Genomic DNA, 56,851 nt, shown 5'->3' with positions numbered 1-56,851 from the left:
GCAGGCCGGCCTGCAGGGGATCGTCGCGGCGGGGCAGGGCTTGCGCGGCGACCGCCGGCAGGCCGTGCAGGGTCACCGCGGTGCCGCGTCCGACCCGCGAGCGCAGCGTCACCTCGATCCCGGTCAACTGCCCCAGGCGGCGGACGATGGACAGCCCCAGGCCGATTCCCTCGACGTCGCGGTCGCGCGTCTCGCGTACCCGGTAGAACTCCTCGAACACCCGCGGCAGGTGTTCCTCCGCGATCCCCCGGCCCTGGTCGTAGATGGCTACGGCCAGGCCGTCGCCTCGCCGCCGCACGCCGATCAGCAGCGGGCGCTCGGCGGCGTACTTGAGGCTGTTGGAGAGCAGGTTCTGCAGCATGGTCGACAGCAGCCCCGGATCGGTTCGCGTCCACAGGCGGCAAGGGCGCAGGCGCAGTTCCACCCCGGCCCAGCGCGCCGCTTCAGCGTTGCGCCGGACCAGGTCGCGCAGCAACTCGCCCAGGTGGACGTTCTCCTGCTTGGGCTGGAGCCGGCCGTTGTCGAGGGTGTAGAGATCGAGGATGGAGCGGAACAGTTGCGAGACGTTGAGCAGCGAGCGGTCGATGTTGTCCACCAGGCGCCGTTCCTCGTCGCCCAGGCGGGCGTCGCGCAGGCAGGCGGTGAACAGGCCGATGGAGTGGATCGGCTGGCGCAGGTCGTGGCTGGCCTGGGCCAGCAGGCGCGATTTCTCCTGGTTCGCCTGCAACGCTTCCTCGGTGGCCTTGCGCGTGCGCTCCAGCAGGAGGTGCGCGTAGAAGGGAATGACGGTACTGGTGGTCATCAGCATCAGCACCATGAACGGCTGGGCCTGCCAGGCCGGGGTCAGTCGATAGATGACCAGTAGCGCGAGCAGCGCCAGGGCGGTGGCGATGGCCAGGTAGCGCGAGCCGTAGCGCATGCCGTTGCCCAGGTTGATCCAGACCATCACCGCGTACAGCGGCAGCGCTGCCTCGCCGCCCACGATCAGGCCGAACGAGGTGCCGGCGTAGTCGTGCAGCATGCAGAAGATCCGCCGCGCCGGGTAGTGCCCCGGCCAGCGCACGATGGCCTGGCGCAGCAGTATGGAGGCGATCAGGAACAGGCCGTAGTAGGCAACGATCGGCAGGTAGGTCTCGACCTTCAGGCCGGGCAGCAGGCCGATCAGCACCACGTAGAGGATCGCGCAGGTGGCCACGATCAGTCGCAGGTTGGCCTGGTCCAGCTCGGTATTCTTCTCGAACTTCATGTGCACCTCCGTGTGCATGGGAGCGCCGCGCGCCTTTTCCTCTGTTTCGCCCCCTTCGTCACGAAGACGGACGAAGGGTGGGCGCGGCGGTAGCGGGCTAAGGTAGCATGCGCGGCGGAAACTGCGACTCCTGGAGACTACAAGAATGACTGGCCGCATCATCGTCGCCGATGATCATCCGCTGTTTCGCGAGGGCATGCTGAGTATCCTCCAGCGCCTGCTGCCCGAGGCCAGGATCGAGGAGGCCGGCGATCTCGCCGGGGTCCTGCGCCTGGCTGGCGAAGGCGAGCAGCCCGATTCGCTGATCCTCGACCTGCGTTTCCCCGGCCTGACCCGCATCGAGATGCTCGCCGACCTGCGCCGCCAGTTCCCGCGCACCACCCTGATCGTCGTCTCGATGGTCGACGACCCGCAGCTCATCGGCGAAGTGATGAACGCAGGGGCCGACGGCTTCCTCGGCAAGAGCATCGCGCCCGAGGAACTCGGCCAGGCGATTCTGGCCATCCGCGCCGGGGAAGTGCTGGTGCGCTACGAACCCTCCGGCCTCCTGCCGCTGCAGCCCAGCCCGCGCCTGGAGGGGCTCACCGAGCGCCAACTGGATGTCCTGCGCCTGCTGGCCCAGGGCAAGAGCAACAAGGAGATCGGCCGCGCCCTGGACATCTCCCACTACACGGTGCGCATCCATGTGTCGTCGCTGCTGCGGGCGCTGGACGTGCCGTCGCGGACCGCGGCGGCGGTGAAGTATCGGGCGCTGCTGGGGCAGGGGGATGCGGAGTAGCACCATGGGCACGCCGCGGGTGCGTCGAGGCGCCGGGGCTGTTTTAATGGCGCACTCTCCATGGCCAAGGAAACGGACACATGCGTAGCCCGCTTGCCACGATCGCCTGCGCCTGCCTGCTGCTCGGCGGCTGCTCCAAGTCCGCCGAGGACAGCGCCAACCCGTTGCTGGGCAAGGATGCCGAGTGCCTCGAACTGTTCGCCCGCAGCAATGCGCTGTACTGCGACATCCGCGAGGACGAACGCGAATCCCAGGCGAAGGGTACGCCGCGCCGGCACACCGACTACGAGGTAGCCGATGCCGCCTACCTGCTCAAGGCCACCGGGGAGCGCTGCGCGATCGATACGACCTATGTCACGGAGTGTTCGGCGAAGGCCGGGCAGTGGCTGCAGAAGGCCCGCGCCAAGGCGGCGAAGCCCTAGTCGCAGCGCCCGCGCTCAGCGCAGGCGCGTCGCCAGCTCCGCCAGTTCGCCGCGCAGCCAGAGGCTGCCGGCTTCGTCGTCGGCCTGGCGCGACCAGTAGAGATTCAGAGTCACCGCTGGCAGGGCCAGCGGCATCGGCAGCAGGCGGTTGCCCAGGCCGCGGTTGATCAGTTCGGCGTAGCCTCGGGTCAGGGTCAGCAGGTAGCCGCCCTGGGCCACCAGCAACGCCGCCGACAGGTAGTGCTGGCAGCGCTGGCGCACCTGGCGGGTCAGGCCGAGGTGGCCGAGGGCCAGGTCTTCGATGCAGATGCCGCGTCGCCGCGAGGTCACCGCGACATGGTCCGCCGCCAGGTACTCCTCCGCACTCAGTTCGCCGGCGAAGCCCGGCCCGGCCATCACGCACAGGCTATCGTCGAGCAGGTGCTGGCGGCGCAGGGCGGCGTCGGTGGGCCGGGCGATCTCGATGGCGAGGTCGATGCGTCCGGCGCCCAGTTCCGCCTTCAGGTCCGCCCAGTGCAGGCTGTTGCAGCGTATCTCGATGCGCGGCGCGGCCTGGCGCAGGTGGTCGAGGATCGCCGGGAGCACCAGCGGCTCCAGTTGCTCCGGCATGTTCAGTTGGAAGGTCCGCGCGTCGCGCCGAGGGTCGAACGTCTGGCAGCGATTCATGCTGCGGTGCAGGCCGGCGAGGGCGTCATGGATGCCCGGCGCCAGTCGCTCGGCCAGCGGCGTCGGCGCAACCCCGCGCCCCTGGCGGACGAACAGCGGGTCGCCGAGCTGGTCGCGCAGGCGCGCCAGGGCGTGGCTGACGGCCGACTGGCTGAGATGCAGGAGGCCCGCCGCGCGGGTCAGGTTGCGTTCTCGATAGACCACTTCGAAGACCCGGAACAGGTTCAGATCGAAACGGCTGAGGGGCGACCATTCATGTGGCTGATTCATGTTTGCGCGCGCCTGTCTGGGGAAGGCGCCAGCCTAGCAGGCATGCTCGCCGATAGAACCATGCATAGGCTTCATGGATGTCGATGAATAAGCCTCAGTTCTGCCGCTTCCTTCGGCTGCCTAAGATGCCTGCGACGATGACCAACGCGCCGCCGGGCCAGCTCCTTTCGCCGGCCGCCTGACCCGCTCCCCGGAGAACCTGCCGTGACCGCTCCCTTCAACTCCTTGCTGATCGCCAACCGCGGCGAGATCGCCATTCGCATCGCTCGCGCCTGCGCCGACCTGGGTATCCGCTCGGTGGCGGTGTTCGCCGAGGACGATGCCGCTTCCCTGCACGTGCGCAAGGCCGATGTCGCGCTGCCGCTGGCCGGCCGTGGCGTGGCGGCCTATCTCGACATGGATCGGCTGGTCGCGCTGGCCCTGGAGCAGGGCTGCGAGGCGATCCATCCGGGCTACGGTTTCCTCGCCGAGAACGGCGAATTCGCCCGGCGCTGCCAGCGCGCGGGCATCCACTTCGTCGGGCCGCAAGCGGAAGTGCTCGACCTGTTCGGCGACAAGGCTGCCGCGCGTGCCCTGGCCGAGCGCCTGGAGGTGCCGCTGGTGGCCGGGATCAACCGCGCGGTCAGCGTCGAAGAGGCCGAGGCGTTCCTGGAAGGGCTGGGCGATGGCGCCGCGGTGATGCTCAAGGCTCTTGCCGGCGGCGGCGGACGTGGCATGCGCGCGGTGGAGGAGGTCGCGCAACTGGCCGATGCCTACCGCCGCTGCCGTGCCGAGGCGCAGGCGGCGTTCGGCCGGGCCGAGTTATACGTCGAGCAACGGGTGGCGCGGGCCCGGCACATCGAGGTGCAGGTGCTCGGCGACGGCAGCGGTGCGGTCAGCCACCTCTGGGAGCGCGATTGCAGCCTGCAACGGCGCCAGCAGAAGCTGCTGGAGATCGCGCCCAGCCCGGACCTGCCGGAGGCCACCCGCGAGGCGCTGATCGATTGCGCCCTGCGCATGGCCGGCGCGGTGCGCTATCGGGGGATCGGTACCTTCGAGTTCCTGGTCGACGAGGAGCGCCCCGGGCACTTCTATTTCATGGAAGCCAATCCGCGTATCCAGGTGGAGCACACCGTCACCGAGGAAGTCACCGGGGTCGACCTGCTGCACGCCCAGTTGCGTCTCGCCGCCGGCATGGAGCTTGCCGCCCTCGGCCTGGAGCGACCGCCGGCGATCGGCGGCTGCGCGGTGCAACTGCGGATCAACCTGGAGACCCTGGCGGCCGACGGCAGCGCCCGTCCGGCGGTGGGCACTATCGGCGCCTACGAACCGCCCAGCGGTCCCGGCCTGCGGGTGGACGGCTACGGCTATGCCGGCTATCGGGTCAGCCCCAGCTACGATTCGCTGCTGGCCAAGCTGGTCGTGCGTGGTGCGGATTATCCCGCCGCGTTGCGCCGGGCCTACCGGGCGCTCTGCGAATTCCGCCTGGAGGGCGTGGCGAGCAACCTGGATCTGCTGCGCAACCTTCTGCTGCATCCGGCGGTACAGGCCAACCGGGTCGACACCCGCTTCGTCGAAAGCCACCTGGAGACACTGCTGGCGCCTATCCCGGCGAGCCATCCGCGGCTCCGCGCCGAGTGCCCGCTCGCCGAGGACGCCGCGCCTGCGCGGGTCGAGGCGCCACTCGGCAGCCTGCCTCTGCCTGCGCCGAGCAGCGGGGTGCTGGTGGCCCTGGAAGTGGCCGAGGGCGAACGGGTGCGTGCCGGCCAGCGGGTCGCGATCCTGGAAGCGATGAAGATGGAATTCGAGGTCAAGGCACCCGGCGGCGGTATCGTCCGGCGGCTCGCGGCGAGCCTCGGGGAGCCTCTGGAGGAGGGCGCGACGCTGCTGTTCCTCGAACCGACGGAGGATGACGACGAGCAGGCACCGACCGAACAGGCGCTGGACCTGGCGCATATCCGCGCCGATCTCGCCGAGGTACTCGAGCGCCAGGCAGCGCTGGGCGACGAGCGTCGTCCGCAGGCGCTGGCCAGGCGGCGCAAGACCGGACAGCGTACCGCGCGGGAGAACGTGCTCGACCTGCTGGACGAGGGCAGCTTCAGCGAATATGGCGGTTTCGCCCTGGCCGCCCAGCGTCGCCGGCGCTCCGCCGAGGAGTTGCTGGAGCTGAGCCCCGCCGATGGCCTGGTCGCCGGCACCGGTACGGTGGGGGCCGCCAGCTTCGGCGTGCAGGCCGCGCGTTGCCTGGTACTGGCCTACGACTACACGGTGTTCGCCGGCACCCAGGGGGTGATGAACCACAAGAAGACCGACCGCCTGCTCGGCCTGGCCGAACAGTGGCGCTTGCCGCTGGTGCTGTTCGCCGAGGGCGGCGGCGGGCGCCCGGGCGATACCGATTTCGTCGGCGTCGCCGGCCTCGATTGCCATACCTTCGTCGGCATGGCCCGGCTCTCCGGGCTGGTGCCGCTGGTGGGAGTGGTCTCCGGTCGCTGCTTCGCCGGCAATGCCGCGTTGCTGGGCTGCTGCGATGTGATCATCGCCACCCGCGACGCCACCATCGGCATGGCCGGCCCGGCGATGATCGAGGGCGGCGGCCTGGGCCGTTTCGCCGCCGAGGAGGTCGGTCCGACGGGCGTGCAGGGGCCCAACGGAGTGATCGACGTACTGGTGGCGGACGAGGCCGAAGCGGTCGCGGTGGCCAGGCGCTATCTCGGCTATTTCCAGGGCCCGCTGCCCGACTGGAGTTGCGCCGACCAGCGCGAGTTGCGCCACCTGGTGCCGGAGAACCGCCTGCGTGCCTACGACATCCGCCAGGTGATCGAGGTCCTGGCCGACCGGGGCAGCGTGCTGGAACTGCGGCGCCAGTTCGCTCCCGGCCTGGTCACCGCGCTGCTGCGCATCGAGGGCCGGGCGTTCGGCCTGATCGCCAACAACCCTGGCCATCTCGGCGGCGCCATCGATGCCGCGGCTGGCGACAAGGCCGCGCGCTTCATGCAGTTGTGCGACGCCTTCGACATCCCGATCGTCTCGCTCTGCGACACCCCTGGCTTCATGGTCGGCCCGGAGGCGGAAAAACAGGCCACGGTGCGCCACGTCTCGCGGATGTTCGTCAGCGCCGCCAGCCTGACGGTGCCGTTCTTCACCGTGGTCCTGCGCAAGGGCTACGGACTGGGAGCCCAGGCCATGGCGGCGGGCAGCTTCCATTCGCCGCTGTTCACCGTCGCCTGGCCCAGCGGCGAGTTCGGCGCCATGGGCCTGGAAGGCGCGGTGCGGCTGGGCTTCGCCAAGGAGCTGGCGGCCGAGGAAGATCCCCAGCGGCGCGAGGCGCTGTTCCGCGGCATGGTGGACAAGGCCTACCGCAACGGCAAGGCGCTGAACATGGCCAGCTACCTGGAGATCGACGCGGTGATCGACCCGGCGGAGACCCGCGCCTGGCTCCTGCGCGGCCTGGCCGTCGCCGGAGAACCGGTGCCGAGGGCGGGGCGCAAGCGGCCGTTCGTGGATACCTGGTAGATGGTCGGCCCGCAGTGCCCTGGCGCCTCAGGACGACGGCGGCGTCGCCTGAACCTGCGCGGCGACCGCCGCCTTGTCGATCACCGACCAGACGCCGGCGATGCGCTCGTCTTCGAATTCGTAGAAGACGTTCTCGGCGAAGCGTACCCGCTGGCCGTTGACCGGGATGCCGAACAGCCGGCCGCCGGGTGTGCAGTCGAAGTGCAGGCGGCAGGCGACGCCCGGCGGATCGACGAGCAGGCGTTCGATCTCGAAGCGCAGGTCGGGGATTGCCAGGAAGTCGCCTTCGAGCATCCGCAGGTAGCCGTCGAGTCCGATCTGCACGTCGTTGTAGCGCACCCGGTCATGGACGAAGTCGCCCAGGCGCGCCCAGTCCTGGCGGTTCAGGCAGTCGATGTAGGCGCGGTAGCGCTCGGCGAGTCGGTCACGGGTCATGCGGGTCTCCTTCGAGCTGTCCGGGCGGCATGAGCCAGACCCTAGCAAACCCGCGAGACGCCGTCAGTCGCTAGGCTTCAGCCCAGGCGCATGGACAGCTCGACATCCTCGGCGAAGGGCGTCGACAGGTAGCCGTTGGCCGGCGAGCGGACATGGGCCAGGTACTCGGGACTATGCTCGGCGTTGTCGGCGATCACCAGCGCGCCGGGGCGCAGGCGGCTTTCCAGCAGGGCGAGGACCTCCGGATAGAGCGCCTTGGCGCCGTCCAGCAGGACCAGGTCGATGCTGTCCGGCAGGTCCTTGGCGAGGGTTTGCAGGGCATCACCCTCGCGCAGTTCCACCAGGTCGAGCAGCCCCCCGGCGGCCAGGTTGCGCCGTGCCCGCTCGGCCTTGGAGGGTTCGAACTCGCTGCCGATCAGGCGGCCACCGCCGTTGTCCCGCAGCGCTGCGGCGAGGTGCAGGGTGGACAGGCCGAAGGACGTGCCGAACTCGACGATGCTGCGCGCCGAGCTGCTGCGCGCCAGCATGTAGAGCAGGCAGCCGGTTTCGCGGGAGACGGGCAGCGCCAGGTCCTTCAGGCGACCGTAGAACTCGCGGTATTCGGTCTTGCTGCCCATGAGGCGCTTCAGTTCGGCCTCCGAGAGGTCGGCGAGGGCGGGACTGTCGCCCGGTGCGCTGGCTTCGGCTTCGGCGAACAGGCGTTGCAGGAGATCGGCGAGCGGGGCGTTGGTGAGGGTATTCATGGATGGCTCCGGGAATGTTTGAGCGCGTAAGTGCGTGGACCTAGAATGCGACGGATTCATCGCATTCCGCCATTCGCATTCCGGAGCCTTCCATGAGCGACAAGCGAAACCCGCGTATTTCCTCGCGCAAGCAGCCGCAGCAGGCCCGTTCCAGCGAGTTGGTGGCGAGCATCCTGGAGGCGGCTGTTCAGGTTCTGGCCAGCGAAGGCGCGCAACGTTTCACCACCGCGCGGGTGGCGGAGCGCGCCGGGGTGAGCATCGGTTCGCTGTACCAGTATTTCCCGAACAAGGCGGCGATCCTCTTCCGCCTGCAAAGCGACGAGTGGCGGCGCACCACGCGTCTGCTCGGCGAGATCCTCGAGGACACCGCCCGGCCGCCGCTGGAGCGCTTGCGCCGGCTGGTGCTGGCATTCGTGCGCTCGGAGTGCGAAGAGGCGGCGATACGCGTGGCGCTGAGCGACGCGGCGCCGCTGTATCGCGACGCCGACGAGGCGCGGGAGGTGAAGGCGGAGGGCGCGCGGGTGTTCCAGGTGTTTCTCCGGGAGGCCTTGCCGGAGGTCGCCGAGGCCGAGCGCAGCCTGGCCGGCGACTTGCTCACCACCACCCTCGGCGCGGTCGGCAAGCAGTTCTCCGAACAGCCGCGCAGCGAGGCGGAGATCGAGCGTTACGCTGAGGCCCTGGCCGATATGCTCTGCGCCTATCTCGCCGCCCTTGACGAGCGCTGAGGTGCCGGGTGGCCGGAGCAAAACCGTCGCTTGGCCCAGCGGCCCAGGTACGCGGCTGGCGCGTTCGTAGGCTTGGCGGAGCAGGCGTTTATCGGCGGAAGCGACCGGCGTCTGCCGGTCGCGGGAGGGATCAGGCTTCGGCGATGCCAGTGACGACGATGCCGAAGCGGCGCAGCAGCAGTTCCGCCGGCTCGTCGCTTTCCAGCTTGCCGGTGCTGTAGTGGCCCGGCTTGAGGTTGGCCTCGGCCCATTCCAGCAGGTGCTCGGCGACCTCTTCGGGGCTCGGCTTGTGGGGGAACGGCAGGACTTGGCGCTCGGTGGCTTCGTCCTTGCTGTAGGTGATTGCCCAATCGCTCATGGGTAGGCTCCTTGTTTTCGCTGAGTTGGCAGGCCGGCAGGGCCCGAAGGGTAGACCGGCGCGGTCGCGCAAGGGTTGCCCTGGCGCGATGGGCGGTCCGCGTCCGACTGTCGGCCGAGGGCGGAAAACACTTATGATTCAGCCACATGCTTTGTCTGGACCGGTCCCCGATGCTGTCTGCCGTACGGCGCTACAAGTCGATGCTCTCCAGCGCCCTGGCGCGTTGTTTCCCGCGTACCACCGCCTACCTGCAGGCCGAGCGCGAGGCTCGCGAAGCCTTGTTGCAGCCGGCCAAGGCCCGCTCCAGGAAGAACGCCGCGAAGGCTCCGGCCAAGGCCGCCGGCAAGCCTGCGAAGGGCGCCGTTCGGGGGACCCCACGCAAGCCCGCTGCCGCCTCGCAGGGCGCGCCGCAGGGAATCTATCCGGCTGCCGCACTGAAGGTCGACGAATCCCAGGAGCGCACCATGCGCGAGCAGGTGGCGCAGGCCGTGACGCTCGGTGTGGTCAGCCCGCCGTCCGAGGAACAGTGGGCGATGATCCTCTGCCGCCAGCCGCTGGCGCGGATCTTTGCCGGTGCCGGCTCGGGCAAGTCGACCACCCTGGTCCTGCGGGTGGTGTTCATGCTCTGCCACCTGGGCGTCGAGCCGCAGCGGCTGACAGTGATTTCCTTCACCAACGCCTCCTGTACGCAGTTGCGCGAACAATTGCTGCGGCTGCTCGCGCACTGGCAGTACCCGTTCGACGCGGCCCAGGCGCGGCAGTGCGTGCGCACTTTCCATTCGGCGCTCGGCAGCCTGGCCCGCGAGGTGCTCGGCAATCCGCGCTGGTTCGAACAACTGGACGACCGCGACCCCGCCGCCGAGCCGGACAACCCCCTTGCCGCCGGACGCCTGCGTCCGGCCCAGCAGCGCCTGCTGAAGCAGGCCTACCAGCAGTGCTACGCGGAAAGCCCGGCGTTCCGCGCCAAGATCCACAAGCTGCTGGAACTGCCGCCGCCGGCGGAGCCGGAAGAGGGCGCGCGGCGGCAGCCGAAGGCGCCGCTGGAGCCGTTCAAGCTGGCCGGCGAGTTCCAGGCGCTGCCGCTGTACGAAGCCTTCCATGCCCAGGCCGGGTTCGCCGAGAGCCTGGGCCTGCGCGTCGAACGCCTGGACAGCGGCAAGCTGGAATGCGGGTTGCGCGAGAAGATCTTCGTCGAAGCCATGGCACTGTTCTGGGCGAGGTTCCAGGCGCTGTTGCGCGAGGAGGGCCTGATGACCTTCGACGCCGCGTTCCAGCAGCTCGGCGAGCGGATGGCCGGCGGGGCCCTGGCGGAAACGGCGCTGGCGCCGTTCACCCATCTGCTGATCGACGAGTTCCAGGATGTCTCGCCGCAGATCGTCCTCTGGCTACAGGCGTTGCACCGCCGCCTGGCGACCCAGGGCACCGCGCCGAGCCTGATGGCCATCGGCGACGACTGGCAGTCGATCTACGGCTGGCGCGGCAGTTCGCCGGAGCTGTTCATCGACTTCGACCGGCACTTCCCCTCGCGTGGGCGGGGACGCAAGAGCGCGCTGCTGGTGCTGGAAACCAACTACCGCTCCGTCGAACCGATCATTCGCGACGGCGAGAAGGTGCTGGCCGGGGTGCGTTTCAAGCAGGACAAGACCTGCCGCGCGTTCCGCCCGATCCAGCCGGGCGACCATGGCGTGAAGCTGGTGCAGCGTTTCGACCTGCGTGCGCAACTGCCGAAGCTACTGGCGGAAATCCGCGCCCAGTGCGAGCACGCCGCCGCTCGCGAGAGCAGCGAGCGCACCGCGGTGCTGTTGCTGAGCCGGCGCAACGAGCCGTTGCAGGCGATCCAGGCGGAGTTGGATCGCGCGCTGCCGGTGAAGGGCATGACCATCCATCGCGCCAAGGGCCTCCAGGCCGAAGTGGCGATCGTCGTCGACGACTGCCTGCCGGGCGAGAAGCATCCGTTGCGCAACGCGCTGTACGCGGCATCGGGCTTCTTCCGCAACAGTTACGACCAGGCCATGGAGGACGAAAGCCTGCGCCTGGCCTACGTGGCGATCACCCGTGGCGTCAGCCGGGTGTTCTGGTACACGCGCAAGGCCCAGGGCGCCATGGCCCTGTTGGCCCGACGCTGAGGACGACCGTCTCGGCGGGCTACGCCTGGCGCTGCATCCAGGCGCTGAATGCGCGCAGGCGCTCGATGAACACCGCCGGGTCGGTGACTTGGTCGTCCAGCACGGCCTTGAAATATTCCAGGGCCGGCGCCTGTCCGGGGTGCCGCGCGCGAAACAGCGCCAGGTAATGTTCCAGGGTCTCCGGCCAGACGCTCTCCGTCTCCCCGCGAAGGATGTCGCTGGAGCGGATCAGCTTCTTCGCCGCTTCTCGTTGCAGGCGGCGGCGCTCCTCCTCCGAGGACGCGCTCTCCAGGCGTCGCGCATAGTCTTCCAGCACCTGCGCATAGTCGCCGTTGAGGGCCAGGGCGATGGCTTTCGCCGGACGCAAGGGCGGCAGGGCGCTGGCCAGGTCTTCGCCCCACAGGCAGCGGCAGCGGTGCTTGAGCCAATAGCCCCAGCTATCGCGGTTGGCCGGATCGCGGGCCTGGTCCAGGTGGCCGATATCGAAATCGATCTTGCTGACTTCCGGGTGGCGCGCCTGCAATGCCAGGCGCGCGGTTTCCAGTTGCGCGGCCAGTTCGGGGCTGGGCGGGTCGCGCAGGACCAGGGTCAGGTCGAGGTCGGAGCGCCCCGTGATGGCCTCGCCGCGGGCGACGCTGCCGTACAGGTAGACGCTGTGCACGGCCCGCTCGAACGGAGGCCGGGCCAGGGTTCGGCGCAGGTCGTCGAGCAGGGGGCGAAAGGCCGCCTGCGGTTCGACGCGTGGCGGCAGGGGAATGAAGCCATCGGGCATGTCCATGCCGACAGCCTAGCGACACGCCGCCCGCGCGTCGATCAGCCTGCGTTGCGGAACAGCAGCGCCTTGAGGCCCGCCGCGGGGTCGACATCGGGGAACTCCGGCGGATTCTCCAGGCGTTCGACGAAGTGCAGCGACGGCGCCTCGCGGGCGGTTTCCTCGAGGAGGAAGTCGGGGCCGATGGCCGGGTCGTTGATACAGGCCAGCAGGGTGCCGCCGGGCACCAGCAGTTCCGGCAGGCGGCGGAGGATCCTGCGGTAGTCCTGGGTCAGGACGAAGCTGCCCTTCTGGAAGCTCGGCGGATCGACGATCACCAGGTCGTACGGGCCGAGCTTGCGCAGCTTGCCCCAGGACTTGAACAGTTCGTGGCCGAGGAAGCTCACCCGGCCGAGGTCGTGGCCGTTCAGGCGGTGATTGTCGCGGCCGCGGTTGAGCGGGCCGCGGGCCATGTCCAGGTTGACCACCTGGCTGGCGCCGCCGGCAATGGCCGCCACTGAGAAGCCGCAGGTGTAGGCGAACAGGTTGAGCACGCGGCGGCCGGCGGCCTGCTCCTGCACCCAGCGGCGGCCCAGGCGCATGTCGAGGAATAGCCCGGTGTTCTGGTTGCGTCCCAGGTCGAGGCGGAAGCGCAGTCCGTTTTCCACGATGTCCCAGGTTTCCAGCGGCTCGCCCGACAGCCATTCGCAGGCGCTGTCTGGGCGGTAGCGGTGCTGCAGGACCAGGTGTCGGCCCTGGCTCGCAGCCCAGGCCGGCGCCGTGGTCAGTTGCCCCAGGGTCCGGCGCAAGGCCTGCAGTTCCTCCGGCTGCGGCTCCTTGAACAGAGTCACCAGCAGGACGCCCTGCAGCCAGTCCGCGGTCAATTGTTCCAGGCCCGGCCAGCAGCGGCCGCGACCATGGAACAGACGGCGGGTCTCCGCCGGCGCCGGGGACAGCGCGGCGAGCAGGTGCTGGAGGAGGGTATCGAGGGCTTCGCGATTCATGGCGGTTCGGCGTTGAAAAAGGGGCGGATTCTACCCGTTGCGTGACGGCCAGTCCGCCCCTTCGCTTCAATCGGGCGTCGCGGGCGCAGGCGCGGCGCTGGCCGGGCCGCCATCCTGGATCATCAGCAGGCTCTGCGGCGAGGACAGCGCGATGCCTTCGCTGCGCAAGCGGTCGAGGATGGTGAAGAGCAGGTCGCTGCGCGCGCCGGCCACCGAACGCGGGCTGTTGACGAAGCCGCTGGCGTTGAGCACCAGGCCGTTGCTGGCGAGATCCTTGAACGTCACCGAGGGCGCCGGTGCGTCGAGGATCGCCGGGTGTTCGGCGAAGGCCTGCAGGAGCAGTTCGCGGACCTTCATCGCGTCGGTGTCCAGCGGCAGGGTCAGGTTCACCCCGACCACCCCGAGGGCATTGCCCATGGTCACGTTGCGCACGGTCTGGGAGATGAACTGCGAGTTCGGCACGATCACCGTGGAGCGGTCGCCCATCTGGATCTCGGTGGCGCGCACGTTGATCCGCCGGATATCGCCCTCCACCCCGCCCAGGCTGACCCAGTCGCCGACCTTCACCGGCCGCTCGGTCAGCAGGATCAGGCCGGAAATGAAGTTCTGCACGATGGCCTGCAGGCCGAAGCCGATGCCTACCGAGAGGGCGCTGACCACCCAGGTCAGGCTGGTCAGGTTGATGCGCAGGGTGGACATCACCAGCATCGCCAGGAGCACGAAGCCGAGGTAGCCGACCAGGGTCACCAGCGAGGCGCGCATGCCGGCGTCCATGTTGGTTTCCGGCAGCAACCGCTCGCTCAGCCAGCGCTTGACGATGCGCAGGGCGAACAGGCCGCCGACGAACAGCAGCAGGGCGACCAGGATGTCCTGCGGGACGATGTTCAGGTTGCCCAGGGTCTTGCTGCTTTCGCCCAGTTGGGCGAAGCCCTGCAGCAGTTCGCTGGGGCTCGAGCCGACCGGAAGGAAGGCCAGCAGCAGCGCGGTGAGCAGCAGCAGGGTGCGGCCGACCCCGGCCAGCACCGTGCTGGCCTGGGCCTGGTGGCGCGGCGACAGGCCGAGCGCATTGGCCAGCGCCAGGCCGCTGGGATGCTTGGGCGAGAGCAGGGTTTCGCAGATGTCGCCGAAGAAAGCGATCAGCAGGTAGGTGGTGGCCGCGATCACGCTGATCCACAGCAGCTTGCCGGTGAGGAAGTAGGCCAGCGAGAGGTAGCCGGTGAACAGGGCGAGGAGGATCGCCGCGATCCATACCGAGGCGACGAAGGGGATCAGCCCGGCGATCCCGCCTGGCCGCTCCAGGTCGTGCTTGCGCCGCACATGGTGGTAGCGCAGCAGGGCGGTGGCGAAGATCAGCGCGGTGACCAGCGCGGTCAGGCCGTTGAGGGCGACGGTCAGGGCCAGGCTGGTGCCGGTGACGCTGTTGATCCGTTCCTCGGTGGCCACCAGCATCAGCGCCACCGCGAGGATCGCCGGGAACGGGCCGAGGGCGCTGGCGATCCTGTCCGGGATCGCCGGCAGCCGCCAGGATGGTCGCGGCAGCATCAGCAGGGCGCGGCCGAGGCCGGCGATGAAGGCGCAGAAGGTCGCCAGGCTCACCAGTTGATCGGTCAGGCTGGCCATGTCGGGGCTCAGGCTGGCGTTGCTTTCCAGGCCCCAGCGCATCAGCGACACCGCGCCGACGATGGTCAGGATGGTCGCCAGCCCGACCGCCAGGGCCAGGGCGCTGCGCCGCAGGCGGCCTTCCGGCAGCCAGCGGATCATCGCCCAGGTAAGCATGCGCTCCAGCAGGCGGCGGCCGAAGCTCCAGACCAGCACGGTGGCCAGCAGGGTTCCGGCGAAGGCCCAGCGGTGTCCGGGCGCGATGGCGCTGTCGAAGGCGACCAGGGCCTCCGCCTTCAGCTTGTCCAGCCGGCGCAGGTCGTCGTCGGTGGGACGGATCAGGGTCGACCAGAAGCTCGGGCTGAACGGTGTCGCCGCGCGGCTGCTGATCTGCGAGTTGAACAGGCTGCGGCGCAGGTTGACGATCTGTGCTGCCAGGTCGCGGGACGACTGGCCGAGCTGGGTGGCCTGGCGTTCGTCGTCGAGCAGGGCGTTCTTCTGCCGGGTCAGGGCCTGGCGCTGGGCGGCGAGGCTTTCCGCCTCGTCGGGCTGCGGCGGGCCGATCACTTTCAACTGATCGTCGAGCCGCTCGATGTCGGCCACCCGCAGCGCGAGCAGGGCGTCGGCCTGGCGCTGGACTTGCAGCGCGCTCTGGCGCAACTCGGCGAGGAGGTCGTCGCTGGCGTCGGCGGTGACGCGCTGGCGGATCAGGTCGAGTTGCGCGTTGAGCTGGTCGAGGCTGGCGTCCTCGGCCAGGGCGGCCGGCGCTTCCAGGTCGACGGCCGCCTGCGGAGCCGGCCTGGCGGCCCAGGCCTCGCTGCCCAGGCTCAGGAGCAGGCCCAGGGCCATGGCGAACTGGCAGAGCAACATATGCAGGCTGGCGCGCCTCATCGAATCCCCCTTTCGATCCTGACTGGCTCAAGCAGTATGGACCGGTGCGGGCGCCGAGTAATTCCCCGCGTCGATAATCGCCAGGCGGCGCTAAAGGGACATGGATTCTGGCCATATCGATCCCTTTTTGGCCGCCGCCGCCGTTTTGCCGCGACCGCGCGCTGGGCAGAATCCCTCCACCAAGAACAAGAAACCTGCGAGGTCTCTCCATGCTGAGCGTCTACAGCGACGATCATCGTCTGCACTTCGGCCAGTCGGAACTGGTCGACGGCAAGCTGCAACCCTGTTTCGAAATGCCCAGCCGGGCCGACACCGTGCTGGCCCGGGTGAAGTCGCAGAACCTTGGCGAGGTGATCGCGCCGAAGGATTTCGGCCGCGAGCCGCTGCTGCGCATCCACGACGCCGCCTACCTGGACTTCCTCCAGGGCGCCTGGGCCCGCTGGACCGCCGAAGGCCACAGCGGCGACCTGGTGTCCACCACCTTCCCCGGCCGCCGCCTGCGCCGCGACGGGCCGATCCCCACGGCGCTGATGGGCGAGCTGGGCTACTACAGCTTCGACACCGAGGCGCCGATCACCGCCGGCACCTGGCAGGCCATCTACAGCTCCGCCCAGGTCGCGCTGACCGCCCAGGAGCATATGCGCCAGGGCGCCCGCAGCGCCTTCGCTCTCTGCCGTCCGCCGGGCCATCACGCCGGTGGCGACTTCATGGGCGGCTACTGCTTCCTCAACAATGCCGCCATCGCCACCCAGGCGTTCCTCGACCAGGGCGCCCGGCGCGTGGCGATCCTCGATGTCGACTACCACCATGGCAACGGCACCCAGGATATCTTCTACCGCCGCGACGACGTGCTGTTCGCCTCGATCCATGGCGATCCGCGGGTCGAATACCCGTACTTCCTCGGCTACGCCGACGAGCGCGGCGAAGGCGCCGGCGAGGGCTGCAACCACAACTATCCGCTGGCCCACGGCAGCGGCTGGGACCTCTGGTCGGCGGCGCTCGACGACGCCTGCGTGCGGATCGCCGGCTACGCCCCGGATGCCCTGGTGATTTCCCTCGGCGTGGACACCTACAAGGAAGACCCGATCTCCCAGTTCAGGCTGGATTCGCCGGACTACCTGCGGATGGGCGAGCGCATCGCCCGGCTGGGCCTGCCGACCCTGTTCATCATGGAAGGCGGCTATGCGGTGGAAGCCATCGGCATCAACGCGGTCAACGTGCTGCAGGGCTACGAAGGCGCGGCCCGCTGAGGAGCGAAGCATGCAATCGACTCGCAAGCTGCTGGCCGGCCTCGCGCTGGCCGTTTCCGCCGGGCTGGTCCAGGCCGCGCCGGAAGTACGGATCTACAACTGGTTCGACTACATCGCCCCGGACACCCTGAAGAACTTCCAGGCGCAGACCGGCATCGCGCCGAAGTACGACGTCTACGACAGCAACGAGGTGCTCGAGGCCAAGCTGCTGTCTGGGCATTCCGGCTACGACCTGGTGGTGCCCAGCGACAGCTTCCTGCCCAACTACCTGAAGGCCGAAGTGTTCCAGCCGCTGGACAAGAGCAAGCTGCCGAACTGGAAGAACCTCAACCCGGCCCTGCTCAAGGTGCTTGCCGGCAAGGACCCCGGCAACCGCTACGTGATGCCCTACATGTGGGGCACCAACGGCATCGCCTACAACCTCGACAAGGTCCGCGCGGTGCTCGGCGACGATGCGCCGCTGGACTCCTGGGACCTGGTGTTCAAGCCGGAGAACCTGGCGAAGCTGCAACAGTGCGGCGTGGCCTTCCTCGACTCGCCCACCGAGGTGATCCCCGAGGTGCTGCACTATCTCGGCCTGTCGCCCAACAGCCACCAGCCGGAAGACTACCGCCGAGCCGAGGAGCACCTGGCGAAGCTGCGCCCGTACATCACCTACTTCAGTTCCTCGAAGTTCGTCAGCGACCTGGCCAACGGCAACGTCTGCGTGGCCATCGCCTGGTCCGGCGGAGCGATGCAGGCGGCCAACCGGGCCAGGGAAGCGAAGAACGGCATACGCATCGAGTACCGCATCCCGAAGGAGGGCGCCGCGGCCTGGTTCGACGTGCTGGCGATTCCGCGCGACGCGAAGAACGTCGAGCAGGCGCACGCCTTCCTCGACTACCTGCTGCGCCCGGAGGTAGTGGCGCCGATCTCCGACTACGTGGCCTACGCCAACCCGAACAAGGCGGCGGACGGCCTGATCTCGGCGGAGTTGCGCGACAACCCGAACGTCTACCCGCCGGAAGAAGTGCAGGCCAGGCTGTATTCGGTGGAAATGCTGCCGCCGAAGCTGGAGCGGCTGCGCACGCGGACCTGGAGCAAGATCAAGACCGGCAAGTGAGCGGCCGCGGCCAGATGGCGGGTTCGCAGGACGCATAGCGTCCCCCAGGCCAGGCAAGCAGGCCGGAACCGCCGCCCACGGCCCGCTGGAGGTCGCTTCCAGGCTTCGACCGGGCGCGCCGGCTTGTCCATAATGGCGCTGCCCGACGGTCGCCGCTGGCGGCCGCTTCCTTCCATGCCTGCCTGTGAGTCCGCCATGCGTAAGTCCGCCGATGCCTTCGCCTTCCAGACCATGCTGTTGCTCTGCGTGATCTGGGGCATCCAGCAGGTGACCATCAAGTGGGCGGCGGCGGACATCGCGCCGGTGATGCAGGCGGCCATCCGTTCCGGCATCGCCGCCGCCCTGGTCGGCCTGCTGATGTGCTGGCGCGGCGGCTGGGAGGGCTTGCGCCAGGGTACCCTGGGCGCCGGCCTGCTGACCGGCACGCTGTTCGCCCTGGAGTTCCTGTTCATCGCCCTCGGCCTGCAATACACCACGGCTTCGCACATGTCGGTGTTCCTCTATACCGCGCCGATCTTCTCTGCCCTCGGGCTGCACTTCCTGCTTCCCAGCGAACGCCTGCGGCCCTTGCAGTGGCTGGGCGTGGCGGTGTGCTTCGGCGGCATAGCGGTGGCCTTCGGCGGAGGCCTGTCGTGGGCGGAAATGGATGGGCGGATGCTGCTCGGCGACGCTTTCGGCCTGCTCGCCGGGATGTCCTGGGGCGCGACCACGGTGGCAGTGCGCGGCACCCGGCTGTCCGAGGCACCGCCAAGCCTGACGCTGTTCTACCAATTGTTCGTGGCATGCGCCGGGTTATTGCTGATCGCTCTTTTCAGCGGCCAGTTCGGCGAGGTCCGCTGGACCCCGGTGAGCACCGCCAGCGTGCTGTTCCAGGGCGTGGTGGTGTCGTTCGCCAGCTACTTCTGCTGGTTCTGGCTACTGCGTCGCTACCTGGCGAACAACCTGGCGATCTTCTCCTTCATGACCCCCCTGTTCGGCGTCACCTTCGGTGTATTGCTGCTGGGCGAGCCGCTCAGCCTGAACTTCGTCGCCGGCGCGGCGCTGGTCCTCGCCGGCATCACCCTGGTCAGCGGCGAGCAGTGGCTGCGACGCCTGCTGCGACGCTGAGCGAGTGCGGCCGGCGCAACAGCAGGCCGGCGAAGACCAGGCCGAGCCCGGCGAGCGCCAGCGCCGGTTGCAGGCCGCCGGCGAAATGCGTGCTGAGCGCCGCCAGCAGCGGGCCGAGCAACTGGCCGAGGGCGAAACCGGTGGTCAGTTGGCCGGCGTTGCGCTGCGGCGTATGCGGCGCCAGTTCGCGGGCGTATTGCATCACCAGTTGCATGCCGGCGAGGAACGGCAGGCCGGTCAGCACCACCCCCAGGGCCAGTCCGCCGATCCCCGGCAGCAGGCAGGCGAGCACGCCGAGGGCCTGTAGCCAGAGCGCGCCGACCAGCCAGCGGCGGGTGCCGTCCGGGCGCTGCCGGCGCAGGCTGATCAGCACCACCCCGGTGGCCGAGGCCAGGCCGAAGCAGGGCCAGAACAGGTCGGCCTGCCATTGCCCGTGGAAACGCGCCGCGGCCATCTGCGAGAGAAAGGTGGCCGGGATGATGTAGCCGAGGCCGACCAGTCCGTAGGCCCAGGTCAGGCGGCCGAGGCCGGCGTTCTCGCTTGCCGTGGCAGGCGCGTCGTGGCCGGCGCTGCGTGCGGCCGGGCGCGGCAGCAGCGGCAGGAGCATGAGGATCAGGACCAGCGCGAGGTCGGCGAAGAGCTTCCAGATGAACACCGAGTCCTGGCCCAGGGCGTTGCCCAATGCCGCCAGCAGGCCGGTGACCATCACCCCGATGCCGGGGCCGGCGAACACCAGCGCGCCCAGCCGGGCCCGACCGCTTTCCGCGGCGAGGCGCTGGCTGAGGGCGGTGACCATGATCAGTACCCAGGCGCTGGCCACGCCAAGACCGAAGCGCAGCAGCGCGTGCGGCCAGAAGCCCTCGGCCCAGACCGAGGCCAGGGTCAGGCCGAAGCAGGCCCATAGCCCGACCAGCAGGCGCAAGCGCGCCTGCCGCGCTTCGCGGGCGAACAGCGCGTCCAGCGCGCCGACCAGGTAGCCGAGGTAGTTGGCGGCGGCCAGCAGGCCGGCGCCGGTCAGGTCGAGCTGGCCTTCGCGGATCAGGTGCGGCAGTTGCGGGGTCAGGGAGAAGCGTCCGACCCCCATGGCGACCACCAGCGCCAGCAGGCAGGCGAGCAGGCCGACCAGCGGCGAACGAAGAAAATCACGGGACATGTGCGGATTCCTGCCGGGGGATGAATGGCAGCAGGTTAGGTCTTGCGGAAATTCTGTAAAAATGAATAATTGTGAATTACTTGTTCTGTTTTGGAGAATTAACCGTGGAGTTCGGCCAGTTGAGGATCTTCCAGGCGGTCGCCGAGGAAGGCTCCATCGCCCGCGCCGCCGAGCGCCTGCACCGGGTGCCGTCGAACCTGTCGACGCGCCTGCGGCAACTGGAGGAACAGCTTGGCGTCGACCTGTTCCTCCGCGAACGCCAGCGCCTGCAACTGTCGCCGGCCGGCAAGGTCCTGCTGGACTACGCCGCGCGGCTGTTCGCCCTGCAAGAGGAGGCGCGCGCGGCGGTGCAGGGGGGCGAACCGGTGGGCGACTTCGCCCTCGGCTCGATGTACAGCACCGCGGCGATCCACCTGCCGCCGCGCCTGGCGGAATACCACCGGCGCTATCCGGCGGTGAACCTGCAATTGCAGACCGCGCCCAGCGGCGAGCTGGTCGAGTCGCTGCTGGGCGGGCGCCTGGATGCCGTGCTGGTGGACGGCCCGCTGGACTTCGACGGTCTGGAGGGCCTGCCGATGTTCGAGGAGCGCATGGTGCTGGTCACCGAGAATGGCCACCCGCCGGTGCGCGGTCCCGAGGACGTGGCCGGCAGCGCGGTGATCGCCTTCCGCCCGCGCTGCTCCTATCGCCTGCTGCTGGAGTCCTGGTTCGCCAGCGCGCGGGTGAGCATGGGCCGGGTGATGGAGATCGAGTCCTACCACAGCATGCTGGCCTGCGTGGTGGCCGGCGGCGGGGTGGCGCTGATGCCGGTGTCGATGCTGCAAAGCCTGCCGGGGCGGGAGTCGGTGGCGGTGCATGCGCTGGCCGAACCGTTCGCCCGGGCGAATACCTGGCTGGTCTGGCGCAAGGGCATGGTCGGCGCCAACCTGAAGGCCTGGATCGGTCTCCTGCAAGGGCGGGAATCGGCGTTGGCTTGATTCAGGTCAGGGTCCGGGGCCGGTTTCCCGCAGTAAAGTTGTTTCCAAGGACGGAGTGGAACGTGCGGAGAGTGGGACGCCGGTCTACTCTTTCCTAGGGCGACCTGACTTGTCAGGTCGCCCGATTCTCCTTCCCTTGGACAAGGGGCCTGTCATGAAACTCTGGCTGCAAAACCTGGCGTGGCAACTCGGTGTCGCCCTTGGCCTGATCGAGCCCCCGCGCATGCAACCCATCCCGGTGGAAAACGACGAGCAACGCCGGCGCCTCGCCGCGCGGCAACGTCGCTGAGCCGGTTCCCCGACGCTCTGGCCTCCGCCTGCGGCGCTGGCCAGAGTCCCGGTTTTGGTCTATCGATCGTGGTTCCTGAACCAGGCGACGATCATTTCCCTCAAACGCTCCCCGGAAAAGCTCGCGAAATGCCCGCCATGCACGGTGCGCACCGGTAGCTCGCGCAGGCGCGCGAGGCTGGAGGCATAGTCGTCGAGGTTGGAATGATAGGCGTCCTCGACCAGCGGACCGTCGTAGACGATGTCGCCGGAAAACAGCGTCTGTGTCGCCGCTTCCCACAGGCTGATGCCGCCCGGCGAGTGCCCGGGCGTGTGCAGCACCTGCAGCACGCGGTCGCCGAGATCGAGCACGTCGCCTTCGTCGATCAGTCGGGTCGCCGGCGCTGCTCGCACCCGGTATTCGGCGTAGCACAGCGGGCACTCCGGATGCGCCTCGAACATCTCGTCGCCGACATAGGCGCGCGCCAGGGTGTTGTCGCCGTCCGGCGCGGCGAGGATCTCCGCCTCGGCCGGATGCGCCAGGCGCTCGGCGAATTCGTGGTGGCCGGCGATATGGTCGAAGTGGGTGTGGCTGGCCACCGCCAGCAGCGGTCGTTCGGTGAGCCAGGGCAGTTGCTCGCGCAGGCTGACCAGACCGGAGCCGCTGTCCACCAGCACGTCGCGCTCGCGGCCCTGGACATGCCACATGTTGCAGCGATAGAAGGGGCGCACGTAGGGCTCGTGGATCAGGCTGATACCGTTGTAGAAGTGCCGGGTTTCGAACCAGCGGTCGCGGCTGACGATTCTCATCGCGGTCTCTGTCGGTGGAAAGGCTATCCCAGGAGGATAGGCGTTCAGGGTATGACCTTGCCCGGGTTGAACAGCCCGCTGGGGTCGAGCAGTTCCTTGATCTGCGCCATCAGCGCGAGCTTCAGCGGATCGGCGTAGCGTCCCAGGGCTTCCTTCTTCTCCAGGCCGATGCCGTGCTCGGCGGAGATCACGCCAGCGCATTCGCCCAACTCGCCGTAGAGGATTTCCTCCACCGCCTGGTGCAGCGGCAGCAGCGGGACGTCGGCGGCGAGCATGACGTGCAGGTTGCCGTCGAGGAAATGGCCGAAGAGGAAGACCCGCATGCCCTTCACCAGGTCGTCCAGGCGCCGCCGGATGCGCTCGACGTAGCCGGCCAGGGCTGGCACCGGCAGCGATACGTCGAAGGACAGGCTGTCGACGCCGGCGTGGATGGCCGCGTCGGAGTCTTCGCGCAGGCGCCAGATGGCCAGGCGCTGGGTTTCGTTGGCGGCGAGCAGGGCGTCTTCCACCAGCCCGTCCTCGAAGCAGCCTTCCAGCAGGGCGGTGAGCGCCTCGCCGGCATCCAGGTGGCGGTCCTCGGCCAGTTCCACCAGCAGGTAGAGAGGGCAGGGCGCCAGGCTCGGCGCGCTGTCGCCCATGGGTGCGGCGGTGCATTGCAGGTAGTCGTGCCAGAGGATCTCGCAGGCGAACAGGCGTTCGGCGTGCTCGCGGCGCAGGCGCGCGGCGATGGTGATCGCCGCGTCGACGTCGGGCAGGCCGAGCAGGGCGGTGGCGCCGGGACGCTGCAACGGCTCCAGGCGCAGTACCGCACGGGTGACGATGCCGAGGGTGCCTTCGGCGCCGACGAACAACTGCTTGAGGTCGTAGCCGGTGGTGTTCTTCAGCAGCCCGCGCAGGTCGCTGTAGACGCTGCCGTCGGCGAGTACCGCTTCCAGGCCGAGCACGCGCTGGCGCATGGTGCCGAAGCGGAAGGCGCGGATGCCGCCGGCGTTGGTCGCGACCAGCCCGCCGACGCTGGCGCTGCCGCGCGCGGCGAGATCGATGCCGGGGTCGAGTCCGGCCTCGGCGGCCAGCGCCTGAGCCTGTTCGAGGGTGACGCCGGCGTCGAGGTCGAGGGTCTGGCTGGCCGCATCCAGCCGATGTATGCGGTTCAGCCTGCGCAGCGAGAGCAGCACGTCGCCGGCTTGCGCGGCGCCGCCGCCGACCAGGCCGGTGAGTCCGCCCTGGGGTACCAGGGCGCGTCCCGCCTGGCGGCACAGACGCACCACGGCGGCGACCTGGTCGGTGCTTTCCGGCAGGACCAGGAAGCTTCCGGCGAGGTTCTGCGGATGGTAGCCGGGGTCCTGCCCGGCGAGCGCGGCACTGTCGCGCACGCCACGGGCGCCGAGGATCTCGCAGAGGGAGCGGTAGAGTTCGGAATCGTCCATGGCGGGCTCCGGGTCAGGGATGGAAGGGCGCGGCTTGCAGCACCTCGACGATCAGCGGACGGTCCGCCGGGGCGCCGCGCAGCAGTTCGCGCAGGTGCTCGAGATCGCGCGCGCGTTCGGCGGCGCAGCCGAAGCCGCGGGCGATGGCGAGGAAGTCCGGGGTGTAGATATCGACCCCGAGCGGAGTGATCTCGCGCCGCTCCATGTAGCGCTTGATCTCGCCATAGCCGTGGTTGTTCCACAGCAGCACGACGATGCCGACCTTGGCTTCCACCGCGCTGGCCAGTTCCGGCAGGGTGAACTGCAGGCCGCCATCGCCCATCAGGCTGACCACCGGGCGTCCCGGCTCACCGAGCTTGGCGCCGATGGCGGCGGGCAGGCCATAGCCGAGGGTGCCGTAGCCGGTGGAGGCGTTGAACCAGCGGCGCGGCTCGTCGAGATCGACCAGGTGGTTGCCGCTGTAGACGGTCTGGGTCGAGTCGCCGACGAAGCGGGCGTCCGGCCACTCGGCTAGGATCGCGGCGAACAGCTGGCGATAGTGCGACCAGCCGGCGAAGTCTTCGGCCAGGCGCTGGCGCACGGCGGCGGCGCGCCGGGCCCCGGGGCTGTCCGGCGAGGCCTCGCCGCCCGGCAGTTCGGCCAGCAGCACGCGCATGGCCAGCCGGGCGTCGCTGTGGATGGCCAGGCTCGGCGTGTAGTTGCGCATCAGTTGCTGCGGGTCGATGTCGATGCGGATCAACTCGCCATCGAGGGCGAAGCCGCCGTCGAACACCACGTCGTAGTCGGTTTCGCCCAGCTCGGTGCCGATGGCCAGCACCACGTCGGCCTCGGCGGCCAGCTCGCGTACCGGCACGCAGGACTGGTTGCTGCCCAGCAGCAGCGGGTGGTCGGCCGGTAGCAGGCCCTTGGCGTTGATCGTCAGGGCGGTCGGCGCGTCCAGCGCGGCGGCCAGGGCACGCGCTTCGGCGGCGGCCTCGACGCAGCCGCCGCCGAGCAGCAGCAGTGGCTTCTTCGCGTTGCGCAGGCGCGCTGCGGCCTCGCGCAAGGGCGCGAGGGCCGGCGCCGGGCGGCTGGCGACGGTGCGTGGGCGCAGGGCCAGGTGTTCGGCGGGAGCGGTGATGACGTCGAGCGGCAGCTCGATGTGCACCGGCCGCGGCCGCTCGCTGTCGAACACGGCGAAGGCGCGGGCGAGCACCGCCGGCAGCTCCTCGGCGCTCATCAGGGTATGGCTGAAGGCGCAGACGTTGCCTACCAGGTTGCGCTGGTTCGGCAGCTCGTGCAGGTAGCCGTTGCCGTGGGCCAGGCGCGCGCGTTCGTTGACGCTGGAGATCACCAGCATCGGAATCGAGTCGGCGTAGGCCTGGGCCATGGCGGTGAGGATGTTGGTCATCCCCGGGCCGGTGATGATGAAGCACACGCCGGGCTTGCCGGTGACCCGTGCGTAGCCGTCCGCCATGAAGCCGGCGCCCTGCTCGTGGCGCGGGGTGACATGGCGGATACGGCTGCCGGGCAGGCCGCGATAGAGCTCTACGGTATGCACGCCGGGGATGCCGAAGACGGTCTCGACGCCCCAGGCTTCGAGTTGCTTGACGAGGAATTCGCCGCAGGTGGTCATGGCCGTTCCTTTTTCATGTTCTCGGGAATGGAAAAGGCGAGGGAAAGTCCCTCGCCTGTCGGGGTTGTGCCTGGTTCAGGCGGCGCTGGCGACACCCGTCGGGCGCCGCGAGAACAGGCTGACCAGGACGAAGCTGAGCAGGCCGACCGCCAGGCTGTAGTAGATCGGCGTATTGGCGTCGAGGCCGTCCTTGATCATGAACACCAGCACGGTAAGGAAGCCCAGGGTCATGCTGGTGATGGCGCCGGCGGTGGTGGCGCGCTTCCAGTAGATCGCGCCGATCAGCGGGATCAGCATGCCGCCTACCAGCAGGTTGTAGGCCACGGTCAGGGCGCTGATCACGTCGCTGACCACCAGGGCGATGCCGAGCACTACCAGGCCCAGCAGCAGGGTCGCGATGCGGTTCTCGTGCACGTCGCCGTTGTCGGACTGGCCGCGGCCGCGGCGCAGGCGCGGCAGCAGGTCCTGGGTGACGGTGGTGGACGCCGCCAGCAGGCCGGCGCTGGCGGTGGACATCAGCGCCGCCAGGGCGGCGGCGATGACCAGGCCGCGGATGCCGTTCGGCAGGCTGTGCTCGACCACGCTGGCGAAGGCGTTGTTGACGTTCTCCAGGTCCGGCAGCAGGACCTTGGCGGCCATCCCGATCAGCGCCCCGGCCATGCCGTAGAGCACGCAGTAGATACCGGCGGCGGAGCCGGCGACCTTGGCCACGGTCTCGCTGCGGGCGGTGAACACCCGCTGCCAGATGTCCTGGCCGATGAAGATGCCGAAGAAGTAGATCAGGAAGTAGGTGACGATGGTGTCCCAGCCGATCGCGGTGAAGTCGAAGTAGCTGGCCGGCAGCTTGGCCACCAGGGCGTCCCAGCCGCCGGCGTCGTTGATCGACAGCGGCATCAGCAGGAACACCAGGCCGACGGTCATGATCAGGAACTGCACGATGTCGGTCAGGGTCAGCGACCACATGCCGCCGATGGTGGAGTAGAGCACCACGACGCCGCCACCGATCAGGATCGAGACCCAGAACGGCAGGCCGAACAGGACCTGCATGACGGTGCCGATGGCGATGGTCGAGGTGGCGCCGATCATCAGTGCGTAGACCAGCATGATCAGGGCGCTGGCGTGGCGCGCGGCGGGGTTGTAGCGACGCTCCAGGACCTGGGTGACGGTGTAGATCTTCAGCTTCAGCAGCGGCTTGGCCAGGAACAGGCTGAGGCCGACGATGCCGAGGCCGATCGCGCCGCACAGCCAGAAGCCGGAGATGCCATGGACGTAGCCCAGGCGCACGGTGCCGATGGTGGAGGCGCCGCCGAGGACGGTGGCGGCCATGGTTCCCAGGTAGAAGCCGGGGCCGAGGTTGCGGCCGGCCACCAGGTAGTCGTCGCGGGTCTTGGCGCGGCGCATGCCGTACCAGCCCAGCGCGATCATGCCCGCGGCGTAGATCAGAACGACGAATATGTCGAGGGCCATATCAGGTCTCCCAAGTTTCTCATTGTCATTGTTGTATCCGGCGAGGCGCCGGAAGCGCGGGACGCTGGCGTCCCGCCGTGTGTGTACCCCACCTCAGGCGGTGGCTATCGCCGGTGCCCTCCGCGTGCCGTGCGCGCGCACCCAGCGCGGTCCTCGCGGGCCATAGACGCAAGGCGGTTCCGGGAACAGGCGCAGCAGTGCCAGGTAGAGCAGGGCGGCCAGGCCGAGGGCGACCGGCAGGCTGAGGTCGATGCCGCCGGCCAGTTCGCCGAGCGGACCGACGAATTGCCCCGGCAGGTTGACGAAGGCCAGGCCGGCTGCCGCGCTGGGAATCCAGGCACCCATTCCGCGCCAGTTCCAGCCGTGCTCGAACCAGTAGGCGCCGCCGCGCTGGCCGCGGGTGAACACCTGCAGGTCGTCCGGGCGGTAGAAGCCGCGACGGGTCAGCAGGCCGATCAGCATGATCACCATCCACGGGGTGGTGCAGGTGACGATCAGCACGGCGAAGGTAGAGACGCTCTGCACCAGGTTGAAGGCGAAGCGGCCGACGAAGATGAAGCCGATCGAGGCGACCCCGATCAGCACCGTGGCCTGCACCCGCGAGAGCAGGCGCGGGAACACGCTGGACATGTCCAGCCCGGTGCCGTACAGCGAAGTGGTGCCGGTGGACATGCCGCCGATCACCGCGATCAGGCATACCGGCAGGAAGAACCAGCCGGGAGCGATGGCCAGCAGGCCGCCGACGTAGTTGTTGGCAGCGATGTAGTCCGGCGCGCGGACGGCGACGATGGTCGCGGTGGCGAGGCCGAACAGGAAGGGAACCAGGGTCGCCAGCTGCGCGCCGATCACCGCTAGCATGATCCGTGCCTGCGAGGTCTGGCGCGGGATGTAGCGGGCCCAGTCGCCCAGGAAGGCGCCGAAGGAGATCGGGTTGCTCATGGCCAGCAGGGTGGCGCCGATGAAGGCGGCCCAGAAGCCCGGCTGGCCGAGCTGCACGCTGCCGGCGTAGGCGGCGTCGAAGGGGCCGGCGAAGGCGAACAGGCCGAGCAGGAACAGCAGGCTGGCGGCCCACACGGCGATCCTGTTGACCAGCAGCATGAAGCGGAAGCCGTAGATGCATACGGTCAGCACCAGCACGGCGAACAGGCCGTAGGCCAGGCCCAGGTTCAGTTCGCTCTCTTCCAGGCCGACCAGGCGCCGGGCGCCGCCGACTAGGGCATCGCCGGAACTCCATACCGAGAGCGAGAAGAAGGCGATGGCGGTCAGCAGCGAGAGGAAGGAGCCGACGATGCGCCCGTGCACGCCGAAGTGCGCGCCGGAGGAGACCGCGTTGTTGGTGCCGTTGAGCGGGCCGAACAGGCCCATCGGGGCGAGGATCAGCGCACCCAGCGTGACGCCCAGCAGGATCGCCCACAGCCCGGCCTGGAAGGACAGCCCGAAGAGCACCGGAAAGCTGCCGAGCACGGCGGTGGCGAAGGTATTGGCGCCGCCGAAGATCATGCGGAACAGATCGACCGGCGTGGCGTTGCGTTCGTGGTCGGGAATCTGTTCGACCCCGAAGGTTTCGATGCGTGTGATTGCGTGTTGGTTATTGTTGTTATCCATGACGTTCTCCCGGGAGAGCTAGCTAGTCGATGGCAGGTACTCCGGCATCGCCGACAAGTGCTCATGGCAGGCCAGCCAACGGCCTTCTTGTTGTTCTAGGCGGAACAGGATGGTTTCCCGTTCCCGGTTCAGGCTTTCCGTTCCCTGGAGGCGCAGCCGGGTGGCGACGTCGTGGCTGAAGATCGCCAGGTCGCCTTGCAGGCTGACGCAGGTATTGCTGGATTCGCACGCCAGCACTTCGAAGCCGTCCTCGCGTCGCCAGCGCTCCCACAACTCGCGGTAGGCCGCGCGCGAGCGCAGCGGCTGAGGCCAGTTGTGGAAGATGAAGCTGGCGTCCTCGCTGAAGGCGGCGAAATAGGCCTCGGCATCGTTGCGGGCGAAGGCCGCCACCAGTCGGCGGGCGGCCTCCAGCACCTGTTCGACGCGGTCGTCGGTCATGGTCGCGCTACGGCTCAGCGACGCACCACGCCCGGGAGGACGCAGAGCATTTCATAGAGCAGGTTGGCGCCCAGCAACGAAGTGTTGCCGGTGGTGTCGTAGGGCGGCGAGACTTCGACCAGGTCGCAGCCGACCAGGTCCAGGCCCTGGCAGCCACGGATGATTTCCATCGCCTGGATGGTGGTCAGGCCGCCGATTTCCGGGGTGCCGGTGCCGGGCGCCCAGGCCGGATCGATGCCGTCGATGTCGAAGCTCAGGTAGACGGGGCCGCCGCCGACCTTCTCGCGGACCTCGGCCATCAGCGGCTCCAGCGACTTGTGCCAGCACTCTTCGGCCTGCACCACGCGGAAGCCCTGCTTGCGGCTCCAGTTGAAGTCCTCGGCGGTGTAGCCCTGGGCGCGCAGGCCGATCTGCACCACGCGGTCGCAATCCAGCAGGTCTTCTTCCACCGCGCGGCGGAAGGTGGTGCCGTGGGCGATCTTCTCGCCGAACATGTGGTCGTTGACGTCGGCGTGGGCGTCGATGTGGACCAGGCCGACCTTGCCGTGCTTCTTCTTGATCGCGCGGAGGATCGGCAGGGTGATGGTGTGGTCGCCGCCGAGGGTCAGCGGGAGGATGCCGTGACCGAGGATGCGGTCGTATTCCTGCTCGATGATGCGCACGGCTTCCAGCAGGTTGAAGGTGTTGATCGCGACGTCGCCGATGTCCGCTACGTTCAGCGAGTCGAAGGGGGCGGCGCCGGTGGCCATGTTGTAGGGACGGATCATCACCGATTCGGCGCGGATCTCGCGGGGGCCGAAGCGGGTACCGGAGCGCAGCGAGGTACCGATGTCGAGGGGCACGCCGACGAAGGCGGCATCGAGGGCGTCGAGTTCGGCGGGGGACTGGACATGGGGCAGGCGCATCATGGTGGCGATGCCGCCGAAGCGGGGCATTTCATTGCCGCCCAGGGGCTGGTGGAGATTCTTGTCCACGGGGTGGCCTCACGGTCGTTGTGGTTGTTTTAGGGGTCGGACGGATTCTCTTCACAGCCGGTAGCGAGTCAAATCGCTGGCTACAAATAATCAGTTCAGAGATTTCTAAACTAATGGCGAAGCGGCTAGACTTCGCCGCCGAGCCCGGACGGCGGCCTTTGCCTCGGCCCGCAGTCCGAAATCCTCGCCCCGCAAACCGGAGTCGCCGTGTCCAACGCCTTGCCCGACCTGCGCCTGTTGCGCATCTTCGCCGCGGTGGTGCGCCACCAGGGCTTCGCCGCCGCCCAGCAGGAGTTGAACCTGTCGACCTCGGCGATCAGCACCTACATGAGCCAACTGGAGAACCAGCTCGGCATCGTGCTCTGCCACCGTGGCCGCGGCGGCTTCAGCCTGACCAGCAAGGGCGAGCTGTTCCACCAGGAGACCCTGCGCATCCTCGGCGAACTGGAAGGCTTCGGACGCTACGCGCTGGCGTTGAAGGGCGAGCTGCGCGGCACCCTGAACCTCGGTGTGCTCGATTCCACGGTGAGCGACCCGGCGCTGCCGCTGGCCGAGGTGATCGGCGCCTTCAGCCGCGAACACCCGGCGGTGCACCTGCACCTGCTGGTGCAGAGCCCCTACGAACTGCAACTGAGCGTGCTGGAGAACCGCCAGGACCTGGCCATCGGCGCCTTTTCCAGTCGCATGAACGGACTGGTCTACCAGCCGCTGTACCGCGAACAGCACTGGCTGTACTGCAGCGACCGGCATCCGCTGTTCGACGGGCGGAGGATTCCCGCCGACCTGATCACCCAGCAACGCATGGTCGGCCGCGGCTACTGGAGCCAGGCCGAGCTGGCCCGGCACGGCTTCAAGCACAGCGCGGGGACGGTGGAGAGCATGGAGGCGCAACTGATCCTGATCCTGTCCGGCGGCTACATCGGCTACCTGCCGGAGCACTACGCCCACCCGTGGGTCGAGCAGGGCCGACTGCGCGCCTTGCTGCCGGCGACCTTCGGCTACCAGGCGCCATTCTCCCTGATCCTCCGCCGCGGCCGCTCGCGCGAGCCGCTGATCCAGGCCTTCCGCGACCAGTTGCGGACGCAGATGAGCCTGGCCTGAGCCCTAGAGATCGGCGTTGAGGGTGCGCGAGAACTGCTGCACCGCCTCTACCACCTTGTGCGTGCTCTCGCGGATGCCGAGGATCGCCGTGCCGGCCTCGTTGGCCAGCTCCACGCCGCGCCGCGCCTGTTCCTGGCTGTGCTGCATGTCGTCGATGACGCTGCGCGTACCGGTCTGGATGCGACCGATCATGTCGGCGATCTCCTTGGTCGACTTGCTGGTGCGCTCCGCCAGTTGCCGCACCTCGTCGGCCACCACGGCGAAGCCGCGACCCTGGTCGCCGGCGCGGGCGGCCTCGATGGCGGCATTGAGGGCGAGCAGGTTGGTCTGCTCGGCGATCTCGCGGATGGTGTTGACGATCGAGGTGATCTGTTGCGAGTGCTGCGACAGTTCGCCGATGTTCAGCGAGGAAGCATCCAGGGTATTCGCGATCTTGAGCATTTCCTCCACCGCGCTCTGGATGATCAGCGCGCCGTGTTCGGCGACGGTGCGGGTCTCGGTGGACAGGGTGTGGGCCTGGTGGGCGTTGTCCGCCTCGGCCTGGTAGCGGCGCATGCGGTCGCTGACGTCGCTGGCGAACTTGACCACCTTGTAGAGCTTGCCGTCGGCGTCGTAGACCGGGTTGTAGCTGGCTTCCAGCCAGACCGGCTGGCCGTTGCGGTGGACCCGGCGGAACTGCCCGGTGACGTACTCGCCGCGATTCAGGCGGCGCCAGAGGTCGGCGTACTGCGGGCCGTCGCGGTAGCCTGGTTCGCAGAACTGGCGGTGGTTGGCGCTGGCCAGCTCGGCTCGGCCATAGCCCATGGTGGCGAGGAAGTTGTCGTTGGCCGCGAGGACATTGCCGTCGAGGTCGAACTCGATCATCGCCATCGAGCGGGACAGGGCATCCAGCTTGCTCTGCATCTCGTGTTCCTGGTGGACGATGGCATCGATGTCGCTGGCGTACTTGACCACCTTGAGCAGTCGACCCTGCTCGTCGCGTACGGGGTTGTAGGTGGCTTCCAGCCAGAGCGGCCGGCCCTCGCGGGTGAGGCGTTTGCAGCGGCCGGAAAAGTGTTCGCCGCGCCGCAGGCGTTCCCAGAAGCGCCGGTAGTCTTCCGATTGCGCGTAGGCGCCGTCGCAAAGCTGGCGATGCGGTTTGCCGAGGATCTCGTCGCGGCGGTAGCCCAGCAGGGTCAGGAAATTCTCATTGGCATCGGTGATGTTGCCGTCGGGGTCGAACTCCACGCGCGCCATGGAGCGGTCCAGCGCTGCCATGTGCAGGCGCTCGGCGGCGAGTTGCTGTTGCAAGTCGGCGTTCATCTGTCGGTACTTGCGAGTGAACATGAGAAACATCCTTGGATAGAGAGGGGCTCATCCCAGTCTTCGGCGCGGACGGACGGGAGTTGAGAGGGCGGGGCGATTGTATTTTTTCATCGAACGACAAAAATTCGTCGTTATTCTTAATGGGTGAAGAAAATTACCGCCATTCGTCGGAAATATGACGTTTTTGCGAGCGAGAGAATGCCTCTCCGCCTGTGGCACACTGGGCCCCTTCCAGGAGTCGTCCCATGTCACGTATCCGCTGCGAGCGTTGCGCTCGCCCCGCCAGCCACTGCCTCTGCGCATTGATTCCCTCCTTGCCGTCGCGTACGCGGGTGCTGGTCCTGCAGCACCCCAGCGAGGTCGGGCACGCGCTGAATACCGCAGGGTTGGCCGTGCTCGGCTTGCGCAATGCGGAATTGCGGGTCGGCGAGCGTTTCGCCGAGGAGACCTGGCGGGTACCGGGCTACCGGGCCTGCCTGCTGTTTCCCGGCGAGCAGGCGCGAGCGCTGGCGGCGATGGCCGCCGAGGCCGCCGGCGAGCCCCTCCTGTTGGTGGTGCCGGACGGCACCTGGCGCAAGGCGCGCAAGCTGCTGCACCTGAACCCGGCCCTGGCGGCCCTGCCGCGGGTGAGCCTGGCCGAAGGCATGGCGTCGCGTTATCGCCTGCGCAAGGCGCCGGGAGAGGGCGCGCTGTCGACCATCGAGGCAATCGCCGCGGCGCTCGACGAACTGGAGGCGCCGCGTACCCACGAAGCCTTGCTGAAACCCTTCGATGCCCTGATCGAGGGGCAGATCGCGGCGATGGGCGAGGACACCTATCGGCGCAACCATCTCAGCCAGGAGCGCCGCCGCCGATAGCGGTCGAGCAGTTCCGGGATTGCCGTTTCGCGCCAGAACTCCGGGCTGACCATGCCGCTGGACATGCCGCCGTGGGCGTGGCGCGCGAGGTAGATCAAGGCATCGTATTCCAGCGGATGGCCGCTGAGGCGCTCGAAGGTCTCGCCGAGCAGGTGTTCCAGGGCCGCTGCGGAAGCCGGCCAGGACGCGTCCGCCAGTTGCCCGGCCATTTCCTGCCAGAGGTAGGGGTCGCCACGGCCGCCCCAGCGCGAGGGTTCCTGTTCGAAGAGTTCGGAGATGCGCGGTCTGGCCATGTCGGTCGGTCGTGTCTGTCGGAAACGAAAAGTATGCCCGATTGGCAGGGCCGCATGGGCGGAGTAGACTGCCGCGGTCTTTCCTTCCGTACGAGGTGTTCGTCCGATGCGCAATTGATGCTGCCGTGTCTGCACGGCCGGTTTTCCGTCCCTGGCCCGAGGGCCCGGGGGAATGCATGGCATCAAGGGGGTATCCATGACGAAGACGTCGACCCTGACGCTCGATGGCGTCTCTTTCCAGCTGCCGGACGGCAGCCTTCTGTTTTCCGATCTCGACGAAACCTTCGACACCCGGCACACCGGGCTGGTGGGACGCAACGGCGTAGGCAAGTCGCTGCTCGCGCGCCTGCTCGCCGGACACTTGCAGCCGTCCAGCGGCAGCGTCCGGCGCCAGGGGCGCGTGCGCTACCTGGCGCAGCAGCTCGAACCGGCCGACTACCCGACCGTCGCCGATCTGGCCGGCGTCCGCCCATGGCTGGAGGCGCTGGCGCGGATCGAGGCGGGTAGCCTCGACGCCGCCGACTACGAATGCCTGGGCGAGCGCTGGGACATCCGCCAACGCCTGGCCGACGCCCTGGCCGCCGAGGGGCTCGGCCATCTCCGCGCGGACACCCCGAGCGAACGCCTGAGCGGCGGCGAATGCATGCGCGTGGCGCTGCTCGGCGCATTCCTCGACGACGCCGACTTTCTCATCCTCGACGAACCGAGCAACCCTCTCGACGGGCCGGCACGCGCTTTGCTGCGGGCGCGCCTGGCGGCATGGGACGGCGGCCTGCTGCTGGTCAGCCATGACCGCGAACTGCTGGAGGGCATGCAGCGGATCGTCGAGCTGTCGACCCTCGGCCTGCGCAGCTATGGCGGCGGCTATTCCTTCTACGCGCAGAGCCGGGAGGAGGCGCGCGAGGCCGCCGAACGTCGCCTGGACCAGCGTCGTCTGGAGCGCAAGCGGCAGACCCTGGCCATGCGCGAACAGCAGCAGCGCCAGGAGCGGCGCCAGGCCAGCGGCCGGCGCGAAGGCAAGACGGCGAACCAGGCGAAGATCCTGCTCGGTGGGTTCAGGGAACGTAGCGAGGTCAGCGCCGGCAAGCTGCGCAACGCCCACCAGGCGGAGCGCGAGCGTCTCGACCGCGAGGTGCGCGAGGCTGCCCGGGAGGTCGAGGAGGCGTCGCCGCTGCTGCTCGATTCGCCCGATGCCGAACTGGCGGCACAGCGCCGGATCGTCGAGTTGAAGGGCGCGGTCCTGCCGCATCTGCGCGGGCCGTTGCGCGAAATCGACCTGCTCCTGAGCGGTCCGCGACGGCTGGCGCTGGTCGGCCCGAACGGCAGCGGCAAGTCGACCCTGCTGCGGCTTCTGGCCGGGCAACGGGCGCCGCTGGCGGGAACCTGCGCGGTGACGGTGGGCGCCGCCTATCTCGACCAGCGGCTGAGCGTGCTGGACCACGGGCGAGGCGTGCTGGAGCAGTTGCTGGAGGTCAATCGCAGTCGCGGCGAAAGCTGGCTCCGCACGCGCCTGGCGCAACTCGGCTTGCCGGCTGAACGGCTCGCCCAGCCGTGCGCGACGCTGAGCGGCGGCGAACGCCTGAAGGCGGCCCTGGCCCTGGTGCTCTACGCCGACCGGCCGGCGCAGCTGGTACTGCTCGACGAACCGGACAACCACCTCGACCTGGCTGCGCGGCAGGCCCTGGAAAGCATGCTCGGGCAGTACCGTGGGGCCTTGCTGGTGGTGTCCCACGACCCGGTGTTTCTCCGCCACCTGGCGCTGGATGGCGAACTGCGGGCTACTGCCGCGGGTTGGCGCCTGGAGGACCGATGAGCTGGCCATCCGCCGCGACCTGCAGGAGGCTGACTCCGCCGTGGCTGAAACCGATGGCGAGGAGTTTGTCGCTGACTGCCAGGCACAGCGGTATGGCGTCTGCCGTGCGGTAGCGCCAGCGACATTCGCCGCTGGCGAGGTCGCGTACCTCGACCTGACCATCGACCAGCACCAGTGCGATCCATTGTCCGCCGGGCAACGGCGCGAAGGCGCTGACCTGGGCGGACAGGGTCGCGCCCCAGAGCGTGCCGCGGCTCTCCAGGTCGTAGCAGGTCAGGCGCTGGGTACCGTAGGCGTGATGCGGCGAGTTGTAGACCTTGGCGTTGAGCAGCAGGCGATTGCCCAGCAGGCAGCCGTGCAGGTTGTTGAAGTGCTCCGGGTGGCGCTCCAGGCGTAGCACTTCGCGGGTCTTGAAGGTCTGCGGGTCGAGGCGGAACAGGCCCTTGTCCTGGTGCTGCTCCGGCGGATTGCCGGCCAGGTAGAAGAAGGCTTCGCCACGGTCGATGCGCAGATGGTGGTTGAACAGGTCGTAGTGTCCGAGACGGCGCCTGTGGATGATCCGGCCGGCCGGGTCGAGCACGAGGTCTTCCAGGTCTTTGCCCTCGAGGGCGATCTGGCGGGCGAGAAAACCGCCTTGGGCGGATTGCGCCAGCAGATGGCGGCAGTCGCTCAGGAGCAGCGGTTGTCCCGGTGTCAGCGGCACCTTGAACAGTCGCTGGGCGGCATACCCGAGTTGCAGATTGACCAGCAGGCTGTCGTCCGTGGCGTTATGGAAGACCTGCAGGCACTGGCCCCGTTCGGCCAGTTCGAAGCTGCGCAGGCTGTCGTCGGCCAGATTCCAGAGCTCGAGCCGGGGGTTGGCGCGGGCGATGGCCAGGCGTTGGCCGTCGAGAAAGCACAGGTCCCACACCGGTGGACGATGCAGGAACCGCCGATCTTTGCCCAGGGCGAGGTTTTCCAGGATCGGCAGCGCTGCTTCGCGTTGTGTCGAGGCAGGGTAGAGGGCCCAGTCGAAGGGCAGGCGGGTGCCGGGCAGGTCGTCCAGCACCAGTGGGGCGTCGACCGGAAAGGCTAGCGAATGGCGCTGGCGGAACAACGGTCGGTCCTCCAGGTCGTCGCTGGGGGCGACGGTGAAGGTCAGGCGCCGGCCGTCGTCCTCGAAGTCGCAGGCGAGCACTTCGCGGTTGTCGGCGAGCAGCGATTGGGTCTTGCCGCTCGCGTAGTCCCAGGCCAGCAGACCGCCTTCGAAGAAGGCGCCGCCGTCGTAGCGTCCGCCGCCGATCACCAGTACGGGCCGGCTCGGGTGCCAGGCGATGGCGTTGAGCGGAAAGCCCAGGTCCGGCAGGACGGCGATGCATTCGAGGTCGCCGCCGCGGTACAGGCGCAGGCTCTGTTCGTAGACGTCGAGCTGTCGGCCCGGGTGTTGCCCATGAAAGGCGCTGGCCACCGCAAGGAGCGCGCCGCCGGGAGCCTGGAACACGGCGTAGGGCTCGCCGATGTCGGCGAAGGCGCAAGCGGGCAGCCTGCGGCCCAGAGTGTGTAAAAACACTTTCTTATCTTGCGTGCTTCAGCCCATTGCTCCTGGGCGTGGCGATTTCCCGATTATTTACCACGATCAGCGCCGGTAACGCTTCAGAGCGCGTATGAAGCGCTTTGGCACCTCTTGGGGCAGTAAAAGCTGGGCTTTTACGCCGCCATCGCCTTCAACAAGCCTTCGGTGCCGATGATTTTCATCACCCGCTTCAAGTTGTAGGCGAGCACATTCAAGCTCATTTCTGCGCTCACCCCATTCAGTTTTCGAGTCAGGAAGTGCGTTGCTCCCATCCATTGTTTGAGCGTCCCGAAGGGATGCTCAACAGTCCGTTTTCGAACCCGCATCATCTCCGGTGCTTGGTTCAGCCGGCGTTGCATTTCCTCCAGCACCGCTTCATGTTCCCAGCGCCTTACTCGACGATTTGTGCTTGGCGTGCACTGGGTTTTCAGCGCGCAACTCTGGCACTTTGAACTCCAGTAACAGTGCATATTCATGCCTTTCTCAACGCTGGAGAATCGCCAAATCAGTGCCTCTCCAGCCGGGCATGTATATTCGTTTTCGTCGCGTCATAAACGAAGGCATCTTTGTTGAACCGGCCATCAGCCTTGGCGCTTGAAGTCATCGGCTTTGGCACATAAGCGGTGATGTTTGCATCGTGACAGGCGAGGATTTCTTCACCCTTGAAGTAGCCTCGGTCGGCGACTACCGACAATGTTTCTGCGCCAATGGCTTCCCTAGCTTGCTTGGCCATCGAGCTGAGTTGGTCGCGGTCAGAACCTCTGTTGGTGACCTCATGAGCAACAATCAAATGGTGCTGCGTATCGACCGCCGTCTGCACGTTGTAGCCGACGATACCGCTGCCGCGCGTCATCATCGAACGGGCATCCGGGTCGGTCAGCGAAACCTGTTTGTCAGGGGAATCGTTGAGCTGAGTTTCGATCCCTTGAAGCTCTTTCATCTGCGATTTGAGCTTGGCGATTTTATCTTCCAGGCTGGCAATGTCTGGCGCGGAGGCGCTAGGAATCTGTCGATCAGCCGCATCGAGCGCAGCCAAATAACGGCCGATGCTCGCCTCGATTTCTTCCATGCGCCGCTTCAGTTTGGCGCTGGTGAAATTGCGGTCACGGTTGTTCACTGCCTTGAATTTGCTGCCGTCGATGGCAACCAGGTTTTCGTCAAACAACCCCAACTGCTGGCAGAGCAAAACGAACTGGCGGCAGACGCCGCGAATGGCCTTGCTGTTGTCTTTTCGGAAGTTGGCGATGGTCTTGAAATCGGGCATCAAACGCCCGGTTAGCCACATGAGTTCGACGTTGCGCTGGGCTTCTCGCTCCAGACGTCGGCTCGATTGAATTCGGTTTAGGTAACCGTAGATGTAGATCTTCAGCAGGATCGCCGGGTGGTAGGCAGGTCTGCCGGTTTCGGCTGGAATGACGCCATCAAAACCTAGATTGGCCAAATCGAGTTCATCGACGAAAACGTCAACCACCCGAACCGGATTGGTATCGCTGACGTAGTCGTCGAGGCTTTCGGGAAGTAAGGTGCTTTGACCTCGATGTTCACCCTGGATAAACCGTTTCATGGGCGTCCCTTGCGATGAGATTCTCGGAAATCATAGCAAGGGTTTACCGGGATGTTTTTACACACTCTGGGCCGGAAGGAAGCGGGGAGTTGGGCATGGGCGATACCGGGAAAAAGAGTCGGGCGCAGTGTCGTTCATTCGTCGTTTCGGGAAAAGCATGGGAAGAGCGGCTGTTCCGACCGGTCGTTTTCTTCTAGGATGGCGCTCCCTTCCTCCCTCGTCGCCGCCGCTGTGCACCGTCCATGCGTTGATTCGCGCCACGGGCATCCAGGCGACGAACCTCAGCGTGGCGCCCGGCCTGGCGGTCGCGGCTGCCTTTCGTTCTACCTGGAATCTTTCGGATAAAGGAATCCAGCATGCACATTCGCAAGCGCGTCGACGCCGACAACACGGCATTGGTCGACCTGTGGGAACGTTCCGTCCGCGCGACCCACGACTTTCTCAGTGAAGCGGACATCGTCGAGCTTTACCCACAGGTCCGCGACCTGTACCTGCCGGCCGTCGAGGTCTGGGTGCTGGTCGACGACGACGGCGTGGCCCAGGGCTTCATCGGCCTGAACCAGGCGCATGTCGAGATGCTCTTCGTCGAACCCGGGCTGCGCGGCCGGGGTATCGGCCGACGCCTGCTCGATCATGCGCGGGCGACCTGGCCGCGCCTGAGCGTCGATGTCAACGAGCAGAACCCGCAGGCCTGCGGCTTCTATCGACACTATGGGTTCCGCCAGACCGGCCGCTCCGCGACCGACTCGGCGGGGCGGCCGTTCCCGCTGCTGCACATGAGCCTGTAGGAGGACGCGGCACCTCGCCCTGTGGAGCGAGGTGCCGCGCAACATCCGGAAAAGTTTTCCCCGGCCAGATGCTTTCAACTGCAAGCATCCGTTTGAGACAGGTCAAACGTTGCGGCGCAGGCCTGCCCGATAGTTCTGTTCATCAGAACGAGGCGCAGGAATCCCATGAACGGCATCCCACCCCTGTCTTCCCGCGACGCCCATGCCAGCCCGCCGCAACGGGTGCTGGAACGATTGCACAGCTCCGCCGCCGGCCTGGACGCGGACGAAGCCGCCCGCCGCCTGGCGGCGCACGGCTACAACCGATTGCCCGCGCCGAAACGCCAGGGGCCGCTGCTGCGCTTGCTGCGGCAGTTCCACAACGTCCTGCTGTACATGATGCTGTTCGCCTCGCTGGTCACCGCGCTGCTCGGCTTCTGGGTGGACAGTGCGGTAATCCTCCTGGCGGTGGTGGTCAACGCGCTGATCGGTTTCGTCCAGGAGGGCAAGGCGGCCAACGCGCTGGACGCCATCCGCGACATGCTTTCGCTGCATGCCCTGGTCCTGCGCGACGGCCAGCGCCAGGCGCTGGACGCCGAACGCCTGGTACCGGGCGACGTGGTGCTGCTGGCCTCCGGCGACCGGGTGCCGGCCGACCTGCGGCTGTTCGAAACGAAGAACTTCCATGTCGACGAGTCGGCCCTGACCGGCGAGTCGGTGCCGGTGGAGAAGGGCTGCGTCGCGGTGGCCATCGACGCGCTGCTCGGCGACCGCCGTTGCATGGCCTATTCCGGCACCCTGGTGACCAGCGGCCAGGCGCGCGGAGTGGTGGTCGCCACCGCCGGGGATACCGAACTGGGCCGGATCGGTACGCTGTTGCGCGAAGTCCGCACCCTGGCCACTCCGCTGCTGCGACAGATCGCCAGCTTCAGTCGCTGGCTGGCCCTGGCGATCCTGCTGCTGGCCGGCGCCACTTTCGTCCTCGGCACCCTCTGGCAGGGCCAGCCGATGGTGGACATGTTCATGCTGGTGGTGGCGCTGACCGCCTCGGCGATTCCCGAGGGACTGCCGGCGATCATGACGGTGATCCTCGCCCTCGGCGTACAGCGCATGGCCCGGCGCAACGCCATCGTCAGCCGCCTGCCGGCGGTGGAGACGCTGGGTTCGGTGACGGTGATCTGCTCGGACAAGACCGGCACCCTCACCCGCAACGAGATGACCGTGCAGCGTATCGTCACCGCCGACCAGGTAATCGAGGTCAGCGGCGCCGGTTACGCCCCCCTGGGTGGTTTCAGCCACAACGGCGAAGGCCTCGATCCCGCCGGACGCGACGATCTGCAGGAGATCGGTCGCGCGGCGCTGTTGTGCAACGAGGCGCGCCTGCACCAGGAGGGCGAGGCATGGCAACTGGAGGGCGACCCCACCGAAGGCGCGCTGCTCAGCCTCGGCCTCAAGCTGGGCCTCGATCCGCAGGCGCTGGCGGCGGAACGGCCACGCAGCGATGCGATTCCGTTCGAGTCCGAGCATCGCTTCATGGCCACCCTGCACCACGACCACGCAGGCCAGGCGATGGTCTACCTGAAGGGCGCGCCGGAGCGCATCCTCGACATGTGCGAGGCTGAACGGGTGGGCGACTCGGTGCGGCCGCTGGACCCGGACTACTGGCGGCGCCTGGCCACCGACACCGCCGCTCGCGGTCTGCGCCTGCTGGCCATCGCCCGACGGGCGATGCCGGCGGAGCAGCGCACGCTGGATTTCGCCGACGTGGAACATGGCTTCACCCTGCTGGCCCTGGTGGGCATCATCGACCCTCCGCGCGAGGAAGCCGTGGCCGCGGTCGCCGAATGCCAGGCGGCGGGTATCGCGGTGAAGATGATCACCGGCGACCACGTCGACACCGCGCGGGCGATCGGCGCCATGCTCGGGATCGGCATCGACCGGCCGGCGCTGACCGGCGCGGAGATCGAGTTGCTCGACGACCAGCGCCTGCGCGAAGTGCTGCCGGGCGTCGATGTGTTCGCCCGCGCCAGCCCTGAGCACAAGCTGCGCCTGGTGCAGGCCCTGCAGGCCAGCGGCGAGGTGGTGGCGATGACCGGCGACGGGGTCAACGATGCGCCGGCGCTGAAGCGCGCCGACGTCGGCGTAGCGATGGGCAACAAGGGCACCGAGGCGGCCAAGGAGGCGGCCGAGGTGGTCCTCGCCGACGACAATTTCGCCACCATCGCCAATGCCGTGCGCGAGGGAAGGGCAGTCTACGACAACCTGAAGAAATTCATCCTCTTCATGCTGCCGACCAACGGTGGCGAGGCGCTGATCGTGATCGCCGCGATCCTGTTCCAGTTGACCCTGCCGATGACGCCGGCGCAGATCCTCTGGATCAACATGGTCACCTCCAGCACCCTGGGCCTGGCGCTGGCCTTCGATCCGGCCGAGCGCGGCCTGATGCAGCGTCCGCCGCGTCCGCCGGCGGAGCCCCTGTTGTCGCTGTTCTTCGTCTGGCGGGTGCTGCTGGTCTCGCTGCTGATGATGGCGGGCGCCCTGGGCCTGTTCCTCTGGGAGCTGGAGCATGGCACCGGGCTGGAGAGCGCGCGGACCATGGCGGTGAACAGCGTGGTGGTGTGCGAGATGTTCTACCTGCTCAACAGCCGGCATATCTACGATTCGGTGCTCAGCCGCGAGGGCCTGTTCGGCAACCGCCAGGTCTTGCTGGCGATCGCCGCCTGCGTGGTGCTGCAACTGCTCTATACCTATGCGCCGCCGTTGCAGGCGCTGTTCGGCTCGGTCGGCCTGGCCCCGGGCGAGTGGGCGCGGGTGCTGCTGGCCGGGCTCGGCCTGTTCTGCGTCGCCGAACTGGAAAAGTGGCTATGTCGCCGGGTCCGTGCCCGGCAGGCCTGACGCCGCGAGGTCGCCCCCTTGGCCGCGGCGCTGTGCCTTTGCGCGTGCGCCGCGCACAGACGTCTGCGCCTCGGATCGCCCGGCCGAGAGCGGTCGCACGCGTGGCGATGGGCCGACAGTGAACCCGGGGACCAGGTGTGACTGGGTATTCAGTTCGCATAAAATGTGATCTAGATCACATTTAAACGTTTGCTTACCCTCTAGGACGGGTATCGTACTAGGTGCATCAAACGCTGCGGTCTATTGTTAAGTGGGACTGAAATGTGCCTTTCCGGCACAACGCCAACTCTATAGAGTGGGCTGACTGGACATCTTCAGGGGTCGTCGGGCACGGGCGCATGCGCCTCGGCAGGAAGCCGGGATTCTCGGACTGCCGTACAACGTGCCGGATATCGGGTGCCGAATCCATATTTGGCTGATTGGTTAATAGTTTAAGAAGAACGTAGCGCTATGGCCTTGGTTGACGGTTTTCTTGAGCTGGAACGCTCAAGTGGAAAATTGGAGTGGAGCGCCATCCTGCAGAAGATGGCGAGCGACCTTGGATTCTCGAAGATCCTGTTCGGCCTGTTGCCTAAGGACAGCCAGGACTACGAGAACGCCTTCATCGTCGGCAACTACCCGGCCGCCTGGCGCGAGCATTACGACCGGGCTGGCTACGCGCGGGTCGACCCGACGGTCAGTCACTGTACCCAGAGCGTACTGCCGATTTTCTGGGAACCGTCCATCTACCAGACGCGAAAGCAGCACGAGTTCTTCGAGGAAGCCTCGGCCGCCGGCCTGGTGTATGGGCTGACCATGCCGCTGCATGGTGCTCGCGGCGAACTCGGCGCGCTGAGCCTCAGCGTGGAAGCGGAAAACCGGGCCGAGGCCAACCGTTTCATGGAGTCGGTCCTGCCGACCCTGTGGATGCTCAAGGACTACGCACTGCAGAGCGGTGCCGGACTGGCCTTCGAACATCCGGTCAGCAAACCGGTGGTTCTGACCAGCCGGGAGAAGGAAGTGTTGCAGTGGTGCGCCATCGGCAAGACCAGTTGGGAGATATCGGTTATCTGCAACTGCTCGGAAGCCAATGTGAACTTCCATATGGGAAATATTCGGCGGAAGTTCGGTGTGACCTCCCGCCGCGTAGCGGCCATTATGGCCGTTAATTTGGGTCTTATTACTCTCTGATCTTGCCTCTCAGGTCGGCGAGCTGGCGATCGGTAATTTGCCCTTCTATATAGAAATGCAAAAGCAGATATATAGGGAAGGGCAGGTTCTCGCCATTCTCGAAACGACTGCCGCAGGACTGGCTTATCCCGAAGCGGCTCCAGAAAGTTTCCTGGCTTTCCCGTCGGGCGGTGCGGGTGGCCTTTGCCCGGAAGGCCATGTTTTGGGGCTGTGTTCTCTCGTGTGAAGCCATTGCTCTGATCTTTTCGGACGTTTCTTCGAGCCTAGCAAGGGTCCGGGTTCACCGAAATCTATCTCATTTGCTAGTTATAAAATTATGAAATTTGCATAAATTCTTCAGCTTCCTATTTGGAGGAAGTGAAGATGATCGTACAAATTGGTCGGCGCGAAGAGTTCGATAAAAAACTGCTGGGCGAGATGCACAAGTTGCGTGCTCAAGTGTTCAAGGAGCGCAAAGGCTGGGACGTTAGTGTCATCGACGAGATGGAAATCGATGGTTATGACGCACTCAGTCCTTATTACATGTTGATCCAGGAAGATACTCCTGAAGCCCAGGTTTTCGGTTGCTGGCGAATTCTCGATACCACTGGCCCCTACATGCTGAAGAACACCTTCCCGGAGCTTCTGCACGGCAAGGAAGCGCCTTGCTCGCCGCACATCTGGGAACTCAGCCGTTTCGCCATCAACTCTGGACAGAAAGGCTCGCTGGGCTTTTCCGACTGTACGCTGGAGGCGATGCGCGCGCTGGCCCGCTACAGCCTGCAGAACGACATCCAGACGCTGGTGACGGTAACCACCGTAGGCGTGGAGAAGATGATGATCCGTGCCGGCCTGGACGTATCGCGCTTCGGTCCGCACCTGAAGATCGGCATCGAGCGCGCGGTGGCCTTGCGCATCGAACTCAATGCCAAGACCCAGATCGCGCTTTACGGGGGAGTGCTGGTGGAACAGCGACTGGCGGTTTCATGACGGGGACCTGTCGGCTCGCGCCGGCGCGTTCTCTGTCGGAGAGGGAGCGCCTGGCGTCGATGCCGAATCCGCTGTAAAGCGAGTCCGACCCGCTCCGGACTCGCTATCAGGCATCCCCGGACCAGGGCGCCGGGCTGCCGAACAGGCGTCCCATGGCGCCACGCAAACCCATTTCCCGCAGTACTTCGAGTTCACCGAGGGTTTCCACCTGTTCCGCGATCAACGGTAGATCGATGCTGTGGGTGGTGCGATAGACCGCTTCGATGAACAACCGCTTATCGCCTTCCCGGTCGACGGCGTGCAGGTAGCAGCCGTCCAGCTTGAGGTAGGCCAGCCCCAGATGGGTAAGGTTGCCGATCAGGCTGAAGCGGCCGCCGAAATGCTGCAGGCCGAGACCGCAGCCCAGTTCGCGCAGGACCTGGCTGAGGCGTTCCAGTTCGGCCGCGGCTGGCAGGTGCCGCTCGTCCAGTTCCAGGGTCAGCTGGCGCGCCTCCTGCGGATGCGCCTTGAGCAGGGCCAGTAGCGGGGCAAACGTCTGCGCATTGCGGACACTGGCGGCCGACAGGCTCAGCGCCAGCGGCCGTGGATGGCGCCGCAGGTGCTCCAGGCTCTGTTCGAGCATCGCCAGGTCCAGGCGCGCGGCCCAGCCGAAACGTTCTATCCAGGGCAGGAAGCGCCCGGCGGCGATGGCCATGGCCTGCGGGTCGAGCAGACGCGCGAGGACCTTGTGGTGGAGGACGCGCTGGGTGTCCAGGCAGTCCACCACCGGCTGGAAATAGAGCAGCAGGCGGCGCTCCGTCAGGGCCTGGTCGATCCAGTCGTGCCAGTCCTGGCTATCGTTGAGCGCCGCGAGCGCGGTGCCGTCCTGGCTCGCCCAGGGCTGGGCGGGCTGGCTTTCGGCCTGGGCCAGGGCCTGGTCGGCACGGGCCATGAGATCCGCGGGCGAGTCGCCTTCGGCGAACGCGCTGATACCGAGATAGGCGACCGGCGTGAGATCGCTGGCACCGGTGCGAGCAAGGTTCTCCAGGCCTTCGCAGAGTTCCTCGGCCAGGCGTTCGGCCTGCTCGCGGGAGCAACCGGGAGCCAGCACGGCGAACTCGCCGCCGCGGCTGCGGGCCAGCAGCCAGTCGGTGCGCCCTTGCTGGCCGCAGGAGTCGACCAGCAAGCGGGCGACCGCCTGGATCAATTCATCCGTGCGTTGCCCGCCGAGACGCTGGTTCAGCCCGTTCAGGTCGTTCAGGCGCAGCAGCAGGAGCTGCCCGGCATGCTCGTGCTCGCCGGCACCCAGCTGTTCGTTGAGGCGGGCGTCGAACAGGCGCCGGTTGGGCAGGCCGGTGAGACTGTCCTGGTAGGCCTGGGCGCGTAGCTTGTCGCTACGCGCAGCCTCCTCGGCGAACAGCGTGCGAAGTTTCTCCACCATCTGGTTCATCGCCTGCACCACGCGGCGCAGCTCCGGCGTGCGCGGCAGCCTGGGCAGGCTGAGGAATTCCCGCCGGCTGATGGCATGGGCCTGGCGCACCATCTGGTCGAGCGGGCGCAGTTGGCGGCGCAGCAGCCAGCCGCCAAGCAGCAGGCTCGCCGCGCCGCAGGCCAGCAACCAGTAGAGGCTGCCCAGGGCGCTGTCCCACAGGCGCGCCAGGGCGAATTGCGGATGGCTGACCACCTCGACCCGCGCCGCCTGTTCCCAGCCGCGCATGATCAGCGCGTCGCCACCCTGGGGCTGGAGATCCACCAGGCGTTCGAACCAGCCGGGCACCGTACGCTCGGCATGCGCCTGCACGCGCTCGACCAGCGGCTTGCCGCTCTTGATGTCGATCACCCGGATGCTGGCGAAGTAGCCGCTGTCGAAGATCGAGCTGACCATCAGTTGCACCATCGCCGGGTCGTCCACGTGTGGCGTCAGGGACAGGCCGAGGGCGGTGGCGGCGTCCTGGGCGTGGGAGCGCAACTGGCCGCGCAACTGCTCGCGGGAGTTCTCCACGCTGCTGACGAAGCTGCCGCTGAAGGCGACGACGAGGAACAGGCAGATGGCGAGGAACAATTGCTTGAGCAGTGACATTCAATCCTCCTTGGGTGCGTCGAGGTCGAGGCCTTCGGCGCGCATCTTGGTCAGCAGGTCCTGCCAGCGCGACAGCTTCTTGCTGTCGCCGGTCCGGCGTCCGCCGTCGGCGCCGGGCAGCCAGAGGCCCTCGGCATTGAAGGCGTACACCGGCAACAGGTCGTCACGTTGCGAAGCGGGGCGGATCTCGCCGATCAGGTTGTCCAGCACCAGTGGGTCGGCGCCCGGGCTGGCGTACCAGGTCAGCACCATGTGCGCCTGGTTCAGGCGCAGGGCCTTGACGTAGGTGATGCGCAGCTTGTCGCTGGCGACGCCGAGGCGACGCAGGGTCACGTACTTGGCGATGGCGTAGTCCTCGCAGTCGGCGGCGCCCTTAACCAGCGCCTCGACCGGAGTCGCCCAATAGTCTTCCTGTTGCCAGATCTCGATGTCGTCGGTGAAACGCAGCGACCGGTTGAAGAAGTCGTTGACCGCGCGCAGCTTGGCCGCTTCGTCGAGCGTGCCGCCCTGTTCGAGCAGGCGGCCCCAGTCGCCCAGGCGTGATTTCGCCGCGCCCAGCTCGCCGTAGCGCTGCTCGGCACGGCTCAGTATCGACTCCAGGTCCCACTGCGCCAGCGCCGCGCCGACTGCCAGCAGCAATGTCGCCGCCAGCGACAGCAGCCAGGGGGCGTAGGCCCTGGGGCAGGGCCGGCGGGCGCCGGGGGTTGGGGACATCGAGCGGGCTCCGGAAGGACTCAGCGAAGTCTACGAGAGCGCCGGGCGGCCTGCCAGCGCGGGGTGTCCGGCGAAACTGACAGGATTGTCATTCAGGGGTCAGGGTGGGGTCCCGCTGCGCTGCTTATAAAGAAGAACGAAGTCGGCCGCGCGAGGCCGGCTACTGGGAAAGGTGGACAGATGCAGGCGTTGCGCAGTGGTGGGGGACGGGTCCTGGTGGGCGTGCTGGCGGCGGGCCTGGTCGCCTTCGGCGGTTGGGCATGGCTCGGCGGCGACGCCGGGGCGAAGGCGGCGCCCGCGCCGGCCAGGGTCCCGGTGAACGTGGCGCGGGTGGAGCGGCGCGACGTCGAGCAACAGGTCAGCGGCATCGGCACGGTGACTTCGTTGCACAACGTGGTGATCCGCACCCAGATCGACGGCCAGTTGACCCGCCTGCTGGTGAGCGAAGGGCAGATGGTCGAGGCGGGCGAGTTGCTGGCGACCATCGATGACCGCGCCGTCGTCGCCGCGCTGGAGCAGGCGCAGGCCTCCAGGGCGAGCAACCAGGCCCAGCTGAAATCCGCCGAGCAGGACCTGCAACGCTACCGCAGCCTGTATGCCGAGCGTGCGGTGTCACGCCAACTGCTGGACCAGCAGCAGGCGACGGTCGACCAGTTGCGCGCGACCCTGAAGGCCAACGATGCCACCATCAACGCCGAGCGGGTGCGCCTGTCCTACACCCGGATCACCTCGCCGGTATCCGGCAAGGTCGGTATCCGCAACGTCGATGTCGGCAACCTGGTGCGGGTCGGCGACAGTCTCGGCCTGTTCAGCGTGACCCAGATCGCACCGATCTCCGTAGTCTTCTCCCTGCAACAGGAACAGTTGCCCCAGTTGCAGGCGCTGCTCGGCGGCGAGGCGGCGGTGCGCGCCTACAGCCGCGACGGCGGGAGCGCGCTGGGCGAGGGCCGGTTGCTGACCATCGACAACCAGATCGACAGTTCCACCGGTACCATCCGCGTGCGCGCCTCCTTCGATAACCGCCAGGCCCGGCTCTGGCCCGGGCAGTTCGTCGCGGTGAGCCTGCACACCGGGGTCCGGCGCGACCAGTTGGTGCTGTCGAGCAAGGCGGTGCGCCGCGGCCTGGAGGGTAATTTCGTCTACCGGGTCGCCGCCGACCGGGTCGAGGCGGTGCCAGTGCGGGTGCTCCAGGACATCGACGGCCTCAGTGTGGTGGAAGGCCTGGCCAGCGGTGACCAGGTGGTGGTGGACGGCCACTCGCGGCTGATGCCCGGCGCCCTGGTCGATATCCAGGAGCCGCGCCCGAGCCTGGCTCAGGCGGCGGAGCGGCAGCCGTGACGCCGCGCGCCGGGATTTCCGGCTGGTGCGTACGGCACCCGATCGCCACCGCGCTGCTGACCCTGGCCTCGCTGCTGCTGGGGCTGCTGGCGTTCCTCCGGCTCGGTGTGGCGCCGTTGCCGGAGGCGGACTTCCCGACCATCCAGATCAACGCCTTGCTGCCCGGCGGTAGCCCGGAAACCATGGCCTCGTCGGTGGCCACCCCCTTGGAAGTGCAGTTCAGCGCGATTCCCGGGATCACCGAGATGACTTCCAGCAGCGCCCTGGGCACCACCACCCTGACCCTGCAGTTCAGCCTCGACAAGAGCATCGACGTCGCCGCCCAGGAGGTCCAGGCGGCGATCAACGCCGCGGCGGGGCGGCTGCCGGTGGACATGCCGAACCTGCCGACCTGGCGTAAGGTCAACCCGGCGGACAGCCCGATCATGATCCTGCGGGTCAACTCGGAGATGATGCCGCTGATCGAACTCAGCGATTACGCCGAGACCATCCTCGCCCGCCAGCTCAGCCAGGTGAACGGCGTGGGGCAGATCTTCGTGGTCGGCCAGCAGCGCCCGGCGATCCGCATCCAGGCCCAGCCGGAAAAGCTCGCCGCCTACCAGCTGACCCTGGCCGACCTGCGCCAGTCGTTGCAGTCGGCCAGCGTCAACCTGGCCAAGGGCGCGCTCTACGGCGAGGGGCGGGTGTCGACCCTCGCGGCCAACGACCAGTTGTTCAACGCCAGCGACTATGACGACCTGGTGGTCGCCTACCGCCAGGGCGCGCCGGTGTTCCTCAAGGACGTGGCGCGGATCGTCTCGGCGCCCGAGGACGACTACGTGCAGGCCTGGCCGAACGGTGTGCCCGGGGTGGCACTGGTGATCCTCCGCCAGCCTGGGGCGAACATCGTCGATACCGCCGACGCGATCCAGGCCGCATTGCCGCGCCTGCGCGAGATGCTCCCGGCGACCATCGAGGTAGACGTGCTCAACGATCGCACCCGGACCATCCGCTCGTCGCTGCACGAGGTCGAACTGACCCTGCTGCTGACCATTGGCCTGGTGGTGCTGGTGATGGGCCTGTTCCTCCGCCAGCTGTCGGCGACCCTGATCGTCGCCACGGGGCTGGCGGTGTCCCTGAGCGCCAGCTTCGCGGCGATGTACGTGCTCGGCTTCACCCTCAACAACCTGACCCTGGTGGCGCTGATCATCGCCGTCGGCTTCATCGTCGACGACGCCATCGTGGTCGTGGAGAACATCCACCGACACCTGGAAGCGGGCGCCTCGAAGGTCGAGGCGGCGCTCAAGGGCGCGGCGGAGATCGGCTTTACCGTGATTTCCATCAGCTTCTCGCTGATCGCCGCGTTCATTCCCCTGCTGTTCATGGGCGGGATCGTCGGCCGGCTGTTCCGCGAATTCGCGGTCAGCGTGACGGTGGCGATCCTGATCTCGGTGCTCGCTTCGCTGACCCTGGCGCCGATGCTGGCTTCGCGCTTCATGCCGGCATTGCGGCATGCCGACGCGCCGAGAAAGGGCTTCGCCGAATGGCTGACCGGCGGATACGAGCGCGGCCTGCGCTGGGCGCTCGGGCACCAGCGGCTGATGCTGGTCGGCTTCGCCTTTACCGTGCTGGTGGCGGTGGCCGGCTACGTCGGGATTCCCAAGGGTTTCTTCCCCTTGCAGGACACCGCCTTCGTCTTCGGCACGAGCCAGGCTGCCGAGGATATCTCCTACGACGACATGGTCGCCAAGCACCGGCAACTGGCCGAGATCATCGCCAGCGACCCGGCGGTGCAGAGCTACAACCATGCGGTGGGCGTCACCGGCGGTAGCCAGAGCCTGGCCAACGGACGTTTCTGGATCGTCCTCAAGGACCGTGGCGAGCGCGATGTCTCGGTCGGCGAGTTCATCGACCGGCTGCGCCCGCAACTGGCGAAGGTGCCGGGAATCATGCTCTACCTGCGCGCGGCGCAGGACATCAACCTCAGTTCCGGACCCTCGCGGACCCAGTACCAGTACGCCCTGCGCAGCAGCGACAGCACCCAGCTGGCGCTCTGGGCGCAACGCCTCACCGAGCGCCTGAAGCAGGTGCCGGGGCTGATGGATGTGTCCAACGACCTGCAGGTCGGCGCCAGCGTCACCGCGCTGGACATCGACCGGGTGGCCGCGGCGCGTTTCGGCCTCAGCGCCGAGGATGTCAGCCAGACCCTCTACGACGCCTTCGGCCAGCGCCAGGTCGGCGAGTACCAGACCGAGGTCAACCAGTACAAGGTGGTCCTCGAACTCGATGCGCGCCAGCGCGGCCGCGCGGAAAGCCTGGACTGGTTCTACCTGCGCTCGCCGCTGAGCGGCGAGATGGTCCCGCTGTCGGCCATCGCCAAGGTCGCGGCGCCGCGCTCCGGGCCGCTGCAGATCAACCACAACGGCATGTTCCCGGCGGTCAACCTGTCCTTCAACCTGGCTGCCGGGGTGTCCCTCGGCGAGGCGGTGCAGGCGGTGCAGCGCGCCCAGGAGGAGATCGGCATGCCCTCGACCATTATCGGCGTGTTCCAGGGCGCGGCGCAGGCCTTCCAGAGCTCGCTGGCCTCGCAACCGCTGCTGATCCTCGCCGCGCTGATCGCGGTGTACATCATCCTCGGCGTGCTCTACGAGAGTTTCGTACATCCGCTGACGATCCTCTCGACCCTGCCCTCGGCGGGGATCGGCGCGGTGTTCCTGCTCTGGGCCTGGGGCCAGGACTTCTCGATCATGGCGCTGATCGGCATCGTGCTGCTGATCGGCATCGTCAAGAAGAACGGCATCCTCATGGTCGACTTCGCCATCGTCGCCCAGCGCGAGCAGGGCATGAGCGCGGAGCAGGCGATCTACCAGGCCTGCCTGACCCGTTTCCGGCCGATCATGATGACCACCCTGGCCGCGCTGCTGGGCGCGATACCCCTGATGATCGGCTTCGGCACCGGTTCCGAGCTGCGCCAGCCTCTGGGCATCGCGGTGGTCGGCGGGCTGCTGGTGAGCCAGGTGCTGACCCTGTTCAGCACGCCGGTGGTATACCTGGCCCTGGAGCGGCTGTTCCACCGGCGCGGGACGACGACCTCGGACGGCGGAACCGCTGGGGCGACGGCGACATGAGGCGTAACGGACGCGGCTTTCCTGGACGGCGGCGCGTGGCTAGGATGCAGGCAGGCATGCGTCCCGCCCGGGATGCGAAGGCGAACAGAGGATCGGGCGATAGATGCGGGTACTGATTGTCGAGGACGAGGCGAAGACGGCGGACTACCTGAACCGTGGCCTCAGCGAACAGGGGTTCACCGTGGACCTGGCGGACAACGGCATCGACGGTCGCCACCTGGCGCTCCATGGCGAGTACGACGTGATCGTGCTCGACGTGATGCTGCCGGGCGTCGACGGCTACGGCGTTCTGCGGGCGTTGCGCGAGCGGCGGCAGACCCCGGTGATCATGCTCACCGCGCGCGAGCGCGTGGAAGACCGGGTGCGCGGGCTGCGCGAGGGCGCCGACGACTACCTGATCAAGCCGTTCTCCTTCCTCGAACTGGTCGCCCGCCTGCAGGCCCTGACCCGGCGCGGCGGCAACCATGAAAGCCATTCGCAGATGCGCATCGCCGACCTGTCCATCGACCTGCTCAGCCGCAAGGTCTTCCGTGGCAACACCCGTCTGGAGCTGACTGCCAAGGAGTACGCGCTGCTCTGCGTGCTGGCCCAGCGCAGCGGCGAGATCCTGTCGAAGACGGCGATCGCCGAACTGGTCTGGGACATCAACTTCGATACCGACACCAATGTCGTGGAGGTGGCGATCAAGCGCCTGCGCGCCAAGCTCGACGGTCCGTTCGAGAACAAGCTGCTGCATACCATCCGGGGCATGGGCTACGTCCTGGAGAACCGTGCGCTGGCGGAGTCGGGCTGAGGTGGGCATGTCCTTGTCGACCCGCCTGGCGGGAATGTTCGCCGGCGCCGCGGTGGTGATCTTCGCCCTCATCGGCACCATGCTCTATTGCATCCTCGACCGCCAGACCGAGCGCCTGCAGCAGGGCGAGGTGGACGTGCGCTTCAACATGGTCTCGCGGATGCTCGACCATCCCGACCTGGCCGAGCGCTGGCCGCACCTGCAGGGCAAGCTGGACAACCTGAGCCAGGAGTACGAGCTGATCCGTTTCTGGATCGACAGCGACGACCCGCGCTATCACTACGGGCGCTTCAGCGAACCGGTGCAGCGGCTGATCGCCGATGGCGCCGGCCGCTACGAATTGGAGTTGCCGGAGCACCGGTACGCGCTGACTGCGCGGGTCGGCATGTTGCCGGCGCGCGAGGGGCGGCCGCGGCTGACCTACGTCACCGCCATCGATAGCGCGGCGTTCCATGAGGCGCGGACCTCCACCCTGAAATGGCTGCTCGGCCTGTCCGCCCTCGGTGTGCTGCTGGCCTCGTTGCTTGGCCACTGGATCGCCCGCCTGGGCCTGTGGCCGGTGCATCGGCTGTCCGAGGAGGCCCGGCGGATCAGCCCGCGGCAGTTGTCGCAGCGCTTGCAGCTCTCGCCGCTGCCGGCCGAGCTGCGCGAGCTGGTGGGAGCGTTCAACGGCGCCCTGGACCGCCTGGAGCAGGCCTACGTGCGCCTGGAGTCGTTCAATGCCGACGTCGCCCACGAGCTGCGCACGCCATTGACCAACCTGATCGGCCAGACCCAGGTGGCGTTGTCCCGCGAACGCAGCGGCGAACATTACGAAGAGGTCCTGCAATCCAACCTGGAGGAGCTGGAGCGGCTGCGGGCGATCGTCAACGACATGCTGTTCCTCGCCCGCGCCGACCAGGGACGCCTGGCCTGCGAGCGCGAGGAAACCTCGCTGGCCGGCGAGATCGCCACCACGGTGGATTTCCTCGAGGTGATCTTCGACGAGGCCGGGGTCGGTATCGAGGTGCGCGGCGAGGCCCGCGCGCTGGTCGAGCGCGCCCTGTTCCAGCGGGCGGTGACCAACCTGCTGTACAACGCCGCCCAGCACACCGCCGCCGGCGGCACGCTGCGGGTCGGCGTCGAGCGGCGCGGCGACGAAGTGCGGGTGGCGGTGAGCAACCCCGGCGTGCCGATCGCCGACGAGCACCGCAGGCACCTGTTCGAGCGCTTCTATCGGGTCGACGCGGCGCGCAGCAACAGCGAGGCCAACCACGGCCTCGGCCTGTCCATCGTCAAGGCGGTGGCGAGCATGCACGGCGGTTCGGTGTTCGTCGACAGCGCGGACGGCTGGAACACCTTCGGCTTCACCGTGCTGAGCCCCGAGCGGCGCGGGCCCGGCGACCGCTTGCCGCTGGGCGAGGGCGATCCGGCGCTGTCCTGAGCGGGCCCTCAGGCGTCGTGCGGCGGGCGGGTCTTCTGGCGGAGGATATAGATGCTGACCAGTACCGCGCTGGTCAGCATGAAGCCCTGGGCCCAGGGGCGTCGGACCAGGTAGCAGGAAAGGGCGATGCTGGCCCACATCAGGCCGATGGCGTAGACCTTGCCCTTGAGCGGGATGCCTTCGCCGTCGAGATAGTCGCGGATCCACGGGCCGAGCCGTGGATGGCCGACCAGCCAGTGGTAGAAGCGCGGCGAGCTGCGCATGAAGCAGGCCGCCGCGAGGAGCAGGAAAGGCGTGGTCGGCAGCACCGGCAGGAAGATGCCGATCACGCCCAGGGCTACGCTTAGGAAACCCACGGCCTGGAGGCTATAGCGCACCCAGACGCGAGCGCTCGGGCGAATTTCCCGCTGCGCCACCGCGGCGCTCCTTAGTGCGTGCGCGGCTTGAGCAGGGCGGGCTTTTCTTCCGGCGCCTGGCAGAGCAGGAACAGGTTGGTCAGCAGGTCGGGAATCTGCGCGACCATGTCGTCCACCAGGTGGCGGTCGCGGGCGATCTCGTCGAACTCGGGCTGCTCGTCGAACAGGCCGGAGCCGACCATGATCGGCAGCAGCAGCTCGCTGACTTCCTCCTCGGCCTGCTCGAACCAGACTTCCTCGCGAAGGAACACGCCTTCCATGAAGCCGATGCACCAGCCGCGCAGGTCGGAGTCGTCCGGCTCGTCGCCGAGGTCGAGGTCGCAGGGCAGCTCGAGGTCTTCGTCGCTGGCCAGCACGCGGGTGATGTGCGCCTTGAGCTGCTCGAGGGAAGTCTCGATCTCCTGGCGCTCCTCATCGCTGCGGTAGTGCGGCGGTTCGGCGAACAGGGCGTCGATCCACTCCCGCTCCGGCACCTGCTCCGGGCAGATGGAGAGGGCGGTCAGGTAGCCGTGGGTCGCCACGTAGTCCAGCGCTTCTTCGTGCAGGTCATCGGCATCGAGGAAGGCTTGCAGACGGGACAGTTTTTCGGCGAAGGACATCAGGGTACTACCTCGGGAGGGATGCGGCTCTGGATTGTAGTCCAGACGGGACCTGCGGGCAAAGCGAGCGTGCCTGCTGCGGCGCCCTGGCGAGCGTTTCACGGACGCTCTCGGCGAAGTTGGCCCGGACCTTGCTCCATCCCTTGCGCAAGCCACGATGCAATCCCTTCGCAAATGGAGAATTCCCATGGCCGTCGCCCCTGGTGTGTTGTTGCCGCCGACGCCTGATGTAAAGCCCAAGGCCGCTGCGCCGAAGAGCCAGCAGAAAACGCCTGAGCCCAGTAACGACAAGACTTCCAGCTTCTCCGACATGTATGCCAAGGAGACCGCGAAGAAGCCCGCCGAGCGCGCTGACGGTCCCGCGAAGGGTTCGCGGGACAAGCCACGGGACGCCGGCAAGGACGCCGTCGAAGCGCAGCCGACGGATGCCGCCAGGCAGCCGGCCGTTGCCGAAGACGGCAAGCCTTTGCCGGCCGACGGCCAGGCCAAGGCCGACGGCGAAGATAAAGTCGAAACGCCGGTCGATCCGCTGCAATTGCTCGGCCTCGGCGGTGCCGTACCGTTGCTCGACGAGAATACCCAGGCGACTTTGCTGCCACCGGCCGTGCCGACGGCCAGCAGTGCTCCGGCCAGCCTTACCGAAGCCAGCAGCGACCCGACCCTGGTCAAGCTCAACGGCGTGCCGGCGGTGAACATGGCCCTGGAGCAGGGCGCCCAGGACGCCGCGCAGACGACGAAAGGCGGGCCGGCGAAGAGCGCCGATCCCCGCCAGGCGAACCTCGGCGATGCCCTTGCCGGCCTGACCTCGGATTCCTTGACCAAGGCCGTCGACGGCAAGGCGCTCGAGGCCCAGTTGCAGCAGACCGCCGAGCCGGCCGTCGCCAGCGCCGCCTCCGAGAGCCTGCTGGAGAGCAAGGCGGAACCCCGCGGTGAACCTTTCGCGGCCAAGCTCAACGGGCTGACCCAGGCCATGGCGCAACAGGCCCTGACCAACCGTCCGGTGAACGGCACGGTGCCCGGCCAGCCGGTGGCGATGCAGCAGAACGGCTGGAGCGAGGCGGTGGTGGACCGGGTGATGTGGATGTCCAGCCAGAACCTGAAGTCGGCGGAGATCCAGCTCGACCCCGCCGAGCTGGGACGCCTGGACGTGCGCATCCACATGACCGCCGACCAGACCCAGGTGACCTTCGCCAGTCCCAACGCCGGCGTTCGCGACGCCCTGGAAAGCCAGATGCACCGGCTGCGCGACATGTTCAGCCAGCAGGGCATGAACCAGCTCGACGTGAACGTCTCCGACCAGTCGCTGGCGCGGGGCTGGCAGGGCCAGCAGCAGGGCGAGGGCGGATCGGCGCGCGGACGCGGCTTGGCCGGCGAGGCCTCGGGCGATGAGGAAACCCTCGCCGGAGTCAGCGAGATCCGCAGCCGGCCGGGTGCGTCGGCGGCGCGCGGTCTGGTCGACTACTACGCCTGAGGCGAACGACTGCATTTCCCCTTTGGGCCTCCTGCGGGAGGCCTTTCTTTTTCCGGAGCGGGCAATTTCGCAAAAGACGGGGATGATTTCCTGTGGCCAGGCTGTAATATCCGCGCCGTCTATCATCTCGGACAGCCCTCTGGGGCTGGTCCCAGGAGGCGGGGCGGCGTTGCAGGAAATGGCACAACCCTTGCTCTGCCCCTGTGAAACCCTTCATTTGACGCTATAGCGACGGATTTTTGGCATGGCTAAGAAAGAGGCGACACCCGCCGACGCGGGGGCTCCGAGCGGCGGCAAGAGCAAGCTGAAGCTGATCCTGCTGATCGTGGTCGGCCTGCTGCTGGCGATCGGCCTGTCGGTGGGCGGCACCTGGTTCTTCCTCAGCAAGTCGCTGAAGGCCGAGAAGACCGAGGAAGTCGCCAGCGAGGCGGCGAAGCCGGGCAAGCAGCCGGCGCTCTACGAGATCCTGGCGCCGGCCTTCGTCGTCAACTTCAACCAGAACGGCCGGCAGCGCTACATGCAGGTCGGCGTCGCGTTGATGGGGCGCGACAAGGCGCAGATGGACGCATTGCGCGAGCACATGCCGCTGGTTCGCAATAAACTGGTGATGCTGTTCTCGAGTCAGAGTTTCGACTCGCTGGTGACTCCGGTGGGCAAGGAAATGCTCCGCCAGCAGGCGACCGCCGGATTGCAGGAACTGGCCAAGAAGGAAACCGGCCAACTGGCTATCGAACAAGTGTTGTTCACCAATTTCGTGCTGCAGTAGGTATCCCATGGCCGTGCAAGATCTGCTTTCCCAGGATGAAATCGACGCGCTGTTGCACGGCGTCGACGATGGCCTGGTGGAAACCGAAGTCGAGGCGACGCCGGGATCGGTCAAGTCCTATGACCTGACCAGCCAGGACCGCATCGTCCGGGGCCGCATGCCGACCCTGGAGATGATCAAC

The 56,851-nt window shown here is 67.6% G+C and carries 48 protein-coding genes and 1 pseudogene (2 of these 49 only partly in view); 24 read left to right on the top strand and 25 right to left on the bottom strand.

The features are described from left to right. Nucleotides 1-1,246, bottom strand: partial view of a two-component system sensor histidine kinase gene (locus LE197_RS15040; protein ID WP_003124950.1) — the 5' portion only. It extends 377 nt beyond the left edge of the window; the window shows 1,246 of its 1,623 coding nt (coding positions 1-1,246); it begins with the start codon at nt 1,244-1,246; its stop codon lies off the left edge, out of view. Between the two features lie 145 nt (nt 1,247-1,391). Between LE197_RS15040 and LE197_RS15035 the strand changes: the two genes are divergently transcribed. Together LE197_RS15035 and LE197_RS15030 are read left to right on the top strand one after the other, a co-directional pair. Next, entirely contained in the window at nt 1,392-2,024 is a 633-nt protein-coding gene (locus tag LE197_RS15035; RefSeq protein ID WP_003082901.1) for a response regulator, read from the top strand. A gap of 80 nt (nt 2,025-2,104) precedes the next feature. Beyond that, complete coding sequence (locus LE197_RS15030; RefSeq protein WP_003086981.1) at nt 2,105-2,446, top strand: hypothetical protein; 342 nt, start codon at nt 2,105-2,107, stop codon at nt 2,444-2,446. Between the two features lie 15 nt (nt 2,447-2,461). Here the strand turns inward: LE197_RS15030 and LE197_RS15025 are convergent, their stop codons facing one another. Beyond that, nucleotides 2,462-3,382, bottom strand: a complete 921-nt coding sequence (locus LE197_RS15025) for a LysR family transcriptional regulator (protein ID WP_003122963.1) — start codon at nt 3,380-3,382, stop codon at nt 2,462-2,464. Nucleotides 3,383-3,586: 204 nt separating this feature from the next. Here LE197_RS15025 and LE197_RS15020 point away from each other — a divergent pair, with 204 nt between their 5' ends. Next, entirely contained in the window at nt 3,587-6,874 is a 3,288-nt protein-coding gene (locus LE197_RS15020) for an acetyl-CoA carboxylase family protein (RefSeq protein WP_003145186.1), read from the top strand. A gap of 27 nt (nt 6,875-6,901) precedes the next feature. On the opposite strand, the gene LE197_RS15015 is transcribed toward LE197_RS15020, so the two are convergent. Together LE197_RS15015 and LE197_RS15010 are read right to left on the bottom strand one after the other, a co-directional pair. After that, nucleotides 6,902-7,309, bottom strand: coding sequence for an ester cyclase (locus LE197_RS15015; protein WP_003145185.1), 408 nt, complete (start codon nt 7,307-7,309; stop codon nt 6,902-6,904). Nucleotides 7,310-7,386: 77 nt separating this feature from the next. Continuing rightward, entirely contained in the window at nt 7,387-8,052 is a 666-nt protein-coding gene (locus tag LE197_RS15010) for an O-methyltransferase (protein WP_003082920.1), read from the bottom strand. A 92-nt stretch (nt 8,053-8,144) separates the two neighbouring features. Here LE197_RS15010 and LE197_RS15005 point away from each other — a divergent pair, with 92 nt between their 5' ends. Beyond that, nucleotides 8,145-8,777 (top strand): TetR family transcriptional regulator, encoded by a 633-nt coding sequence (locus LE197_RS15005; RefSeq protein WP_003145184.1) that lies wholly within the window; start codon nt 8,145-8,147, stop codon nt 8,775-8,777. Nucleotides 8,778-8,907: 130 nt separating this feature from the next. Here the strand turns inward: LE197_RS15005 and LE197_RS15000 are convergent, their stop codons facing one another. After that, complete coding sequence (locus tag LE197_RS15000) at nt 8,908-9,135, bottom strand: hypothetical protein (protein WP_003082927.1); 228 nt, start codon at nt 9,133-9,135, stop codon at nt 8,908-8,910. Between the two features lie 533 nt (nt 9,136-9,668). On the opposite strand from LE197_RS15000, the gene LE197_RS14995 reads away from it, so the two are divergent. Next, on the top strand, nt 9,669-11,261 hold the full coding sequence (locus LE197_RS14995) for a UvrD-helicase domain-containing protein (RefSeq protein ID WP_073665769.1): 1,593 nt from the start codon (nt 9,669-9,671) through the stop codon (nt 11,259-11,261). Between the two features lie 19 nt (nt 11,262-11,280). Here the strand turns inward: LE197_RS14995 and LE197_RS14990 are convergent, their stop codons facing one another. The 3 genes from LE197_RS14990 to LE197_RS14980 all read right to left on the bottom strand — a co-directional run bounded on the left by LE197_RS14990 (nt 11,281) and on the right by LE197_RS14980 (nt 15,506). Then, nucleotides 11,281-12,039 (bottom strand): nucleotidyltransferase domain-containing protein, encoded by a 759-nt coding sequence (locus LE197_RS14990; RefSeq protein WP_023109024.1) that lies wholly within the window; start codon nt 12,037-12,039, stop codon nt 11,281-11,283. Nucleotides 12,040-12,074: 35 nt separating this feature from the next. Beyond that, a complete protein-coding gene (locus LE197_RS14985) occupies nt 12,075-13,016 on the bottom strand; it encodes a class I SAM-dependent methyltransferase (RefSeq protein WP_003082935.1) in 942 nt (313 codons plus the stop codon). A 66-nt stretch (nt 13,017-13,082) separates the two neighbouring features. Beyond that, nucleotides 13,083-15,506 (bottom strand): DUF3772 domain-containing protein, encoded by a 2,424-nt coding sequence (locus LE197_RS14980; protein ID WP_023109023.1) that lies wholly within the window; start codon nt 15,504-15,506, stop codon nt 13,083-13,085. A gap of 209 nt (nt 15,507-15,715) precedes the next feature. On the opposite strand from LE197_RS14980, the gene aphA reads away from it, so the two are divergent. From aphA to LE197_RS14965, 3 genes are all read left to right on the top strand, one after another. Next, nucleotides 15,716-16,756 carry an acetylpolyamine amidohydrolase AphA gene (aphA, locus tag LE197_RS14975; protein ID WP_003105417.1) on the top strand — a complete coding sequence of 347 codons (1,041 nt, stop codon included), beginning with the start codon at nt 15,716-15,718 and terminating at the stop codon, nt 16,754-16,756. 10 nt (nt 16,757-16,766) lie between these two features. Next, nucleotides 16,767-17,858, top strand: coding sequence for an extracellular solute-binding protein (locus LE197_RS14970; RefSeq protein WP_003082943.1), 1,092 nt, complete (start codon nt 16,767-16,769; stop codon nt 17,856-17,858). Nucleotides 17,859-18,053: 195 nt separating this feature from the next. Then, complete coding sequence (locus tag LE197_RS14965; RefSeq protein ID WP_003145167.1) at nt 18,054-18,965, top strand: DMT family transporter; 912 nt, start codon at nt 18,054-18,056, stop codon at nt 18,963-18,965. On the opposite strand, the gene LE197_RS14960 is transcribed toward LE197_RS14965, so the two are convergent. Next, nucleotides 18,925-20,118, bottom strand: coding sequence for an MFS transporter (locus LE197_RS14960; RefSeq protein ID WP_003105421.1), 1,194 nt, complete (start codon nt 20,116-20,118; stop codon nt 18,925-18,927). The genes LE197_RS14965 and LE197_RS14960 overlap by 41 nt on opposite strands. 104 nt (nt 20,119-20,222) lie before the next feature. Here LE197_RS14960 and ptrR point away from each other — a divergent pair, with 104 nt between their 5' ends. Together ptrR and LE197_RS36875 are read left to right on the top strand one after the other, a co-directional pair. Further along, the gene (gene ptrR, locus LE197_RS14955; RefSeq protein WP_003082949.1) at nt 20,223-21,095 is read left to right on the top strand and encodes a putrescine utilization regulator PtrR; all 873 of its coding nucleotides are present in this window, start codon (nt 20,223-20,225) and stop codon (nt 21,093-21,095) included. 154 nt (nt 21,096-21,249) lie between these two features. Then, complete coding sequence (locus LE197_RS36875) at nt 21,250-21,384, top strand: PA1414 family protein (protein WP_003087006.1); 135 nt, start codon at nt 21,250-21,252, stop codon at nt 21,382-21,384. Between the two features lie 59 nt (nt 21,385-21,443). Here the strand turns inward: LE197_RS36875 and LE197_RS14950 are convergent, their stop codons facing one another. The 7 genes from LE197_RS14950 to speB form a co-directional block, all read right to left on the bottom strand. Then, nucleotides 21,444-22,172, bottom strand: coding sequence for an MBL fold metallo-hydrolase (locus LE197_RS14950; RefSeq protein ID WP_003118669.1), 729 nt, complete (start codon nt 22,170-22,172; stop codon nt 21,444-21,446). Between the two features lie 44 nt (nt 22,173-22,216). After that, on the bottom strand, nt 22,217-23,599 hold the full coding sequence (locus LE197_RS14945; RefSeq protein ID WP_003145164.1) for an FAD-binding oxidoreductase: 1,383 nt from the start codon (nt 23,597-23,599) through the stop codon (nt 22,217-22,219). Nucleotides 23,600-23,612: 13 nt separating this feature from the next. Beyond that, nucleotides 23,613-25,214 (bottom strand): 5-guanidino-2-oxopentanoate decarboxylase, encoded by a 1,602-nt coding sequence (locus LE197_RS14940; protein WP_003122953.1) that lies wholly within the window; start codon nt 25,212-25,214, stop codon nt 23,613-23,615. Between the two features lie 75 nt (nt 25,215-25,289). Beyond that, nucleotides 25,290-26,681, bottom strand: coding sequence for a sodium:solute symporter (locus tag LE197_RS14935; RefSeq protein WP_003100479.1), 1,392 nt, complete (start codon nt 26,679-26,681; stop codon nt 25,290-25,292). A gap of 93 nt (nt 26,682-26,774) precedes the next feature. Next, nucleotides 26,775-28,286, bottom strand: coding sequence for a purine-cytosine permease family protein (locus LE197_RS14930; RefSeq protein WP_003112429.1), 1,512 nt, complete (start codon nt 28,284-28,286; stop codon nt 26,775-26,777). A gap of 18 nt (nt 28,287-28,304) precedes the next feature. Continuing rightward, nucleotides 28,305-28,724, bottom strand: a complete 420-nt coding sequence (locus LE197_RS14925) for a YybH family protein (RefSeq protein ID WP_003109911.1) — start codon at nt 28,722-28,724, stop codon at nt 28,305-28,307. Between the two features lie 14 nt (nt 28,725-28,738). Beyond that, nucleotides 28,739-29,698 (bottom strand): agmatinase, encoded by a 960-nt coding sequence (speB, locus tag LE197_RS14920; protein ID WP_003087022.1) that lies wholly within the window; start codon nt 29,696-29,698, stop codon nt 28,739-28,741. A 207-nt stretch (nt 29,699-29,905) separates the two neighbouring features. Between speB and LE197_RS14915 the strand changes: the two genes are divergently transcribed. Next, entirely contained in the window at nt 29,906-30,799 is an 894-nt protein-coding gene (locus tag LE197_RS14915) for a LysR family transcriptional regulator (protein WP_003087025.1), read from the top strand. A 3-nt stretch (nt 30,800-30,802) separates the two neighbouring features. On the opposite strand, the gene bdlA is transcribed toward LE197_RS14915, so the two are convergent. Continuing rightward, the gene (bdlA, locus tag LE197_RS14910) at nt 30,803-32,056 is read right to left on the bottom strand and encodes a biofilm dispersion protein BdlA (protein ID WP_073666562.1); all 1,254 of its coding nucleotides are present in this window, start codon (nt 32,054-32,056) and stop codon (nt 30,803-30,805) included. A 293-nt stretch (nt 32,057-32,349) separates the two neighbouring features. Between bdlA and LE197_RS14905 the strand changes: the two genes are divergently transcribed. Beyond that, nucleotides 32,350-32,961, top strand: a complete 612-nt coding sequence (locus tag LE197_RS14905) for a tRNA-uridine aminocarboxypropyltransferase (RefSeq protein ID WP_023109022.1) — start codon at nt 32,350-32,352, stop codon at nt 32,959-32,961. Here LE197_RS14905 and LE197_RS14900 read toward each other — a convergent pair. Further along, on the bottom strand, nt 32,919-33,254 hold the full coding sequence (locus tag LE197_RS14900) for a hypothetical protein (RefSeq protein WP_003100463.1): 336 nt from the start codon (nt 33,252-33,254) through the stop codon (nt 32,919-32,921). The two genes, LE197_RS14905 and LE197_RS14900, sit on opposite strands and share 43 nt — an antisense overlap. Nucleotides 33,255-33,450: 196 nt before the next feature. On the opposite strand from LE197_RS14900, the gene LE197_RS14895 reads away from it, so the two are divergent. Further along, on the top strand, nt 33,451-35,067 hold the full coding sequence (locus LE197_RS14895) for an ATP-binding cassette domain-containing protein (RefSeq protein WP_073666561.1): 1,617 nt from the start codon (nt 33,451-33,453) through the stop codon (nt 35,065-35,067). On the opposite strand, the gene LE197_RS14890 is transcribed toward LE197_RS14895, so the two are convergent. Together LE197_RS14890 and LE197_RS14885 are read right to left on the bottom strand one after the other, a co-directional pair. Beyond that, on the bottom strand, nt 35,033-36,616 hold the full coding sequence (locus LE197_RS14890) for a hypothetical protein (RefSeq protein ID WP_057386885.1): 1,584 nt from the start codon (nt 36,614-36,616) through the stop codon (nt 35,033-35,035). The genes LE197_RS14895 and LE197_RS14890 overlap by 35 nt on opposite strands. Nucleotides 36,617-36,753: 137 nt before the next feature. Then, nucleotides 36,754-38,183, bottom strand: a pseudogene (locus LE197_RS14885) (IS1182-like element ISPmo1 family transposase). Nucleotides 38,184-38,539: 356 nt separating this feature from the next. Between LE197_RS14885 and LE197_RS14880 the strand changes: the two are divergent. The 3 genes from LE197_RS14880 to lasR all read left to right on the top strand — a co-directional run bounded on the left by LE197_RS14880 (nt 38,540) and on the right by lasR (nt 43,015). Further along, nucleotides 38,540-38,971: an acetyltransferase gene (locus LE197_RS14880; protein WP_003082981.1), complete on the top strand. Its 432-nt coding sequence runs from the start codon at nt 38,540-38,542 to the stop codon at nt 38,969-38,971. 165 nt (nt 38,972-39,136) lie between these two features. Beyond that, the gene (locus LE197_RS14875) at nt 39,137-41,845 is read left to right on the top strand and encodes a cation-transporting P-type ATPase (protein ID WP_003116553.1); all 2,709 of its coding nucleotides are present in this window, start codon (nt 39,137-39,139) and stop codon (nt 41,843-41,845) included. Between the two features lie 450 nt (nt 41,846-42,295). Further along, nucleotides 42,296-43,015, top strand: coding sequence for a transcriptional regulator LasR (gene lasR / locus LE197_RS14870; RefSeq protein ID WP_003082999.1), 720 nt, complete (start codon nt 42,296-42,298; stop codon nt 43,013-43,015). Here lasR and rsaL read toward each other — a convergent pair. Beyond that, nucleotides 43,005-43,247 carry a quorum-sensing transcriptional regulator RsaL gene (gene rsaL / locus LE197_RS14865; RefSeq protein ID WP_003083010.1) on the bottom strand — a complete coding sequence of 81 codons (243 nt, stop codon included), beginning with the start codon at nt 43,245-43,247 and terminating at the stop codon, nt 43,005-43,007. The two genes, lasR and rsaL, sit on opposite strands and share 11 nt — an antisense overlap. Before the next feature lie 131 nt (nt 43,248-43,378). Between rsaL and lasI the strand changes: the two genes are divergently transcribed. Next, nucleotides 43,379-43,984, top strand: a complete 606-nt coding sequence (gene lasI, locus LE197_RS14860; protein ID WP_003083017.1) for an acyl-homoserine-lactone synthase LasI — start codon at nt 43,379-43,381, stop codon at nt 43,982-43,984. A 106-nt stretch (nt 43,985-44,090) separates the two neighbouring features. On the opposite strand, the gene lapD is transcribed toward lasI, so the two are convergent. Next, the gene (gene lapD, locus LE197_RS14855; protein WP_003145150.1) at nt 44,091-46,043 is read right to left on the bottom strand and encodes a cyclic di-GMP receptor LapD; all 1,953 of its coding nucleotides are present in this window, start codon (nt 46,041-46,043) and stop codon (nt 44,091-44,093) included. Then, nucleotides 46,044-46,757 carry a cysteine protease LapG gene (gene lapG / locus LE197_RS14850; RefSeq protein WP_003083022.1) on the bottom strand — a complete coding sequence of 238 codons (714 nt, stop codon included), beginning with the start codon at nt 46,755-46,757 and terminating at the stop codon, nt 46,044-46,046. 180 nt (nt 46,758-46,937) lie between these two features. On the opposite strand from lapG, the gene mexM reads away from it, so the two are divergent. The 4 genes from mexM to LE197_RS14830 all read left to right on the top strand — a co-directional run bounded on the left by mexM (nt 46,938) and on the right by LE197_RS14830 (nt 53,418). Then, the gene (gene mexM, locus LE197_RS14845; RefSeq protein WP_003083025.1) at nt 46,938-48,095 is read left to right on the top strand and encodes a multidrug efflux RND transporter periplasmic adaptor subunit MexM; all 1,158 of its coding nucleotides are present in this window, start codon (nt 46,938-46,940) and stop codon (nt 48,093-48,095) included. Then, entirely contained in the window at nt 48,092-51,202 is a 3,111-nt protein-coding gene (gene mexN, locus LE197_RS14840) for a multidrug efflux RND transporter permease subunit MexN (protein ID WP_226034078.1), read from the top strand. The genes mexM and mexN overlap by 4 nt, the downstream gene beginning before the upstream one ends. 103 nt (nt 51,203-51,305) lie before the next feature. Next, nucleotides 51,306-51,995: a heavy metal response regulator transcription factor gene (locus tag LE197_RS14835; protein WP_003083028.1), complete on the top strand. Its 690-nt coding sequence runs from the start codon at nt 51,306-51,308 to the stop codon at nt 51,993-51,995. Further along, a complete protein-coding gene (locus tag LE197_RS14830; RefSeq protein WP_003145144.1) occupies nt 51,973-53,418 on the top strand; it encodes a sensor histidine kinase in 1,446 nt (481 codons plus the stop codon). Before LE197_RS14835 ends, LE197_RS14830 begins: the two co-directional genes overlap by 23 nt. 8 nt (nt 53,419-53,426) lie before the next feature. On the opposite strand, the gene LE197_RS14825 is transcribed toward LE197_RS14830, so the two are convergent. Both LE197_RS14825 and LE197_RS14820 read right to left on the bottom strand, forming a co-directional pair. Beyond that, entirely contained in the window at nt 53,427-53,834 is a 408-nt protein-coding gene (locus LE197_RS14825) for a YbaN family protein (protein ID WP_003083036.1), read from the bottom strand. A gap of 11 nt (nt 53,835-53,845) precedes the next feature. Further along, complete coding sequence (locus tag LE197_RS14820) at nt 53,846-54,433, bottom strand: YecA family protein (RefSeq protein ID WP_003083037.1); 588 nt, start codon at nt 54,431-54,433, stop codon at nt 53,846-53,848. A gap of 187 nt (nt 54,434-54,620) precedes the next feature. Between LE197_RS14820 and LE197_RS14815 the strand changes: the two genes are divergently transcribed. The 3 genes from LE197_RS14815 to fliM form a co-directional block, all read left to right on the top strand. Then, on the top strand, nt 54,621-55,904 hold the full coding sequence (locus LE197_RS14815; protein ID WP_023109018.1) for a flagellar hook-length control protein FliK: 1,284 nt from the start codon (nt 54,621-54,623) through the stop codon (nt 55,902-55,904). A gap of 244 nt (nt 55,905-56,148) precedes the next feature. Then, nucleotides 56,149-56,670: a flagellar basal body-associated protein FliL gene (gene fliL, locus LE197_RS14810; protein ID WP_003083042.1), complete on the top strand. Its 522-nt coding sequence runs from the start codon at nt 56,149-56,151 to the stop codon at nt 56,668-56,670. 7 nt (nt 56,671-56,677) lie between these two features. Continuing rightward, a protein-coding gene (fliM, locus tag LE197_RS14805; protein WP_003083045.1) for a flagellar motor switch protein FliM crosses the window boundary here: on the top strand, nt 56,678-56,851 show its 5' end (the start). It continues 798 nt past the right edge of the window; only the first 174 of its 972 coding nucleotides appear in the window; its start codon is at nt 56,678-56,680; its stop codon lies beyond the right edge, outside the window.

This window comes from Pseudomonas sp. PS1(2021), assembly GCF_020405165.1.
GTDB classification, from domain to species: Bacteria; Pseudomonadota; Gammaproteobacteria; order Pseudomonadales; family Pseudomonadaceae; genus Pseudomonas; species Pseudomonas aeruginosa.
This window is presented reverse-complemented; position numbering and strand designations above follow the sequence as displayed.

Bases quoted from the DNA above. Each gene is read 5' to 3' on its own strand.
- lapD (WP_003145150.1), bottom strand. From the start codon at position 46,043: ATGTCACTGCTCAAGCAATTGTTCCTCGCCATCTGCCTGTTCCTCGTC.
- LE197_RS14900 (WP_003100463.1), bottom strand. From the start codon at position 33,254: ATGGCCAGACCGCGCATCTCCGAACTCTTCGAACAGGAACCCTCGCGC.
- aphA (WP_003105417.1), top strand. From the start codon at position 15,716: ATGCTGAGCGTCTACAGCGACGATCATCGTCTGCACTTCGGCCAGTCG.
- lasI (WP_003083017.1), top strand. From the start codon at position 43,379: ATGATCGTACAAATTGGTCGGCGCGAAGAGTTCGATAAAAAACTGCTG.
- LE197_RS15000 (WP_003082927.1), bottom strand. From the start codon at position 9,135: ATGAGCGATTGGGCAATCACCTACAGCAAGGACGAAGCCACCGAGCGC.
- LE197_RS14930 (WP_003112429.1), bottom strand. From the start codon at position 28,286: ATGGATAACAACAATAACCAACACGCAATCACACGCATCGAAACCTTC.
- LE197_RS15030 (WP_003086981.1), top strand. From the start codon at position 2,105: ATGCGTAGCCCGCTTGCCACGATCGCCTGCGCCTGCCTGCTGCTCGGC.
- LE197_RS14820 (WP_003083037.1), bottom strand. From the start codon at position 54,433: ATGTCCTTCGCCGAAAAACTGTCCCGTCTGCAAGCCTTCCTCGATGCC.
- LE197_RS14905 (WP_023109022.1), top strand. From the start codon at position 32,350: ATGTCACGTATCCGCTGCGAGCGTTGCGCTCGCCCCGCCAGCCACTGC.
- LE197_RS14985 (WP_003082935.1), bottom strand. From the start codon at position 13,016: ATGAATCGCGAAGCCCTCGATACCCTCCTCCAGCACCTGCTCGCCGCG.
- mexM (WP_003083025.1), top strand. From the start codon at position 46,938: ATGCAGGCGTTGCGCAGTGGTGGGGGACGGGTCCTGGTGGGCGTGCTG.
- LE197_RS14960 (WP_003105421.1), bottom strand. From the start codon at position 20,118: ATGTCCCGTGATTTTCTTCGTTCGCCGCTGGTCGGCCTGCTCGCCTGC.
- rsaL (WP_003083010.1), bottom strand. From the start codon at position 43,247: ATGGCTTCACACGAGAGAACACAGCCCCAAAACATGGCCTTCCGGGCA.
- LE197_RS14935 (WP_003100479.1), bottom strand. From the start codon at position 26,681: ATGGCCCTCGACATATTCGTCGTTCTGATCTACGCCGCGGGCATGATC.
- LE197_RS14940 (WP_003122953.1), bottom strand. From the start codon at position 25,214: ATGACCACCTGCGGCGAATTCCTCGTCAAGCAACTCGAAGCCTGGGGC.
- LE197_RS14815 (WP_023109018.1), top strand. From the start codon at position 54,621: ATGGCCGTCGCCCCTGGTGTGTTGTTGCCGCCGACGCCTGATGTAAAG.
- LE197_RS14925 (WP_003109911.1), bottom strand. From the start codon at position 28,724: ATGACCGACGACCGCGTCGAACAGGTGCTGGAGGCCGCCCGCCGACTG.
- fliL (WP_003083042.1), top strand. From the start codon at position 56,149: ATGGCTAAGAAAGAGGCGACACCCGCCGACGCGGGGGCTCCGAGCGGC.
- LE197_RS14895 (WP_073666561.1), top strand. From the start codon at position 33,451: ATGACGAAGACGTCGACCCTGACGCTCGATGGCGTCTCTTTCCAGCTG.
- LE197_RS14950 (WP_003118669.1), bottom strand. From the start codon at position 22,172: ATGAGAATCGTCAGCCGCGACCGCTGGTTCGAAACCCGGCACTTCTAC.
- LE197_RS15015 (WP_003145185.1), bottom strand. From the start codon at position 7,309: ATGACCCGTGACCGACTCGCCGAGCGCTACCGCGCCTACATCGACTGC.
- LE197_RS14970 (WP_003082943.1), top strand. From the start codon at position 16,767: ATGCAATCGACTCGCAAGCTGCTGGCCGGCCTCGCGCTGGCCGTTTCC.
- bdlA (WP_073666562.1), bottom strand. From the start codon at position 32,056: ATGGCAGCGCTGGACCGCTCCATGGCGCGCGTGGAGTTCGACCCCGAC.
- lasR (WP_003082999.1), top strand. From the start codon at position 42,296: ATGGCCTTGGTTGACGGTTTTCTTGAGCTGGAACGCTCAAGTGGAAAA.
- LE197_RS14965 (WP_003145167.1), top strand. From the start codon at position 18,054: ATGCGTAAGTCCGCCGATGCCTTCGCCTTCCAGACCATGCTGTTGCTC.
- LE197_RS14875 (WP_003116553.1), top strand. From the start codon at position 39,137: ATGAACGGCATCCCACCCCTGTCTTCCCGCGACGCCCATGCCAGCCCG.
- LE197_RS36875 (WP_003087006.1), top strand. From the start codon at position 21,250: ATGAAACTCTGGCTGCAAAACCTGGCGTGGCAACTCGGTGTCGCCCTT.
- LE197_RS15005 (WP_003145184.1), top strand. From the start codon at position 8,145: ATGAGCGACAAGCGAAACCCGCGTATTTCCTCGCGCAAGCAGCCGCAG.
- LE197_RS14880 (WP_003082981.1), top strand. From the start codon at position 38,540: ATGCACATTCGCAAGCGCGTCGACGCCGACAACACGGCATTGGTCGAC.
- LE197_RS15035 (WP_003082901.1), top strand. From the start codon at position 1,392: ATGACTGGCCGCATCATCGTCGCCGATGATCATCCGCTGTTTCGCGAG.
- LE197_RS14990 (WP_023109024.1), bottom strand. From the start codon at position 12,039: ATGGACATGCCCGATGGCTTCATTCCCCTGCCGCCACGCGTCGAACCG.
- LE197_RS15010 (WP_003082920.1), bottom strand. From the start codon at position 8,052: ATGAATACCCTCACCAACGCCCCGCTCGCCGATCTCCTGCAACGCCTG.
- LE197_RS14995 (WP_073665769.1), top strand. From the start codon at position 9,669: ATGATCCTCTGCCGCCAGCCGCTGGCGCGGATCTTTGCCGGTGCCGGC.
- LE197_RS14835 (WP_003083028.1), top strand. From the start codon at position 51,306: ATGCGGGTACTGATTGTCGAGGACGAGGCGAAGACGGCGGACTACCTG.
- LE197_RS14945 (WP_003145164.1), bottom strand. From the start codon at position 23,599: ATGGACGATTCCGAACTCTACCGCTCCCTCTGCGAGATCCTCGGCGCC.
- LE197_RS15025 (WP_003122963.1), bottom strand. From the start codon at position 3,382: ATGAATCAGCCACATGAATGGTCGCCCCTCAGCCGTTTCGATCTGAAC.
- lapG (WP_003083022.1), bottom strand. From the start codon at position 46,757: ATGTCCCCAACCCCCGGCGCCCGCCGGCCCTGCCCCAGGGCCTACGCC.
- LE197_RS14980 (WP_023109023.1), bottom strand. From the start codon at position 15,506: ATGAGGCGCGCCAGCCTGCATATGTTGCTCTGCCAGTTCGCCATGGCC.